At 57.2% G+C, this 46,935-nt stretch carries 61 protein-coding genes; 14 read left to right on the top strand and 47 right to left on the bottom strand.

The features are described from left to right. Positions 1-154: 154 nt before the first annotated feature. From QP324_RS09200 to QP324_RS09080, 25 genes are all read right to left on the bottom strand, one after another. Positions 155-751 carry a hypothetical protein gene (locus tag QP324_RS09200; protein ID WP_284815783.1) on the bottom strand — a complete coding sequence of 199 codons (597 nt, stop codon included), beginning with the start codon at positions 749-751 and terminating at the stop codon, positions 155-157. A gap of 10 nt (positions 752-761) precedes the next feature. Further along, entirely contained in the window at positions 762-1,040 is a 279-nt protein-coding gene (locus tag QP324_RS09195) for a hypothetical protein (RefSeq protein WP_284815782.1), read from the bottom strand. Between the two features lie 2 nt (positions 1,041-1,042). Next, positions 1,043-3,223, bottom strand: a complete 2,181-nt coding sequence (locus tag QP324_RS09190; RefSeq protein ID WP_284815780.1) for a hypothetical protein — start codon at positions 3,221-3,223, stop codon at positions 1,043-1,045. A gap of 2 nt (positions 3,224-3,225) precedes the next feature. Continuing rightward, complete coding sequence (locus tag QP324_RS09185) at positions 3,226-5,094, bottom strand: hypothetical protein (RefSeq protein ID WP_284815779.1); 1,869 nt, start codon at positions 5,092-5,094, stop codon at positions 3,226-3,228. Positions 5,095-5,128: 34 nt separating this feature from the next. Beyond that, entirely contained in the window at positions 5,129-5,305 is a 177-nt protein-coding gene (locus tag QP324_RS09180) for a hypothetical protein (protein ID WP_284815777.1), read from the bottom strand. Then, entirely contained in the window at positions 5,289-5,645 is a 357-nt protein-coding gene (locus tag QP324_RS09175; protein ID WP_279108004.1) for a hypothetical protein, read from the bottom strand. The genes QP324_RS09180 and QP324_RS09175 overlap by 17 nt, the downstream gene beginning before the upstream one ends. 12 nt (positions 5,646-5,657) lie before the next feature. After that, complete coding sequence (locus tag QP324_RS09170) at positions 5,658-6,032, bottom strand: hypothetical protein (RefSeq protein ID WP_284815775.1); 375 nt, start codon at positions 6,030-6,032, stop codon at positions 5,658-5,660. A gap of 116 nt (positions 6,033-6,148) precedes the next feature. Then, positions 6,149-6,478 carry a hypothetical protein gene (locus tag QP324_RS09165; RefSeq protein ID WP_279108008.1) on the bottom strand — a complete coding sequence of 110 codons (330 nt, stop codon included), beginning with the start codon at positions 6,476-6,478 and terminating at the stop codon, positions 6,149-6,151. Further along, the gene (locus QP324_RS09160) at positions 6,478-7,497 is read right to left on the bottom strand and encodes an N-acetylmuramoyl-L-alanine amidase (protein ID WP_284815774.1); all 1,020 of its coding nucleotides are present in this window, start codon (positions 7,495-7,497) and stop codon (positions 6,478-6,480) included. The genes QP324_RS09165 and QP324_RS09160 overlap by 1 nt, the downstream gene beginning before the upstream one ends. A gap of 196 nt (positions 7,498-7,693) precedes the next feature. Then, entirely contained in the window at positions 7,694-9,175 is a 1,482-nt protein-coding gene (locus tag QP324_RS09155) for a hypothetical protein (RefSeq protein WP_279108012.1), read from the bottom strand. 2 nt (positions 9,176-9,177) lie between these two features. Beyond that, positions 9,178-10,020, bottom strand: a complete 843-nt coding sequence (locus tag QP324_RS09150) for a hypothetical protein (protein ID WP_284815772.1) — start codon at positions 10,018-10,020, stop codon at positions 9,178-9,180. Beyond that, positions 10,020-16,727, bottom strand: coding sequence for a hypothetical protein (locus QP324_RS09145; RefSeq protein ID WP_284815770.1), 6,708 nt, complete (start codon positions 16,725-16,727; stop codon positions 10,020-10,022). The genes QP324_RS09150 and QP324_RS09145 overlap by 1 nt, the downstream gene beginning before the upstream one ends. 13 nt (positions 16,728-16,740) lie before the next feature. Continuing rightward, the gene (locus QP324_RS09140) at positions 16,741-17,073 is read right to left on the bottom strand and encodes a hypothetical protein (RefSeq protein WP_284815768.1); all 333 of its coding nucleotides are present in this window, start codon (positions 17,071-17,073) and stop codon (positions 16,741-16,743) included. A gap of 122 nt (positions 17,074-17,195) precedes the next feature. Beyond that, positions 17,196-17,546, bottom strand: a complete 351-nt coding sequence (locus QP324_RS09135) for a hypothetical protein (RefSeq protein WP_279109877.1) — start codon at positions 17,544-17,546, stop codon at positions 17,196-17,198. A gap of 127 nt (positions 17,547-17,673) precedes the next feature. After that, positions 17,674-18,411, bottom strand: coding sequence for a hypothetical protein (locus tag QP324_RS09130; protein WP_284815766.1), 738 nt, complete (start codon positions 18,409-18,411; stop codon positions 17,674-17,676). 2 nt (positions 18,412-18,413) lie between these two features. Continuing rightward, the gene (locus QP324_RS09125) at positions 18,414-18,830 is read right to left on the bottom strand and encodes a hypothetical protein (RefSeq protein ID WP_284815764.1); all 417 of its coding nucleotides are present in this window, start codon (positions 18,828-18,830) and stop codon (positions 18,414-18,416) included. Next, positions 18,827-19,231, bottom strand: a complete 405-nt coding sequence (locus QP324_RS09120) for a hypothetical protein (RefSeq protein ID WP_284815763.1) — start codon at positions 19,229-19,231, stop codon at positions 18,827-18,829. The genes QP324_RS09125 and QP324_RS09120 overlap by 4 nt, the downstream gene beginning before the upstream one ends. Before the next feature lie 6 nt (positions 19,232-19,237). After that, positions 19,238-19,585 (bottom strand): hypothetical protein, encoded by a 348-nt coding sequence (locus tag QP324_RS09115; RefSeq protein ID WP_279109883.1) that lies wholly within the window; start codon positions 19,583-19,585, stop codon positions 19,238-19,240. Then, a complete protein-coding gene (locus tag QP324_RS09110; protein WP_284815760.1) occupies positions 19,585-20,052 on the bottom strand; it encodes a hypothetical protein in 468 nt (155 codons plus the stop codon). Before QP324_RS09110 ends, QP324_RS09115 begins: the two co-directional genes overlap by 1 nt. A gap of 13 nt (positions 20,053-20,065) precedes the next feature. Then, positions 20,066-21,136 carry a hypothetical protein gene (locus tag QP324_RS09105; RefSeq protein ID WP_284815759.1) on the bottom strand — a complete coding sequence of 357 codons (1,071 nt, stop codon included), beginning with the start codon at positions 21,134-21,136 and terminating at the stop codon, positions 20,066-20,068. Between the two features lie 15 nt (positions 21,137-21,151). Then, positions 21,152-21,709, bottom strand: coding sequence for a hypothetical protein (locus QP324_RS09100; RefSeq protein WP_284815757.1), 558 nt, complete (start codon positions 21,707-21,709; stop codon positions 21,152-21,154). 292 nt (positions 21,710-22,001) lie between these two features. Further along, complete coding sequence (locus QP324_RS09095; RefSeq protein WP_284815755.1) at positions 22,002-23,609, bottom strand: hypothetical protein; 1,608 nt, start codon at positions 23,607-23,609, stop codon at positions 22,002-22,004. A gap of 5 nt (positions 23,610-23,614) precedes the next feature. Continuing rightward, positions 23,615-25,063, bottom strand: coding sequence for a phage portal protein (locus tag QP324_RS09090; protein ID WP_284815784.1), 1,449 nt, complete (start codon positions 25,061-25,063; stop codon positions 23,615-23,617). 35 nt (positions 25,064-25,098) lie between these two features. Next, entirely contained in the window at positions 25,099-26,565 is a 1,467-nt protein-coding gene (locus tag QP324_RS09085; RefSeq protein ID WP_284815753.1) for a terminase large subunit, read from the bottom strand. Further along, complete coding sequence (locus QP324_RS09080; RefSeq protein WP_284815752.1) at positions 26,562-26,924, bottom strand: hypothetical protein; 363 nt, start codon at positions 26,922-26,924, stop codon at positions 26,562-26,564. The genes QP324_RS09085 and QP324_RS09080 overlap by 4 nt, the downstream gene beginning before the upstream one ends. Positions 26,925-27,770: 846 nt before the next feature. Between QP324_RS09080 and QP324_RS09075 the strand changes: the two genes are divergently transcribed. The 12 genes from QP324_RS09075 to QP324_RS09020 all read left to right on the top strand — a co-directional run bounded on the left by QP324_RS09075 (position 27,771) and on the right by QP324_RS09020 (position 34,033). Then, entirely contained in the window at positions 27,771-27,950 is a 180-nt protein-coding gene (locus QP324_RS09075) for a hypothetical protein (RefSeq protein WP_279107940.1), read from the top strand. Between the two features lie 55 nt (positions 27,951-28,005). Next, a complete protein-coding gene (locus QP324_RS09070) occupies positions 28,006-28,281 on the top strand; it encodes a hypothetical protein (protein WP_284815749.1) in 276 nt (91 codons plus the stop codon). A 104-nt stretch (positions 28,282-28,385) separates the two neighbouring features. Continuing rightward, positions 28,386-28,802, top strand: coding sequence for a hypothetical protein (locus QP324_RS09065; RefSeq protein WP_279107942.1), 417 nt, complete (start codon positions 28,386-28,388; stop codon positions 28,800-28,802). Positions 28,803-28,914: 112 nt separating this feature from the next. Then, positions 28,915-29,841 carry a hypothetical protein gene (locus QP324_RS09060; RefSeq protein WP_284815746.1) on the top strand — a complete coding sequence of 309 codons (927 nt, stop codon included), beginning with the start codon at positions 28,915-28,917 and terminating at the stop codon, positions 29,839-29,841. A gap of 109 nt (positions 29,842-29,950) precedes the next feature. Continuing rightward, positions 29,951-30,115: a hypothetical protein gene (locus QP324_RS09055; protein ID WP_284815744.1), complete on the top strand. Its 165-nt coding sequence runs from the start codon at positions 29,951-29,953 to the stop codon at positions 30,113-30,115. Positions 30,116-30,199: 84 nt separating this feature from the next. Beyond that, positions 30,200-30,538, top strand: coding sequence for a hypothetical protein (locus tag QP324_RS09050; RefSeq protein ID WP_284815743.1), 339 nt, complete (start codon positions 30,200-30,202; stop codon positions 30,536-30,538). 112 nt (positions 30,539-30,650) lie between these two features. After that, positions 30,651-31,169, top strand: coding sequence for a hypothetical protein (locus QP324_RS09045; RefSeq protein WP_284815741.1), 519 nt, complete (start codon positions 30,651-30,653; stop codon positions 31,167-31,169). 100 nt (positions 31,170-31,269) lie between these two features. Then, on the top strand, positions 31,270-31,935 hold the full coding sequence (locus tag QP324_RS09040; protein ID WP_284815739.1) for a hypothetical protein: 666 nt from the start codon (positions 31,270-31,272) through the stop codon (positions 31,933-31,935). Between the two features lie 2 nt (positions 31,936-31,937). Continuing rightward, entirely contained in the window at positions 31,938-32,648 is a 711-nt protein-coding gene (locus QP324_RS09035; protein WP_284815737.1) for a site-specific DNA-methyltransferase, read from the top strand. 11 nt (positions 32,649-32,659) lie between these two features. After that, positions 32,660-33,529: a DNA cytosine methyltransferase gene (locus QP324_RS09030; protein ID WP_284815735.1), complete on the top strand. Its 870-nt coding sequence runs from the start codon at positions 32,660-32,662 to the stop codon at positions 33,527-33,529. Beyond that, positions 33,530-33,715 carry a hypothetical protein gene (locus QP324_RS09025; protein WP_284815733.1) on the top strand — a complete coding sequence of 62 codons (186 nt, stop codon included), beginning with the start codon at positions 33,530-33,532 and terminating at the stop codon, positions 33,713-33,715. Between the two features lie 39 nt (positions 33,716-33,754). Then, positions 33,755-34,033 carry a hypothetical protein gene (locus tag QP324_RS09020; protein WP_284815731.1) on the top strand — a complete coding sequence of 93 codons (279 nt, stop codon included), beginning with the start codon at positions 33,755-33,757 and terminating at the stop codon, positions 34,031-34,033. Positions 34,034-34,102: 69 nt separating this feature from the next. Here QP324_RS09020 and QP324_RS09015 read toward each other — a convergent pair whose 3' ends face one another. The 22 genes from QP324_RS09015 to QP324_RS08910 all read right to left on the bottom strand — a co-directional run bounded on the left by QP324_RS09015 (position 34,103) and on the right by QP324_RS08910 (position 45,020). Then, positions 34,103-34,426 carry an HNH endonuclease gene (locus QP324_RS09015; protein ID WP_284815729.1) on the bottom strand — a complete coding sequence of 108 codons (324 nt, stop codon included), beginning with the start codon at positions 34,424-34,426 and terminating at the stop codon, positions 34,103-34,105. Between the two features lie 62 nt (positions 34,427-34,488). Then, complete coding sequence (locus QP324_RS09010; protein ID WP_284815727.1) at positions 34,489-34,884, bottom strand: hypothetical protein; 396 nt, start codon at positions 34,882-34,884, stop codon at positions 34,489-34,491. 354 nt (positions 34,885-35,238) lie between these two features. Further along, positions 35,239-35,754, bottom strand: coding sequence for a hypothetical protein (locus QP324_RS09005; RefSeq protein ID WP_284815725.1), 516 nt, complete (start codon positions 35,752-35,754; stop codon positions 35,239-35,241). Between the two features lie 2 nt (positions 35,755-35,756). Next, a complete protein-coding gene (locus QP324_RS09000) occupies positions 35,757-36,092 on the bottom strand; it encodes a hypothetical protein (RefSeq protein ID WP_284815723.1) in 336 nt (111 codons plus the stop codon). Further along, positions 36,089-36,430 carry a hypothetical protein gene (locus QP324_RS08995; RefSeq protein ID WP_284815722.1) on the bottom strand — a complete coding sequence of 114 codons (342 nt, stop codon included), beginning with the start codon at positions 36,428-36,430 and terminating at the stop codon, positions 36,089-36,091. The genes QP324_RS09000 and QP324_RS08995 overlap by 4 nt, the downstream gene beginning before the upstream one ends. Continuing rightward, positions 36,423-36,788: a hypothetical protein gene (locus tag QP324_RS08990; protein ID WP_284815720.1), complete on the bottom strand. Its 366-nt coding sequence runs from the start codon at positions 36,786-36,788 to the stop codon at positions 36,423-36,425. The genes QP324_RS08995 and QP324_RS08990 overlap by 8 nt, the downstream gene beginning before the upstream one ends. Before the next feature lie 195 nt (positions 36,789-36,983). Beyond that, positions 36,984-37,361, bottom strand: coding sequence for a hypothetical protein (locus tag QP324_RS08985; RefSeq protein WP_284815718.1), 378 nt, complete (start codon positions 37,359-37,361; stop codon positions 36,984-36,986). Next, positions 37,348-38,046, bottom strand: a complete 699-nt coding sequence (thyX, locus tag QP324_RS08980; protein ID WP_284815716.1) for an FAD-dependent thymidylate synthase — start codon at positions 38,044-38,046, stop codon at positions 37,348-37,350. Before thyX ends, QP324_RS08985 begins: the two co-directional genes overlap by 14 nt. 231 nt (positions 38,047-38,277) lie before the next feature. Continuing rightward, complete coding sequence (locus tag QP324_RS08975) at positions 38,278-38,877, bottom strand: hypothetical protein (RefSeq protein WP_284815714.1); 600 nt, start codon at positions 38,875-38,877, stop codon at positions 38,278-38,280. 8 nt (positions 38,878-38,885) lie between these two features. Continuing rightward, positions 38,886-39,800, bottom strand: coding sequence for a hypothetical protein (locus tag QP324_RS08970; protein WP_284815713.1), 915 nt, complete (start codon positions 39,798-39,800; stop codon positions 38,886-38,888). A gap of 124 nt (positions 39,801-39,924) precedes the next feature. After that, positions 39,925-40,113: a hypothetical protein gene (locus QP324_RS08965; RefSeq protein WP_284815711.1), complete on the bottom strand. Its 189-nt coding sequence runs from the start codon at positions 40,111-40,113 to the stop codon at positions 39,925-39,927. A gap of 171 nt (positions 40,114-40,284) precedes the next feature. Then, a complete protein-coding gene (locus QP324_RS08960; protein ID WP_284815709.1) occupies positions 40,285-40,467 on the bottom strand; it encodes a hypothetical protein in 183 nt (60 codons plus the stop codon). Between the two features lie 2 nt (positions 40,468-40,469). Beyond that, positions 40,470-40,727 (bottom strand): hypothetical protein, encoded by a 258-nt coding sequence (locus QP324_RS08955; protein WP_284815707.1) that lies wholly within the window; start codon positions 40,725-40,727, stop codon positions 40,470-40,472. 9 nt (positions 40,728-40,736) lie between these two features. Then, positions 40,737-41,255 carry a single-stranded DNA-binding protein gene (locus QP324_RS08950; protein ID WP_284815704.1) on the bottom strand — a complete coding sequence of 173 codons (519 nt, stop codon included), beginning with the start codon at positions 41,253-41,255 and terminating at the stop codon, positions 40,737-40,739. Then, complete coding sequence (locus tag QP324_RS08945; protein WP_284815702.1) at positions 41,255-41,575, bottom strand: hypothetical protein; 321 nt, start codon at positions 41,573-41,575, stop codon at positions 41,255-41,257. Before QP324_RS08945 ends, QP324_RS08950 begins: the two co-directional genes overlap by 1 nt. Next, positions 41,575-42,408: a recombinase RecT gene (locus QP324_RS08940; protein WP_284815701.1), complete on the bottom strand. Its 834-nt coding sequence runs from the start codon at positions 42,406-42,408 to the stop codon at positions 41,575-41,577. The genes QP324_RS08945 and QP324_RS08940 overlap by 1 nt, the downstream gene beginning before the upstream one ends. Next, positions 42,408-42,746: a hypothetical protein gene (locus tag QP324_RS08935; protein ID WP_284815700.1), complete on the bottom strand. Its 339-nt coding sequence runs from the start codon at positions 42,744-42,746 to the stop codon at positions 42,408-42,410. The genes QP324_RS08940 and QP324_RS08935 overlap by 1 nt, the downstream gene beginning before the upstream one ends. A gap of 1 nt (position 42,747) precedes the next feature. Continuing rightward, the gene (locus tag QP324_RS08930) at positions 42,748-43,746 is read right to left on the bottom strand and encodes a hypothetical protein (RefSeq protein WP_284815698.1); all 999 of its coding nucleotides are present in this window, start codon (positions 43,744-43,746) and stop codon (positions 42,748-42,750) included. After that, positions 43,746-43,931, bottom strand: a complete 186-nt coding sequence (locus QP324_RS08925) for a helix-turn-helix domain-containing protein (RefSeq protein WP_284815696.1) — start codon at positions 43,929-43,931, stop codon at positions 43,746-43,748. Before QP324_RS08925 ends, QP324_RS08930 begins: the two co-directional genes overlap by 1 nt. Positions 43,932-44,111: 180 nt before the next feature. After that, on the bottom strand, positions 44,112-44,303 hold the full coding sequence (locus tag QP324_RS08920; RefSeq protein ID WP_284815695.1) for a hypothetical protein: 192 nt from the start codon (positions 44,301-44,303) through the stop codon (positions 44,112-44,114). Between the two features lie 2 nt (positions 44,304-44,305). Beyond that, positions 44,306-44,716: a dUTP diphosphatase gene (gene dut, locus QP324_RS08915; protein ID WP_284815693.1), complete on the bottom strand. Its 411-nt coding sequence runs from the start codon at positions 44,714-44,716 to the stop codon at positions 44,306-44,308. Continuing rightward, positions 44,706-45,020, bottom strand: a complete 315-nt coding sequence (locus QP324_RS08910; RefSeq protein ID WP_284815691.1) for a hypothetical protein — start codon at positions 45,018-45,020, stop codon at positions 44,706-44,708. The genes dut and QP324_RS08910 overlap by 11 nt, the downstream gene beginning before the upstream one ends. A 337-nt stretch (positions 45,021-45,357) precedes the next feature. On the opposite strand from QP324_RS08910, the gene QP324_RS08905 reads away from it, so the two are divergent. Together QP324_RS08905 and QP324_RS08900 are read left to right on the top strand one after the other, a co-directional pair. After that, positions 45,358-45,708: a helix-turn-helix domain-containing protein gene (locus QP324_RS08905; RefSeq protein WP_279107992.1), complete on the top strand. Its 351-nt coding sequence runs from the start codon at positions 45,358-45,360 to the stop codon at positions 45,706-45,708. An 87-nt stretch (positions 45,709-45,795) separates the two neighbouring features. After that, on the top strand, positions 45,796-46,893 hold the full coding sequence (locus QP324_RS08900) for a site-specific integrase (protein ID WP_284815689.1): 1,098 nt from the start codon (positions 45,796-45,798) through the stop codon (positions 46,891-46,893). The last annotated feature ends 42 nt before the right edge of the window (positions 46,894-46,935 follow it).

Below are 46,935 nucleotides of genomic sequence, written 5' to 3'. Positions count from 1 at the left end.
TCCTGTTATCCCGACAGATACGGGCAAGCCCCTGCTCTGACCAGCAAGTTTAGCTGGCGAGCAGGGGCTTTTCCATATAGGGAACTGCCTGGTCACACGCGCAGATAGTGGCACTAATGCGCAAAGATGTGGGCACGGTGTGGGCACGCGCCCACTAGCCAATCTCCTTCCAACCCTGCGGGTAAGCCGCCGGCGAGTAAGCGTTGTTCGGAATCGTGGACTCGTACACCTTGCCCTGGAAACGAACCTTGGCACCCTTAGCGTAGACATTATGCGCGCCCGTCGGCTGCACAAAGTCCTTCACGTCGTCCGGCTGCGCCCCACCGGAAGTCTCCGAACTCTCCGACTCGCCAGAAGTCTCCGACGTCTCCGTAGTCTCCGGCTCGTCTACAACCTCCCAGATACGCCCGTCGAAACCAAGCGTGCCAGGCGCCCAGCAATTCAACCCATCATGCGTACTACGAACCAGCTTGCCGTCATAGCGAACGACCTGCCCGTAGGTGTGCATCTTCGCGTGGTCCGTGCCAGGGTCCTTCCACTCGGGAACGTCCGCGCCAGACTTCACATCGTCCTCCGTCACAGCTTCCGGCTTAGCAATCTCACCCTTGTCCTGCATTTCGCCAACCAGCTTCGCGGTATAGCGATCCGCATTACGGCGCTCGTATTCCTCATTGACCACGAACGACCACACTTCCTGGTACTCCGGTGGGGTCAACGCCGCAATCTGCTGCTTAATATCCTCAACGCTCATTGCTTACTCCTTAACTAACTTTAGTAGGGTTGCCCCAATAAATGTTCTCCATACTGCCGTAGAACGGCTTACTATCTGACATGGAGTAGTGGTCAACCAAAGCCGTGTACTTATAGGTATCGCCGTAAACATCTACGGTTACCTGGTCACCCTTGCTGTAATCCTTACCTAGCACCCACAAAGGAGCGCTAGTCGAGTACACTTTCTTGCCCCCGTACCATGCTTCCTTGACTTTCTTGCCGCCGTAGTACAGCTCTTTAATCTTCTTACTTCCGATATACGCAGGCATGGCTACTCCGTAATCACGTAGAGAACATCGGACTCGGGCCTAGACGGCAGGGAAGAAACCACCTGGATACGCGAGTCAACATAGGACTTCGACGTAGCGGAAGTAGAAGTTGGCGGCGGGTCCGGCACCAACACAGCACCATTAGGGTAACGCTGAACAATCGAACTTCCAGAGACGTTGTTGTCAATTTTTGGAAGGTCGCTAATGTCAGACACCGTATGCTTATGGCTCTTATCCGCCTTCGTATTGCCGACCGAATCGACGTACCCCTTGCGGGTAAGATGGTCAGCCTTACTTGGATCAACCCCGGCATGTAGCTGCCCATCTGCGGCGGTCTTTACGGCCTTGTTTCCGTAACCGGACGAACCGAAATAGTAAGTCGCGCCGCTAATATCATCAATCGTATGAGTGTGGCCGTCCTGGGAAACCTTCTGCCACTTCGACCAATTCCCAGAATAAAGCCCGCGCGTCCACACGTTATTCCGAACGCCGTAATCGGTGTACCTCTGATAGGTCATTCCCGCTTCGGTGTTAAACACTTCGAGCAAACCCGCCCTACTACTCGGGTGGTTCGTACTCGACCTAGCGTCACGGTCTAGGCTCTGGTGATAAACGCCGGTCTCCTTGAAGTTGTCTAGATCCACTGCCCCCTTGATTGACGTAACCTCACGCGGAAACGCAGTGGTGTCTACGTATTTCTTTGAAGCGGCTACCGTATCGTTATCGGGAACTTCTGGAACAGTAATGTGTCCCGAACCCCAGCGCTTGACGATGGCTCCACCTGTAGCGCCGGTATCAACGTTAGGCATGTCCGAAATGTCGGCCATCTTGTGCGTATGCTTGGACGGCGGGAAGGTGGAAGGTTTACCAGTCACATCAGCCCACGTGGACGCGCCAGTATCACCCTTCGGGCCACGGGGACCCATCGGTCCAGACATAGCCGAAACTTCTTTGGAGTGGTTCCAACAGATTGAAGTTCTATACAGTGATCCGGCGTTGGAAACGCCCTCCAACCTAATAGAGTCACCCTTAACGGTAACTAGGCACACGTCTAAATCATCGGTAGATGAAGCTGTGTTATACACCCACATAGAAGCCCGATACTCTTTAGGGATCGCGTCGTGTTTAATCGGGAACACGGTTCCTTCTATGTTGGGTTGGTACTCAAGGGATAGGTAGCACGTACCGCCCTGCACAATAAGTACAGCTTTACCCTCACCATCTTCGGTGTTTATCTTATTGTCCAGGTGGATTACTTCCTTCGGCAGCGGAACTATCTCTCCAGGCTCAACAGTGCCAGTAGGACCTCTCTCACCTCGATCGCCTTGGTCACCCTTCGGGCCAGTAGGGCCAGCAGGACCAACCTTGCCCTGTGGTCCAGTCTCACCCTGCGGTCCCGTATCGCCAGTCGCGCCCTTCACGCCTTGCGGTCCGCGCGGGCCAGTCAGGGACGGCGACTGCTTGCCGTTGACTGATAGCTTGTCGCCACTCCAGGAGATCGTGTCCAGCACATTCTGCATGTCCTGCTGGATCTTCTGCGACTTAGCCACCTGCGCCTTATGGTCCTTGAGGATCTGATCCGCGCTCGTACGCGTGGATTTCAGCAGGGACTCCACAGTTCCCTGCATGACGGTTAGCTGGCTGCTCCAGGAATTAGTTGCTGTTTCAACAGCCTTGTTGAGGTTGCTTTGTGCAGACTCAACTGCTTTGTCGAGGTCCTGCTTCGCGCCGTCTACGCTCTTGTCCACGTCCGTCTTGGCGGAACTGCGCAGACCTTCCGCTTCGTCTCGCAGCTTTGTCGCCTTGTTGAGCGCTTCGCGCGCGGACATGAGGGTTCGCTGCGCTTCGGAAATGATTGGCGGGTCGTACTCGAATGCGTCCGCCATAAGCTCGGCCAGGCGCACGTCGCCACTGCCTGCCGGCACGTTAACCGTAAACGTGTCCTGCCCCTGCAACTGGCGCACATGGAACTGGATCACAATCTGCCCAGGTTCCACGTCCGGGATCTTTACCGGCGCGCCGTTGAAGTAGAACGTGCGCGGCAATGGCCCCGTCGTCCAAGCGCCTTGCGTAGACGCGCGAAACTCCGGCGCCCACACCATCACCTTGTCCCTGCCACTTGGGTGTTCGCCGGCTGCTTGCCCGGCAAAGTCACGCAAGTCAATAACTACTGTTCGTGCCATAGCTAATTCTCCCTATCGATCCAGTTAAGGTCTACTTGCCACTTCTCAATCGCACGCTGGCTTGAGCCGCTCGCGGTACTGTAGACCTGAAAATCAAGCTTGTCCTTTGCGCTAAGCTCCAAAGAAAGCGGCACAAGACCTTGCACGCGCCTACCGTTACCCAAAGGTGTGACTGGCCCTAATCCACTTTCGGGACCAACGGAAGCAATGACGTTTCCGTTCTTCAAAAGCCGCATTCCATACCGGTCCCCGTGTGTCGTCGCCGCCCACGTCGCCTTGAAAGAAATGGAATAGATAGAGTCGTCCGGTACAGCGTATGTCTGGACAGTCTGCCAAACAGTTCTCGACGGCGTGGCACTTCCTGTTAAGCGCCTAGACTTAGGTTTTCCAGCTACCACGTAGTAATCAATGGAGATAGTTTGAATCTGGGACCGGCTTGTTTCGGTCCAATAGCTCGGATAAACCCGATAGCTCCTATCGCCGTTCGGCCCAGGCACATTAACCTGTTGCTCCCATGAGTACGAGTTGCCGTTGTAAATCCAATAGCAACGGATAACTGCCTGCCCAGTCCACTTTCCTAAAGCGTGACTATAGAGTGAGCTGGTTAAAATCTGCCAGTGTTCATTCTTGGTCGCGGAACTTTCCTGCTCGCGCTGGCCGACAATCTTGCGCGGGATGTACTCATTTTGCTTGTTATTGAGTTTCATCAGCTCAATATCGGCGTCGCGTAGCTTGTCGATATTTTCGCCCATCTTCTTATTGATTAGATCCTGCGAGTCCTCCCACGCAAGACGGTCCTCATTGATCTTATTCTGGATAGCTACCCAGCCCTCGGTCTTATCGTTCCACTTCTGCTGCATGTCCCACAGCGCGTCGTTGTTCTTGCGATACCACTGTGCGATCTTGAACTGCTCGGCAACGAAGTCATTGAACGTGGCCTGGTCACTATTAACCTTGACCTGCGAGTTCAGTACGGACTCGACACGCGCATTCCAGTTCTGCTGCAAAAGGTTCCATTCCTTCTGCAAGTCCCACTGGCCTTTGTTCCACTGGTTGTACCAGTTCTGCATGTCAATGATCGCCTGGCCGCGCTCCTGCCAGAACTCGGAGAAGGACTTACCATCAGGTGCCTTTGTCAGTGCGCCGATATTGTCAGCGAGGTCGCCGCCGACGGTCAGCGAGTTCTTCACCTGGTCAAACACTGCCTGCTGCACATTAGACAGTGCCTTGGCACTGTTCAGGTCAGACTTAATCTGTGTCGACAGCGCGCTAAGCCGGTCGTCCATACCGCCCTTGAAAGTCTCCAAGGCGTCCAGGCGCTTACCCAATCGCGTCGAGGTGTCGTCAAGTTCCTTCTTGCGATCCGACAGGGAACGATTAAGTTCCTTCATGTCCTCGGCATACTTGCCCTGCTCGCCAAGGAATCCTTCGAGACGGTCAGTTAGGCCTTCCTGCTTTTCGATCAGCTCACGAACCTTCTCCTGGTTCGACTCAATCTCCTTATGGGCGTCCTCGATGCGGTCAATCATGGGCTTCACATCGCCCTCAAGGTCAGCCGCGATAGGCGAAATGAAATCGGGAATCACCGGGTCAGGGTTCTTATCAAACAGTGAACCGATGAACTTTCCGAAACCACGAATCAGCCCACGCGCGCCGTCCAGTACGTGCCCGAATACGCCAATGGCAAGTTCAACAGCACCGCCCATCACCTTGCCGATAGTGGTGACAATGCCACCAAGAATGTTCCCAAGCCCCTCGGCCAGTGCGCCGAATACGCCAGAGACGGGCGTGCGCTTATGGCTATACGTGTCCGGCGAATCATCGCGCCGATTAACCAGCTTAAAGCCCGGTTCCACACCTGCCGTAGTCACAACAACCCGCCCTCACAACGTACCTATATAGCTACTATGAGCCTACATGGGCACGGTCGATCCGTACACCTTGCTCATACATCCACTCCGCAATACGGTTGACCGGACCAATCATCACCATGTTCACCTCCGGGAAACCGTCAGACGCCGGCACCTTAATATGCCCAAGCAGATGGGACAGCTCCCGCACCTGGTTAGTCTTGTCCATCACACAACCCTTCCTCCGACAACTTCTTCTTTAACGCCGCATTCTCCTGCACCAGACTTAAGTTCTCCGCCAGCACAGAACGCACCTCCGGCAGGACTTCCTCGTACCGCGTACGATAAAGCTCCACTTCTTCTTTCAGCACATCAATCTGTGCCTGGTAGCGCTCCCTAACCAGCGACTCAACCTCGCGCTGCTGCTCAATACTGCGCTGCTTTCGCGTCCTAACCCACTCACCGATAGGCCCCAATAACTTCTGTACCCTCTCGGATACAGTGATGAGAAAGGTCAACACCGCCAGAATGCCCGTCGAATAAACCGCCCAGACGCCCGTAAGGTGTTCCACCTTGCTTCCTCCCTACGCGTTTAAGTCCTGGGCAAGTTCCAGTAGAGCTTCCCGCCTGTAATAAGTGGCAACCGCAAAGATCAGCGACATGGCGGCAGTTCCCATAAGCACAGTGACGCCTAGGCGCACACCTCCGGGATCCGTATCGGAAAGCTGCTGTGCCAGCGAACCGACACCGATCATCAGATTGACCACGAACAAAATGACATGCCCCCACATGAGTGCGAGTAGGCGCGGAGGGTCCAGCGAACCGATAGTCACCAGAATGGCACCCATCGCCAAAGCTAACGCCCACAGCCACAGTGGCGCGGCGGACTCAATTGTGGAAAGCCCTTCCGGCAGTACCTCGCTAGAAAGCCAGATGTACAGGTAGTCGTAGATACGCACACCCGCGCCTACAAGTAGCGCCACGTTAGCCGCGAGGAACAATCTAGGGCCAAGGCTTACTGCAAGGCTTGGTCGCCCGCGCAGTAGCCACTGGTCAGACTTAAGCAGGCTCCATGTCATAAGGGTCGCTCCGATACCCCGTGTGCGGCGTCAATCTTCGCGGCGATAGCTTCACGCACCATCTGCTGCTGCTTCGAGGTGACCGCCGGCTTATACACGCGGATACCCATAGACTCCGCGCAGCCAATGATGGCAACGATGACAAACGTTACCCACTGCGGCAAGTCAAAGCCGAACGACAGCACAAGTGCCAGCACAGTAAGCACCGTCTCCACAACGGAGATGGCCGTGCCCCTGTAGCGGCGCAGCGTGCCCTGCTCGTCCTTCTTCTCCTGGAGTGCTTGGGCTACGAAATCACCAGTAGCGTGCGGGTTAGAAGTAACCATTACTTTCCCTCCTTAAGTGCCTGAATTTCCTTGCGCAGTTCGCGCACTTCCTTCAATGCCTGCTCGGACGCAATCTTCGCGTCATACGCGTGCGCGTTACCGTTAACGATGTGCTCCCACAGTGGCCCCTTCCAAGGCGAGCCAGCCACCCGCGAGTTGAACACCGTCTCCAAAGTCTTAGCCATGTCCTGCTCCTTAATTGCTGCTTCAAAGGTGGCGCGGTTAACCTGCCCCCAACCCTTGAGCTTGTTGCGACGCTGCACTTCCTTCGCCGCGTCACGGGTCGCCGCGTCGTACACGCCCGTGACACGAATACCTACCGCCTGCTGGAAAGCAACCAGCGAACGCATCTTGAAAGTCGGCTCACCATAAAGGCCCGAGATAGAGTTCTCCGGCCCGGACAGTGGGCCAAAGTATTCATCGCCAGACAGTGACCACGCGTCCTTCGCATGAGACGCAATCGGCTCATGCTTCACCTTGCCTGGCCCCTGATTGATCTGTGCCTGAACCTTCCGGCGGACATCATTCATGTCCACATTTCCTGGGTCCCACTTGCCCATATCGGAATACTCTTTGTGGCCGACGACAGACTGATTAGCGGTGCGCCCCAGCTTCTTACTGATAGCCGCCATCGCAATGATCATGTTCTCGCGCTGCTTATCGGTAATGGCCTTGCCGTCGTACTGCACCTCGAAACCAATCGTGTGCCAGTTCGCCGTGTCGCGCGGAATACCCGGATACGAACCGCTGCCGCCATGCCAAGCAACACCGACAGCAACCATCGTCATAACGCCTTCACGGTTGACGTGGACGTTGCAGATAGGTCCCGCAAGGTCAACACGCCCGCGCGAACAGAACTCGGCAGACGTCCCATTGTTTCCCGTGTGGTGATACATGCTTCCCCATATCCAGCCGAAATCACCATGCCCATGATTCTTCCAGCCGGGCATTTCAACCACGGGTAAGCCGGCCTGCCGCAGCACATCTGCAAGCCATACCGGATCTCCAGTCCAACCCATAGTGCCCTCCTTATCTTCAACTTCATGCTACCCCAGCAGGGCTAATGGCCCTAAGTTGCAATATAGTGCCTATATAGCCATACTGGAATATGCAATCGGACGGGATCGCTTGATCGGTTCCGCTATTGCTCTTAGGTAGTTAGAGACACCCCGCCACTTGCGCCCTACACCCCAAGCGCACGGCGGGGTGTTTCTCTTATTCCGCCAGACTTGCCTTGTTGATCAAGGTGGACAGTCCAGTCAGTGCCCTCATCATCGACTCCTGCGGGTCGCGTCGTGGCCTATCTGCCATCTGAAACTCGAGCTTCGCGTCACCGGAAACAGTCCACTCATAGTTCACTTCCGTCACAAACGACACGGCATAGCGATCCTCCGGCAACTCCAGGGCAATCATCGACCCAACGTTGAGCAGCTCGCCAGGGGCAAACGACGACGCCGCACCAAGCGACACCTCATGCGAACGCGTAGCGCGAGACTTAAACTGTGCCTGCCGCATAAGCATGATCGCGTCCAACGACAAACCAACCGACGGGTTGAATGTCTCAAAGAAACCGAACGGCCCCATACGATCACGGCGTGACCAATCATCGAATGAGTGATAGGCAAACAGTCGGTCTTCAACGATGTCGTCCAGGCCCATGACGTCAAGCATGATGTTGAACGGTGGTGGAATTAGCTGGAGCAGGACTTTAATCGCCGCCGAGATCACGTCGTTGAGCATGTCCTGCGTCTTGCCGCCAACCGTATAGGTAGACGCGGTAGGCTTCACCGTCGTCACCATAAGGTCGTCATACTGGTCGCGGCGCAGCATGAACTGCGGCTTGCCCCAATAGTCCACAGCCTTATTCTCCGCGCCATAATCCGTGAAGCCCGTGAGGGTATCCCACGTGTCCTTCCAGAAGTCCTTGACCGACTTGATAATTCCCTGCCACAACAGTCCGCCAGCAGGCAGCTCGGCGCGTTGCTTAATATCCCAGACGATAGCGGCACGGCTAGAGTCATGGCCCGGTGGTGGTGTCTGCCCGCGCCCTGGAAGGTACACGTCATAGGTCAGCGTCAGACCCTCGGTGTTGATCAGGGACTTAATGAGGTCCAGCACCTCGTCCATCTTGATACCAATGATGGTCATGCGTGTGTAGTTGTCCGCGCTGGTGGTAGGCGCAACGTAATGGACCTGCCCTCGAGTCTTCTTGCCCATGCGCTTAAAGTTCGGCGCCATGAGCTGCTCCTTGAGTAAGCGAGCAACAGGGCCTGCCGCCAGGTCAATCTTCGAGATCTGAAACTCCGGCAACAGTCGAGGGTTCGGCCAGCCAAACAGCTTCTCTAGGTGCTTCTCCGGCGACACCGCAGACAACTCTAGGTATTCCTCCGTGCGCGTCCACACCTCGTCAGTGTGGGTTACGAACCACATTGTCTCCATGCCGCCAAGCTGCACCACCACAGGGATAGACGCGTCAGGGTGCGCGTTCGCAAACAGTGAGAACATCACGTCATTCATGGGCACGCGGAACGTCAACTGCCCAACCTCATTGAGTACAACCTTGTACTTCATGCGCATGACCTGCGGAATAATCACAGGGTTCTTGCCGTACGGGTCGAGGGCAATAATCGTAGGCGCCGGCGCGGCAACGTCGCGGAACGTCTCGTCTTTGATCTGCTTGAGCGTTTCGTAAGACATGGTTAGTACAGTTCCTCCCAACGTGGCGGCATGTGGACAGTGAACTTGCCGGAACGGTTAGACGACAGGTTGAGCTTGGCGGTGCCGCCGGCGGGCACGGTAAGCCAAGGCTGCTGGTTCCAGGTGGTGATGATGGGGCGCACACCACGAGACTCGGTGATAGTCAGCTCGTTAGGCGACAGGTCAAACAGCGCTTCGCCATTAACCTGCGCAGTGAAGTCCACATCCCCACTAAAGCGCAGCGTGGCCGCTGGCCCGTCCCAATGAACCGTGGGCGAGGTAGGCACCTGCCCATCATTGCGCAGCACGCCCTGCGCCATGTTAGAGCTGGAAACTTTAACCTCCAGTGGTTCATAGTCCCCGTATGGAAACGGGTCCTCCGCACAAGCAACCACCATCAGCTTCGCCTTACCCAACGCCATAGGCGACTTATGCAGCATGTTCTCAAAGCGCTCCGTGCGGTACACGTCCAAGTACTTCCACTCACTGCGCCCCGAGTTAAACGACAGCAAGCCCGTAGGCGGCAGCTGGCCGTGACGGTTACCAGTCAGCGGCCAATCCTCCTTGAACTGCTCAAACACTCGGCGGGTAAGCGCCGGCGTCTCCGCTTTAATGTCGAACACCAACTCCAGGTTGAGTGGCTCCGGCACCACAGCTACACGCTTGCGCGTGCGCGAGCGCGGGATCTCCCTAGAGTGAACCTTCGCCCCAGTGCCATACAGGCCCTTAGGTGACGGCATGAGTGTGACCGGGTGGTTCTCCTGGCCCTGCCCGTTGAGCTGCCACACTCGGCCCGTGACTGGTCCGGTGTAGAGCATTGTTTCCCTCGTTGCGCGCGGCGGCATTAGATACTCCCTACTAGATTCTCGAAACCAACTGTAGCTTGTCGGCGGAAACGGTCCGCAGCGTCCGTCGCATTGTTGGTGACGATAGACGCAATGGACTGATTGACCGTGACACCACCGGAGGTTGCCGTAGTGGACTGTGCAGTAGCGGCGCGGTGTTCACGCAGGGCATTCACACCAGCGTCGTAGCGTGCCTGCTCCTGCGCGTTGCGCTCGTTCTGCGAGTCAATCTCCTTACGCAGTCGCTCGGCGTCACCGTACAGTTCAGCCTTCCGCTTGGCGTCCTCGTCTGCCTGCTGGCGCTGGCGCTCGGCGTCCTGGGCTTCGCGCATAATGTCGCGCTCTTCGCGGTAGGTGTCCTGGTAGTCGCCCTCCAGCTCACGGCGCCCCTTATTGACGTCGGTAATGAGCTGATTGTAGGCAGCGGTGGACGGGTTGAATAAGTTGTACAGCGGCGAGTCAGAAGGCTTAGTCACCTTAAGGCCAATCATCTTCGCGCCCTGCTTGGTGTACTCGTCACTCACGGCGCGGTGCAAAGCCATGCCCTGCCCCTTGACCATGCCGCCGGCTTCAATCCAGGACTTCTGATCCTTCGGGTTGGCCGCGATATGAGCCGCAGCCTTCACCCACTGCTGGGACTCCAGCACCTTCTTGAGATCGATAGGCGCGTCAGGGTCTTCCAGCTTCTCGCCAGTAATCAACGCCTTCTGCACGTGAGCCGGCAGACGGCGACGGCGCATGTACTCGTCCTGCGCCCACTTAGGCATAGAGTCATACACACGCTGCTGCTCCGGCGTCATAGGCGCATTCTCGTTCTCCATCGCCCGCAGCATGAGCATGGACTGGTGAGACGCGTCGCCGCGCTCCATGTACTCGCGCATACCCACGTTGGTGCCAATCAGGCCGGCGCGGTCCACCGAGCGCACAGCGTGCTTGTCGTCGGTGTCAGTGTCGGCGTAGATGAACTTGCCGTCCTTGACGCCTACGAGCTTGCGTGCGTAGCCTTCGGTCATTTGCTTTTGGAGTTCTTCGCCGCGCTTCTTGGTTGCTTCGTACTCGGCAATGAGGTTCTTGTCCGCTGGGGTCTTTTCCTTCTCGGGCTTGGACTTGGCTTTGTGGTAGCCGGCTTCCTGGTCGCGGCGTCGCTGCTCCACCTTCTCGTAGGCTTCACGGGTTGCGCGCTGGCGGTTCATGTCGCGCAGATACTCCGAGCGGGACACGCCACCGTTAGCGAAAGCCACGGTCTTGCCCGTGTGGCCTAGGTGGGTGCCGTCCTTGTTGATCGGGTTGCCGTTGCCGTCGAGTAGCTGCAAGCCGAACTTCTCTGCCGTGTAGCGCAGGATCTGGGTAGAGCGCTTGCGCTTGGCAGGGTTGTGCGGAATGTAGGACTCGTCCTCGGTCTCGTTCTCCGCCCACAGAATGTTCGAGCCGCCCTTGGCTACCATTGCTTCGCGCTTCTCAAAGCCGCCAGACTCGTAGGCGCGCGCCATGACAGCACCATCAGCGTTGGCCTTTCCGCCGCCGCCTACACGCACGGTAGTAATCGTGTGGGTGGACGAGGTGTTCATGCCATTGAGGGACTGGACCTGCCCAATGACCGTAGCCGCATTCGTCGTGATGGTGTGGCGTCCGGTGGTGGACTTCGGGATAGCGTCAATCTTGGCCTTGACCTCGCCGGTGTTGTCGGTGACGCGGTGCTTACCTTGGGTGGTCTTACCGCTTAGCGAGTCGTGCTTGCTGCGCGCTTCGTCCACGTTCGAGGTGACGTTGTGCTTACCTTGGGAGGTCTTGCCGTTGAGGGCGTCTTGCTTTCCTGCGGCCTGGTCCACGTCAGAATCGACGTGGTGCTGGCCTTGAGTCTGCTTGCCCGACAGCGAGTCGTGGCGACTACGTGCAACGTCCGAGTCGTCGTCCACATGGTGATTACCCTGGGTCTGCTTGCCCGAGAGGGAGTCATGGTTGCTGCGGGCACGGTCAGCGTCATCATCGACGTGGTGCTTACCCTCGGTCTGCTTGCCGTCGAGCGAGCCTGCCTTGTCCCTAACTTCATCGACGTTATCTTCCATGCGGAAATTGCCGGTCAGCTCCAGTCCTTCAAGCCCAGCCTTTTCCGCAAGAATCTCATCAATGTTGTCATTGAAAGTAATCTCGCCCGTCTTAGGGTCGCGGGTAATGGCGTCAATCTCTTCCAGCTTCGCCAACGTATCTTCGTCATTGAGATCAATCTTGACCTCACCGTCGATATTCTCGGCCTTAATCTGGATAGCTTCCAGCTTGGAAACAATCTCGTCCGCGCCTACGCCTTCAACGTTGACGGTAACGATCTTGTCCTGCATTCCTTCCAACTGTGCAAGGACAGTATCGAGACCTTGGGCTTCAAAGTTGAGGTCGCCAATTTCCTCCTTCTTTGCCTTGAGTACGTCAATGGCGCCCTCGAGGTTCAGGATCGAGTCAAAGGAAATCTTCGACAGGCCATCGCCAATGTCCTCAACGTTGATACCCTCCAGCTCCTGGAAACCGGACAGTGTATCCTCCAGGCCCTCGGACTCAACAACAATCGTCTTGTCGTCCGGCACGTCAACAATGGCGTCACCCAGCGCGGAGAACACCGCAGCCGTCGCGTCGCCCGACTGCTTCACACCATCGAACCCGCCACGCAGGGACTCGAACATCACCTGCATCTGGTTCATCTGGGTCAGCGCTTCACCAAACTCCGGGGTGAACTGGTTGCCATACTCGGCCTGCTCATTAAGACGCTGCTTGAGGTTAATGATCCGGTCGAGGGTATCTTCCTGCGCCTTAAGGTTCTCGTCCGTGCCGACAGTCCATGCAGCGCTTGGGCCATCGCCACCCCACAGGCTCTTGTCGTCACGGTAGCCACGGATACGCTTCTCGGTCTTCTCGGCGCCGTCCGTGTAATCGGACATGTCCTTGAGATCCTTCTTGGAACCCGGCCCGCCAACAATCTCGTTAGCCTTGTCCATCGCCTTAGAAAAGCCGGCGACGACAGGCTCAATGGACTTAATGATCGGCGTCAGGGTAGACATAGCGTCAGACGCGCCACTAATCAGGTCATTGCCGATGTTGGTGATGTCCTCACCATTCTGGCGCCAGAAAGACTGGAACTGCGGGATAGTCTCCGTGACAAACTTCTCACCCCACTGGCCTAGAGTATTGCCAATATCCTTTGTGGTCTCCGCAGTCTCACGGAAGAAGTTAGAGATCTTTGCCTGCCCATCGCTGGAGTTAGCCCAGTTGGAGAACTTATCCAGCTGGCCCATCATGGCACCCCACACACCACCTTCACCAAAGGCAGCATTAGCACCATCTTTCACAGCGCTAAAGAATCCAGACATGCCAGACCACGCGGTCTTACTAAAGTCGCCAATCTTGCGCATACCGTTAACGGCGTTATCCATCCACTCGCCTAGCTTGTCCTCACTTCCCCAATTGTTCAGCGAGTCCATCAGGTTAGAGAAACCATCACCCAGTGCAGGCATAAGGTGCTCCGCGCCCACCGCAGACGCGCGCGCCATGAAATCAGTCAGGCTTTCCATGCCCGGCGCCATGCGAGTAAAGCCATCACCAACGGCGCCCAAGGTGCGCTCAATGTTGGAGGTGACAGTCGGAGACGCCAGCGTATCCATAAACGCCGTCGCCATATCCCCCAGCCCCTCGGCCACGCGCGGCAGGCTACGCTCCAGCGCAGGCATAGTAGAGTCAGTCAGCTTGGCAAAAGACTCGTCCCAACCAGCAAACAGCGACTCCTGGGTAGCCTTGCGGATAGGATCTAGCGACTCGGCCAGGCCAGTAAAGCCCTCCTTCATCGCAATCGCGTTAGGCCCAAGGTCAGCAGACTCATCGCCCAAGTTAGAGAAAGCCAACGCCACTGCGCCGGCAGACGCAGCCAAGGCGGACAGCATAGCCGGGGCAAACGCCACACCCTGCAACGCCTGCACAAACGGCTCCAGCACAGCCGTAGCCATACCCAGCGAACCGGCAGCAAGGTTGCCTGCACCGCCGGCCAGCGCACCCACAGCGCCGAGCTTTGCGGCAATACCGTAACCACTAGCAAGAGTTCCAACTACCTTGCCGCCGATAGCAGTAGCGGGATTACCCTTAAGGCCCTTGAGGGCGCCACCGCCCTTACCGCCGCCAAGCATGTCAGCGCCAGGCGCAGCAGACGCAGACGACACCGCACCCTCAACAGAATCCTTCAAGTCCATGACTCCATCGAGCGCGCCCTTAGCCGCGTCCACAGATTTCGACGTAACCTCCGACGCCTTAGTTGCCCCATCGGTTACCGCGTCACTGGTCTTCAAGAACGCCTTACCAGCCAGGTCCACAGTCTTATCCGCAGCCTTGCCAATCGGGCGCATAAGATCACCGGCAATGTTCTTCGCCATGTACGACGCAGTGCCGTCACGACGGTTCGGCTTAACCAGGCGATTGACCACCTTCTCAAAGAAGTCAGGTGCGTCAAAGTCCACATCGCTACCACTGCGGTAGTGATCGTCATCGTCGTGCTTATGCACCACCGTCGGCGCCGCGTCCTTCGGGTGCCAGTTCTTCATCACCCGGAACTCTTCGGCACTAACCTGCTTCCAATCCGGATCGTTGGCATAGCCCTGAACATTGAACTCACGCAGCGCACGCTCAAACGGAGTCAGATGATCCTTCGTAGACACCAGCTCGGAAGTAGCCTTAGCCAGGCTCTTCTCCATAGCGTCCATCGACTCATTGAGCCGGTCAGCCTTCGCCACAATCTGCTTCTCAACGTCACCACCAGCAGACAGGCGGTTGTACTCATAGTCAATCGAGTCCGCAATACCCGGCGCGCCTACGCGTGTGTGGTCTGCGTGTAGGCCGAGTCGGCTTTGGCGGTCGTTGGCTTGTTGGTTGAGGAAGTCGGCGTGGAGTCGTGCGTTGTTGGCGAGCGCTTGGTTGAAGTCGGCGCTTGCTTGTGCTCGGGTGCGTTCGGCGTCGAGGGTGTCGATCTTGCCGATGGTGCGTCCGCCGCCGATGCCTGGGGTTTCGGTGAGCATTCGGCGCAGGTGGTAGGCGTCGTTGGGTGCCCACTGGCTGTACTTGCCGGCGAGGTTGTCGAGGTGGCCGAGTACTTGGTTGCGGTAATCTTCGACGTTTTTGTTGCGCGCTTCGTAGGCGTCGGCCTTGGCGAGGTAGCGCTTGGCTTCTTCGGTGAGTTGGCGCAGTTCTTTTTCGAGGACTTGTTGGCGGTCGCCTAGGTAGGAGCGCTTGGTGGCGGCGTCGCGTGCGGCGTCTACGGCGTCGGCTATGTCTGCCCACGTGCCGGCGGGTGCAGCGGTGGCCGGCTGCTTGTCTCCCGTGACCTTTGTGTGGGAGTTGTCGATCGTGGTGTTGAGTGGCTTGGAGGTGGAGACGTCCGATAGGTCTACCTTGGCTACGTCGCGGTTGTGGTCTGCCGGGGCGGTGGTGCCGGAGGTGGCGGGTATGCCTGCGCCTTTTTGCTGGTTGACGACGTAGACCTTTTGGACCTCGGGGAAGTCCACCTTGACGGGCTTCATCTCGTCCCAGTCAATCTTGGGCAGCTTGAGGTCTGCGAGGTTGTCGTTGACCACGCGCACGTTGGTGGGCTTGTTGGTGTCGTGGTCGTCGTCGAGCTGGCGTGCCTTCTTGCCAAAGACGTCCTTGGGGTCGAGTTCTACGTCCATGTCCTCCCAGGCGTTTTGGAAGGCTTGGGAAAGGTCGTCCTGGAAGTTAGACAGGTGAGTATCGCCCGTGGTGACTTCCACCATGCGCGGGCGGGTGAGCTTGTCGAGCTGGTCTTCTACCTTCTGCGTGTGGTACTTGGATAGTTCTGGGCGGACGGTGACCTTCTTGCCCATGACGTCTAGGGCGGCGTCGAGGTTGGTGGTGTCAGCGTCCACGTCCACCTTGACGCGCTTAGGCTTGTCGAGGTCTTCCAACATGCGCTGGAGCTTGGTGGAACCCTTCTCCTGCGAGTTGGCGTAGGTGACGCGCACCTTAGCGGTGTGGGTGGACTCGTGATCCTTAAGCCGCTTTTCCAGCTTGGACATGTCCGAGTCGTCTACCTCAACAGGTACGACGTAGCTAAAGGCCGGCGAGCCGTCGTCGGCGGAGAAAGTGCGGTCGAGTTTATCGACCAACTTGTCTACCTGGGACTCGTCAAAGTCCAGCTCAATAGGCTTGAACTTAATCTGGTCAAGGGTAGCGTCCAGGTCCTCCTGCACGCCGCGCGCGTTGAAGGACAGGTCGAGACGGGCACGTCCGTCGTCGCCAACGTTGAGTCCCTTGATCAGCTTGTCGATGACCTTAAGCGACTCGGTGGCTTCCGAGGTGTCGGTGCGCACATGGATAGTGGCGTGCTGGTCGTCAGCCAAGTGCTTCAACTCGGCCTGGACTGCGGCCTTGTCGGCAGACGACAGGCGGGCGCCGACGGTTACCTTGTAGTCTTTCAGGTCGCCGCGCAGGTCACGCTTGAGGTTGTCCGTGTCCGGCTTAAGCCGAACCTTCATGTCCTCGCCGGCCTGCTTATCAATCTCGGACTGCCAGCGGTCCTTATCAATCTCCGGGTCGAGCTTGATCTTCGGCTTCTTGCCAGCAAAGCGCTCTTTAAGCTGGCGCTCCAGGTCCTTGTAAAAGCCCTTTGTTTCCGGCTGTACCGATACCCACGCGTTACCTACATGTGCGCCTGCACCCGCCATGACTTCCTACCTTTCACCAAGTCTCTCCAGTCAAAGCCAACAGTGCTTCGTCTAGAGTCTTGTTAGTTTCTTGCTGCCGCAGCTTCTCCAGCGCCGTCTCCGGGCGTGGTAGTGGCTCCGGCGGCTGGGCCTTACTGTTAGCCGCAGTGATGTATAACAACTGGCGCATTAGGTCAATGACCGTCCGCACCGACTGGTAGATAGGCGTCTCGTCCTCAAACGACAAATCCAACTCCTGCTCACCAGGAATGTTGTACTCGTCGCTTTTCTGTTCCTCCGCCAGCAGATACTTAGCCAAGTCCTCGTCCTTGTAAACCAAGTCACGGAACCGGCTTGCAGTAGGCAAAGCGTCTACTAGGCGCAGAAACTTCTGCCACGGGTAGCGGCCACGGAAGAAGTCAAGAATGTCCAGCCCGTAATGACGGTGAAAGTCAATCTCCAACTCCGCGCCCGCATACCCCATCAGGCTTATGACTCGTCTGGTTCCTCGGAATCTTTTGGGACTTCACTGGTAAAAGTGAGGTTAAAGTGCTCCGTAATTGCGGTGACAATACCCATCACCACCGGCAACGGCTGGCCCCACAACTCGTCCGACAGGCGCTTCCAATCCTTCTTCGGGCAGACCGCTTCCAAAAAGCGCCATGCCCGGCCAATGTTCGGATCAACATTGTCGATAGAAAAGGTAGTCAGAAACAGGCCAGTGGGAACATTCTCAATCACAATGTTCTTCTGCTTGCCCGGCATCTTCAACACGAACGGTTCCAGGTCAAAGTCCTTCAACGCTTCCTTGCGCAAAGACTCAAAACTTACCTCGGCCATTAGTCCTCCAAGATTTACAACAGTAGAAAACGAACTAGGGCCAGTCTAGCCCATATAGGCAGACCGGCCCTAGCCCTAGTGTTACGCGCCCGTATAGAGTCCTTCTTCCTATACAGGGACACCTATGTTACTCGGAGTGAGTATCTCCTTCGCGGGCGTTGTTGTCAACGCTGCCGCCACCACTGATAACACGGTCAGACTCGGCGGCGGTAAAGCCCATAGCTTCCAGGCGCTTCTTAGCGCCAGGGCCACCAAAGAAACGCTTGGAAGAATAGCCCAGCTCGGAGTCCTTCAACGCGGTCAGGGTCAGCGGGTAGGTCACAGCGTTAGCCGGATCCCACGACTCCGGGCCACGAGTAATCATCACGCGCGGCAGGGAACGACCAAAGTAGAACGCGTCCTCACCCACACCATCGACACCGATGAAGAAAGCACGGTACTCAATGGTGCCCGGCTCCGGGTTGTCCTCAATGGCGATCTCGCCATTAGCGCCCGGCTTAATGGCGTCCATGTAAGCCATGTCGCGGTTAGCGGCAATCGCCAGGGTTTCCTTACGGGTGTCCTGCAAGGTTGCTTCCACAGTCAGCTTGGAAGCAGTCAGGTCACGACGAGACGGATCCATCTCGCCCCAGGTCTCAACCTCTTCGGTGGTGTCCTCCGGGGTGAAAGTAGGCGCACCCGCCTTAGCGATACGACCCAGGCCCACATAACCGTCAAGGGCAATGAGCGCACCGTTTGCGTCGGTGAAGCTCTCGGGAACCTTGGCGGTACGTGGTGCAAGAAGGATGGCGCCGCCGCCAACCATCTTACGAATCAGCCCGTCCTTAACGTTGCGCAGGGTATCAATCTTTACTGCATCAGCCATGATTAGTCTCCTTCGACTATCTGTTTACGAAATGCCAGCGAGTACACCATTGCGTACACGCGCTTGCTTCGGTCAATATCGCCCACCATGCGCGGGCCTTCATTCTCCGCAACATCATCAACCAAAATGCCACGGACAGTCTCACCAGGCAGTTCATTGAGCAGCGAGGAAATCTCCGCCGCCAGCTTCTTCGCGTTCGCACGCGTTTCTGCTTCTACCTCAATCTCGACAGTCGCCCACCGTGTTTCGTCGATAGTGTTGTACCCATTGTCGGTAACAATCGCCACCGCAACGAACTGGTCTACAACCTCCTGCGGCGGCTCCCACGAGCCAACCCACACAAGGTCAGTGTCCAACTCGTCTTCCAGCAGGTTCATCACCACGTCGTCACACGCAGGAAACTTCCACTCCACGCTCACCGCTTACCTCCTGCCTTGCGGAAAGACCGGACAGCAGCACCACCGGCGCCACCAAGGAAACGCGGCTTCGCGCCCTCGTTGACGTCACCACCCGTTACACGCAACGCCCTAAACAGGGAACGCTCGGGCACAGGATTGTGCTTGCCACCCAACTCACGCTGCAAGTTATACGGGCCAAACGTCTGCACAACAGACTGGGCACGGTCTCCGAGGTAAGTAGCGTTCGTGGCAGTAGGCTTGACCATAACCTGAGACGCGTTACGGCCAGTGCGCTTCTTCGTGCCGGCAGTATAAGCCGCCGCCACAGCAGAACCCAGGCCAGAAATATAGGCCAACATGCCGCCACCATTGAGGATTAGACGGTGCTGGCTGGTATCAGCTTCAAAGCGAATCAAAGCCACAGCACATCACCACTTCTCCGCATGATCCATAAAGCACTTCCAGCCGGCAATAGTCCCCGACGGGTACGTGTGTGCAATCAAATCAGTATTGACCAGGTACACATTCCCGTCGGCAAGATTGACCACGCGGTCGCCTTTACGGATATCCTCACGGTTCCACAGGTACAACACCGCGTCCGACATAACCGCGTACTGGTTCACACCATCAGAACGAACAGCACCCTCACTGCCCTGCAAGCCCTGGACTTGGATATTGCAGCGAGTAACAACACCTAACTCGTTCCACGGCGCGTCACCCTCACGATTATGACGACCCTTGCGCCACACCTGCATACGGTCACGACCAACCAGCATTACCACTCCACCTCCGCAGAATACGGAGTAGGAAGACTAGGCCGGTTCGTCTCCCAATACCTGTAGCGATCATGGGACCACACCTCATCTCGCACGCGATCCATCGTGCCGAACGACCCGAACTCCAGGTCACTCGACTCCGAATTGCGCTCAAGAATATCCAGCTCGGCCTTCGTAAAAAGACCATTAGCAAACTCGGAACGATCCACACGCGCGGAATAGTCACCAATCTGTTGCTGAACATAGCGGTCCGGGTTCTTAAAGGTGCGCAAAGCGGCAGACAAAATCACAGCGGCCACATCGCTCGGAACCTTCTCCGGCTCCCACGACGTGCGCGCAGCAGACATAGCGATCACAGAAGTGTCCTCCAGGATCGCTTCCACCCGCTGCCGTTCTTCATCAAGCACGTCCCTACCCAGACGGATCTGGAACTGCTCGACAGAAACCAACGCTGCCTTATTGTCCATGCCGCTCACCTACCTACTGACCAGCGGTTGCACCAGACGCAGAAGCGGTCTGTGCGCCCGCCTTCTTCGCGTCCTCAACCTTGTTACGGTCCATCGTGATCTTCATAGCGCGCAGCAGGTGCTCCTTGCCGTCACCCATAGACACATCAGCCACAGCGCCAGTACCCAGGAAGGTATCCACAATGGAACGGTCCACCGCGTAGTCGGCTTCGTAGTCACGCAGCCAACGCAGCGCAGTGCCATTAGCGTTAGCGGTGGAACCGTAGACCGCACCCTGCGGAATCTGCGGAGCGGCAGTAGCCAGCACAAACGCAGTGTTGTGGAAGACGTACGCCTCGTTCTCCTTGAGGTACGGCACGGTGACAAAGTTAAAGCCACGCAGACGACCAATGGTCGCGTCACGCAGCGCAGTGTTGTCACCGCTAAAGGAAGCGTCCAGCAGGGTCTGCTCTTCCAGCAGAACTTCCTCCACGTCCGCACCGACAGCGACAGTGATGTTCTGCGCGCCCACGCCACGCTTGATCAGGTTGGTGCGCACGCGGTTAAACAGCGACGCCATACCGAACTTGCCAGGGCCATAGAAGTCCTCTGCCTTCAAGGTGCCCTTGATCTTGGAAGCGTCCTCGATCTTCTCGCGGTCCTTGGACAGACGACCATCAGCGTAGGTTGCATTCTCCAGCAGGCTTACCGCAGCATTCTCCACATACTCCGCAATCGCAGTAACCTGCGGCTGGAGAATCTGCTGGGAGAAATCAGTGACGTCCAGATTAAGCTGCTCGTCGGTAACCTCCGTAGCCGAGTACGGAAACTTATCCAGCTTGACGCCAATCTTGCGCTCACGCAGGAAGTCCATCTCGATACGGCGATCCTCGCCAACCGCACGCAGCTGGCGGTCACGGGCCTTCAACGTGCCCGGAACCTTCACGTTAATCGTATCGTCAGCGGCGCCAGCAAAGTCCATCGCGGACCAACGCCACATCAGGTTTGCAAGAACCAGCTCACGGGACAACAGGCCAACAGAAACGTCAGCAAACTTCTGCGCCTTAATCAGCTCATGCTGGTGAGTGCCAGGTGCATCGACCATAGCCAAACTCCTTTACTAGATACGTTGAATCTTCTTCAACACTTCTTCGACCGAGAAATCGTCTTGCTCTCCAGGACGTCCACCGGCCTGCCCACGCTGCTCCTTCGGGCGAGACTCAAGCTGTGCCTTCTCCGACGCGCCTTCCCCACGCTCGTCAGACTCGCCAGCCTTATCGTCATCGTCCTGCTTCTGTGCAGACGGCTCCTTCGCCGGGGACATAACCCCAGCCAACGACTCCGCCAGCGAACGTGCGTCGTTCATCCAATCGTCCCGAGACTCACCCTGGAGACGATCAGCCATAGACTCCGGCAAACCAGCTTCACGCGTCGCAGCCTTGCGATACTCCAAGCCCAACTCATTGTTGGCCTTCTCGTACTTCTGCTTCAATCCGTCAAACTCGTCCTTAGACACAAAGCCCTCATACGACTTACGGACCTCATCAGCCGCAGACTGCTTCGCCCGCGCCACACGCTCCTGAATAATCCGGTCAAACTCTTCCTGCGACTTAGGCGGGGTAAAGCTCGACTGGCTATCCTTCTTCTCCGACTCGGTGGACTTATCCTGCTCTGGCATAGAAGATCCCTCAATTCTGTTCTGCCCGTATTATCTGCGCCGTCGCGCACTAACCATGCACCCGCATGTAAACCCCAGAATACAACAAAGTCCCCAAATAGGGATACCGACCCTAAAGTAACCCCGGCGCGCCGGGTGTGGTACAGTTGTGGTTGTCGGTTCGGTACGTACCGACACGTTCCTTTCACGTCGTGGGATTGACCTCTTGGGTATCGCTTTTCACGCATGGGTAATGCTCGTAAGGAAAGGCCCCGCAATTTTTTGTCCACTGCTGCGGGGCCTTTTCTTATGCCTAATTGAACTCGGGCATCTTCGGGTCGTTGAACATGACGGCTTCGTCGGTGACGGGGCCAACGTACATGGACCAGTACTTTTCTCGCTCGTCGAGGGCTTCGGGCGCTTGGTCGTGGACCCATTGCATGAAGTGCTTGTTGATTTCTAGATCGCGGGTAGCCGGTCCGCCTTCGGCTATTAGTTCGTCGAACTCGGCTAGTCCGTCTTCGTAGGTGTCGTGTGTCCATACGGCTGCGGCGCGGGCAATGGTCCACTCGTATTCTTTGGTCCAGTCGGTATCGCCGTAGCCTTTTTCATTCCAGCGTTGCAGGCGGTAGTCCAACTGTTCGCGGTAGAAGTCCTTGCTCATGGACATATCATCGCCGGTCTCTTGCTCCCACAGTTCTGTGTGTGCCAGGTGCATCATGAGGTTGGGGATAGTCAGGCGTAGTTCGTCGCGTTCGGTGGATAGCATGTCTCGCTCCAAGTTGTCTAGGTAGTCTCTATCAAGCTCACCATCATGGTAAGCCCTGCGGAAGATGTTGACTTTCTCCTGCCAGGAAATATCAAAGAACCGGCCCGTGGCGTCCTCCCACAGTTTCTGCGCATGGGTGACCGACGGCGGCAGCTTAACGTCAGGGCCAATCATAGACACCGGCTCCAGGCGGCACTGGCACCCGTCATGTACTTTGGCCGAGCCGCCATGCAGTGTGGTGCCGGCGCTAGAGGTCCACGTGCGGAAGCGAGCGTTGGACTCGTCCCACGCGCCCTTCTCATAGACGACACCTTGGGCAGCGAGCATGACACAGAAGGCGCACGGGTTAGGCCCAAGTGCGCGGACATAGCCCATAGCGTGTGCCGTGGCGGCGGCAGCGACAAAGCCTTGGCCGGCGTCGGCCAGTGTGACGGCAGCGTTAGTCGAGCGCACCCACGACTTGTCTGCCTGCTTCGCCATGCGGATCTTCTTCGTTTCCTCCAAGGCGCCTGGGGTGTCGTCGCCGTTGACACGGGTGAGTTGTTGGATCTCCTGGGCCTTCTTCTCGTAGCCCTTCGGCCCCTTCCACAACATGCGGTTGCGCACGTTATCCTCGTCGAGCGGGTAGGGGTCAGGCATGAGGGTTAGCGGGTCGTCGCCGCTTTCTCCGTCGTAGTGGCCCCAGTCGTCGCCCATGACTTTCTTGACCTCGGCTAAGTCCTGGACTTCGTACTCGTCACCGACTGCATTGGACTGCACAACTTTGACTGCCGCGTTGGGAATCTGTGCAACCCTGCCATTGATCATCACCTTGGATAGGGCTTCCAAGTCGTCGTCGAGCCTAACGTCCATGCCCGACCACACGGCACGCTGCCCACCCATAGGGTTCAGGCGGATCTCCGGAGTATCCACCGCCACGAACTCAATGAAGTAGTCCTGGGCCAGCGCCAGCGACAACTCGCGGAACTCGTTGATAACGTCCACCACAGCGTCCAGCCAGCGCTTCACCAGTGGGGCGGGTACTGTTTCCTTCTTCGCCAACCCCATCCCTTCCCACAGGCCGCGCAGCACCGTGGCAAGGGCGAGGGATAAAAGCCGAGTGCGCCGGTAATACTTCTCCGTGAGTCCGGCGCCAACCTGTGACCTAGCCATCAATATCACTCATTTACAATTCCGTCGCCGTCACCATCACGCTTATCCTTGCGCTTGAGACGGGCAACTGTACGCTTTCCAGCCTTCGCGCCACGCTTCGCGTCCCACGGCTTCGACTGATCCTCATACGACGCCGGCGTCTTAGTGCCGTCAGCCTGGGTTAAATCACCACCCGACTCTTCACCAACCTGCAACGACATATCACTCTGCAACGCCATCGCTTCGGTCTCCAGGTCACGCCGGCGCAATTCCTCATGCAGGCGCTTCCACTCGAGAACATCAGACTGGGACACGCCAGGAATACGACCCCACAGCACCTCCGGCGGCACCTCCAACATCTGCGCCAGCTTGCCGAACGCGTCCGCAGTCTGCGCCAGGGAACGATCCTCAACGTCCTCCCACTGAACAACCGCGTCGAAATTCTCCGCTTCCTCACGGTTGCCCTCAAGGGCTGCGGCCACACGCAACGCACGCGCATGAGCGTCACCCCACACGTCACGACGCTGCTTCAACTTCTCACGCCACGGGCGATACGAATTAGTAATAGCGTCGGCGCCCAGATTGATCATCTCGCCCGTCAACATCGTCATAGGCGTCTGCGACACAGCCGACAAATCCGAACGATCATTTTCCACCGCAGTGATAAACGGCGTCATAGACGTCTCATCAAGCGTGCCGAACTTCGTATCACCTGTTCCCATCAGCACAGAATCATGGCGCAGCGTCATCTTCGCCCGCTCCTTCTGCCCCTCCGTCATACCCTTCGGCGCCACAATGTTCGTCGCATACAAAATCTTCCACGAGTTAAACCGCTGCACCAACAGTCGGTCATTAGTCGTCAAGTCCAGGCGAGCCGCCACATCAACATACGGCTCCACCTCACCAAAGCAATTACCCTCAAGGTCCATCAAGTTCGGATACAACACCACCGGACACACACCCGCAGAATGCTTCACCTCATCAACAACCCGATAGTCACCACCCTCACCCTCCAAGGTGACAATGCGCTCATCGTCAAAGAACTTATACTTACCCGCACGCACCTTACGCAGCGCATACAACGGATACTCATCGCCATACGGGTCGTCATACTCGGCCACCATCTGCTGCGGCGACACCGGGCGCATGACTGCATGATCCTCACCCGGAGTCAACTGCATAAACGCATACCCAAAAGTCACCACCGCAAAATTCAACTGCGACTGACGAGAATCCATATCATTGCGCAACCACGTATCCCACATCGGAGAATCCACACCCTGCTCCGGATCCCGATACCCCGACACCTTCAACGGCTGCGCCGTAGACAAACACACCAGACGCAACCACGGCGTACGAGCCAAGCGAGCCAGCGCCTTCTTCTCACGCTCCGCGTCCCTCGGCACCGGCGGCAACCCCTGGTCAGACTCCACAATCTGCCGGAACTGCTGCAACCGCAACGACTCCGACTCCATACGCCCCACCAGATCATCAATCAACTTCATGTCCATTAGAAAAACCAGCTTTCCTCCGACGTCTCCAAATGGCGCACTTCCTGCCCAATTAGAAACTCAAAATGACTCACACCCAGACTAGCCGCCTTCAACGGCGTCATATCCGCAATGTCCGAATTACGATCAAACACCCACAAATCACCCACCGGCTTAGACATACCAGCCAACACCGCATGATCAAGAACCTTCTGCCCCACATGCACAAACCGGCCAGCCAACACCTTCTCCTTAAAGCCACCATCAGCCTGCGCCACCATACGAGAACCAAAAGGCTTCACCTCAACACCCACCTCATTAAGCGCAGACAACCACTGGCCCGCAGGACCAGACGCGTCCAAGCACACACCCAACACGTCCCACCTATCCACCAGCCGGCGCACAGTCGCCACCACATCAGGCGAGACCTCATCATTGAACACAACCTCCGACTGCAACGAACCATCAGCCGTAGCACCAGTGACCACCACAGAAGCCCGGCGCGCCGCAGACACGTCCAACGACACCACCACACGGTCGTCCACAATCTCCGACGAGACCATGCGAGCCTTGCGCCACTTCGACTCCGGGATCTCCGAGTTAGCCGCGAACATCTCCCACACGCCCAAGTGCTCACGCGCAAAGCCGGCCAAGTTATCCGCAGCCTTCGACGTCTTAAAGCGGCGGTTCAAAAAGTCCCACGACATCAAATAGCCGGCAGACGGATTAGCCTTCGCCCACTCACGAGGATCGCCCGGATCAAAATCGTCCTCGTCAACCGACCACTCCATAAAAGCAAGGTCGTCATTATCCCCATCAAACGCACGCTTACGCAGCGCGGCCAAGTGGTGAGAATACGCAAAGCCCGCAGACGACGCCCACAGTGTCTGCGCATTAGGAACCGCACCCATCGTCGGCTCCATCGCGTCCACCATCTCCATCGTCACAGCAAACGCCTCGTCCATCACCAGGAAGTCACACGAGAAACCACGACCAGAACCACCCGAACGAGCAAGGAACTGAATCATACGCGGCGACGGCTCACCACGTTTCTCCGGCTTCCAATACACACCAGGCTCCGTGTTGCCCGTCTTAATCTGCACCTTCTCCGACAACTCCGGCGAACGGGCAATCACATTCTGCAACTTCGACAAGCCCTCCTTGGCGGACTTAAACTCATGGGCAGTGTGAATAATCTTCTTCTCACGCAGCATAAACATGCCAAACAACTCACGCGCCTGAATGATCTCACCCTTGCCATTCTGGCGCGGGACAATAAGACCAACATCAGGCGCAGCCCAACGGCCATCCTTCTTCATCGTCAGCATGTTCTCCAGGACATAATCCTGCCAAGGAAACAGCGACATGCCCGCAACCTCATGCGTCCACGACACCGCGTCCTCACCAACAGAAGAAAAGAACAAAGGGTGAACATCAATACGCGGCGTCTGCACACCAGTCTCGGGCAACACCAACGCAGACGTCATGATCTACCCAAAATGCCTTTCTTCTCCGCCCACGCGTCCCACTTCGACTCCTGCTTGCCAGCCTGCGGACCCTCCGGCAGCTCCATCAACTTAAGATCCTTTAACACCTGGCGCAGCGCAAGGAACTGCTGGCGAAACTCCGCCAACAACGGGTTAGCAATCGGCGCACCCATCTCGTCCATCTGCACCAACTCGCCCTGGAACTCGCGCGCAAACGTGTCCAAATTGTCGGCAATACGCGCACAATTATGAATCAACGTCATATGCACCGACCCAAGCTCACGATCAAACACAAGCTCATTCCACACATCGCGCCCCGTAACCCCAAGGTCCACGGGCGGCTCCAAGTTCATACCCATACAGACATAATAAGCCGCACCCGGCACAAATAGGAATGGCGCCAGCCCAAAGCCGACGCCACAACGCCCCGCCGACGAGTGGACAAACAAAACTTCCGAGTTGCTGGGAAACGAAAGACGCCGACGAAACGCACCCCCGAACCGGCGCCCAAAAATGTCCGTATTGAGTAGCTAGAAAATAGAAGCCACGCCGGCCCGGAGGTTCAAAAGCGAATACTACCAGTCGCCGTTCGCAAGCCCCGCGAAACCGAAGTGGCGCCCGAGGTCCCTGGGCCAAAAGTTGCCGGGGAGAAAAATGGTAGTTGGCGTGGGCGTCTCCCGTTGTTGCTGGTGGTGGGGTCACCCCCCAGGGTTGTGTTTGCGACGCTGTGACCTGCGGTTTTGTGTTTCGATGTTTCGTGACCTGCATTTTTGTCCGTGTTTGGCCGTGTTTGTCATGTCGGTATGGCGGTGCTGTGACCTGCGGTTTTGTGGGTCCAGGTGACGCTCGGCGCTGTGTGTTTCCAGGCGTCGCCGGCGGCGCTGTGGCCTGCGAGTTTGGCGGTTCCTGGCCGGTTTGGTCGTCTGTTTGGGCATTTTGTGCCTGTTTGGCGTGCCGTAAATTCATTTTTGCAAGTTCACGAGAGCGCAACGAGCACACGCCACCAAGGCGTGCGACACCCGCAAGGGGAGTGCGTTAGCGGCTCGCACTTGTGAAGCTGTATGACAACTGAATAGTGAAACGCGTTAATGGTCAAGCGTGCATGGGCGTCATGCCCGTGCACGTCACCTAGTGGCACGGCGTTAGCCGCGCGACTAGGGACGTGGGCACAAGCACACGCGACACCTACTACCTAAGGAATGACCATGTTGGATATTCTCACTGCCATTAATCACTTTGGACTTGAGACCGTGCTAGTAGCGCTGGAAGAAATTGCCACCGCCTGTAAGGGCGGGGACGACGGCTACGGCGCGCTAGGCACGTTGCTAGGCGATCTGGATATGGCCCGCGCGGTCGTCAATCATTTCGCCAACGTTTGTAAGTAACAATTAATCGCCGTCCCCGTGGGGGCGGCGTTTCCTGGAGAGTTGAGGATTAAGAATGTTTAAGTACGTACTCGCTGGCTTTATGGCACGTGCCAATCTGGATTACGTGGAAGCTGCACATTATGTAGACCTACTGGAAGATCATCGCCGCGATATTGAATTGTTTGCCACGTCGATTAAGGCAGACGATGACGGCGCGGTAATGATTGGCGCGGATCTTGCGGAACTTTTCGCACTAGGCAATACAGACGATGTACTTGCACGTTATGAGTGTGACGCGGAACTAAAGGATCTTTTGCTGGATATTGCGGACGACCTGATTAACGGTTAAAGCGGGGCGGCGCTTATGCGCTGCTTTATGGCCCGCCTGGACATGTCTAGGCGTGCTTTATGGCGGTACAAAAGTACCCCGCACCTACTACCTAAGGAATTGAAATGACTGTCAACTATGTTGAAAAGTACAACATGATCCCCGTGGAAAAGCTGGGGGATCTCATGTCTACGGAAGCGGAAACGCACACACCGACCCGTGGACGCCCGTATAACTTCTATTCCATGCAGCGCCGTAACTCTGATTTTGGCGAGTACTATTTCTCGAAGAACACGATGAAATTCTTTGGTTCGCGTGTGAACACTATTCTTCGCACGGGCGTGTTTGTTGAGGGTGTTAACCCGCCTTATGCTCCACGTGAATATCGTGTCATGTGGATCAGCCCGTGCGGTTCGGTTACTCGACTCACTGAAGCTGCTTTTTTGACTATGAAAACTGCGGACAAAGTTGCTTTTGCTTTCAGTGACAAGATCGAAAAGTCTGGGATTATGCCGCGCGAGTATATGAGCTGTGCAGTCTAACTAACCTGTGGCGTGCCTGTATGGGCACGCTATCCCGCGTGTGTATGTTCCTGGACATGTACGCGACGGGGTGGCGGTATCGCTACCTGAACTACTACCTAAGGAAATGAAAATGTTTGAACCTGATTTTTTGTGCGAGTCCTGCGCGGGCGTAGTTGAGCATGGCCTGGACACGTTTGCCCACGTGTATGTGGGCGATATGGAATTGTTGGCGCGTGTTGATGAGTACGTTGAGGGCCTGTCTCCGGCGGCGCGTGTGGATTGGGGCGCGCCTGTGGAGTGCATGACGATCGGCGCGGCCTGTACTGCACCCTGTATCGCGTGTGGCGATATGGCAGACGGTCGCCGGTGGCCTGTAACCGTGGATCGTGTTGAGTTTGAAACGCCTGCCGGTATGGTGCGAGTTCCGCGCGTGTGGGCGCGTGAGGGCGGTAAGGCGGTCTATCCGCTACCGGATGACGGGCTGCATGACCTCGTAATCAACGCGGATGATTGGGAGGTTGTGATCCCAATGGTGACGGGCTGGATCACGGCTGGAAAGTATGAGACGTTTGCGGATCGTTTCGCAGACGCGGCGGGGCGTACTACGGATCGGGCGGCGGCGCTGCTAACGGGCTGGGATTGCGCGGTTAGCGTTGCCGATTGGTTGGACGGCGCGCGGCCTGTAGCGGGTGCGGTTGACGCACCTAAGGGTGTGGAGCTGCCTGGACAGCGACACGCGGCGCGGCGTGAGCAACTTACGCACACGATGGATCCGGTTTATGACCACGTGGGCAACGAGAAGCGCGCGGCGCGGCGCGATGAGCCGGTTAGCGTTCCCGTAAAGGGCGTGCATGGCGTAGAAGATGGTGAGCTGGTGGGCATGTTATCCCAGTTTGAGCACCATGTACCCGTTACGTGTGGTTGGCTGCGTATGGATGCGGGGCGGAACACGTGGCACTCGCAACTTAAGGCGACGGGTGGAAAGAAGTTTGCACGCGCGATTAAGAAGTTGATTGCCACGGGCGATTTTGAGCTTAAGGCGCTGGCAACTGTGTAACGGTGGCGCGGCCTGTTGGGGCCGCGTTAGCCCGCGTGTGCATGTCCTGGTGACGTGTACGCGGCGGGTTAGCGAAAGTCGCTAACACTACCTACCGAGAGGAAATATCATGTCTGGTTTCTACATTAACGACGGCGCGGCGGAACTGAATTACGATGACTCGACGCCGGATCACATTGAGGTCACTAACGCGGGTGACGTGCTGGGATACTTCACGATCTCCGAGCTGGAAGAATTTTTGGCGGCTGCTAAGGCGATTAGCCTGGAGGATTAATCACTACCCCCACACCTTGCCCCCGTGCCCGATGTGGGCTATTGTTGCCATATCGGGACACCACCTACTACCTAAGGAATTGAAATGAATTACCCCCAGATCGCACACGATCTACTACGCACCACCGACGGCCTGAATAACCTTGAGGTTGATGATCTCTGCTTGGCACTCGGTGTTGACTTTGAGGTTATCGACAATGACGGGATTGCCCGCCTGGACATCAACGAACGCGAGTACATGATCCTAACCGTGCGTTTCGACCGTACGGACGACGGTGCAGACGCGCTGGACGTGTTCTACACGGTCTATGAGCTGGACGAAAATGACTGCGGCCGCCCTGTCACGGACTGCGCTGGCACCTACGTGACGGGCGCGGATAGCCTAGCCACCGCCCTGTCCAATGTTCACCACTGGGTTAAATAACCCGCGCGCGTGCCTGTATAGGCACGTTGCCCCGCATGTGCATAGGCGCGCCTGTGTACGTGACGGGGTGGCGAAAACGCCACCTAATTCACCTACTACCTAAGGAGTTTCTATGTCTTTGAACCTGTCCCTAAACAATGTCTCTACGTCTACTAAAAGCGCGTACACGTCCCTGTGGGAAATTGCCGAGACGATGAACGGTGTTGAGGTTGCCCTGTTCGCAGACCAGATGGGCCTGTCCGTTGAACAAAAGCTATCCGTGCTGGAGCGCTGGAGTGAGCACGATCCGGACTCGGAGGTTACCTACACCAACGGGCAGGTTGAGTTTGCCGAAATTGGCAACCCCGCTTTTGCGACTGTCACCTATTCCATGCCGACTACCTCGGAGCCGCTGGCGATCGCGTTTGAGGAAGAATATCTGTCTGTCCTGGACTCGGATGATGATGGTCAATCGGTTGAGGTGTACGTGATTGCCTATCCCGACGGTGTTGGCCCCGTGTGGTCGCGTAACTACACATGGCGCGAAGATGATTGTGACCTGTTGACGGGCGCGATTGAGGGTGCGGGGTTTGCCCTTAATGGTTCCGTGGCTGCTTTTGATTGCACTATCCGCGTTGACGATCGCACTTAGTCGCTAGGTTGGTGCCTGTTTAGGCACCTCCGCTAGTGGTTGAGACGTTCAACCATGTAACCCATTTTTCTACCTGAAAGAAAACATAATGTTGTTTGATATGAGGGGCGAGACTGTCCCTAAGGCTGCTGCCATTTCGATGGTTAATCGCACCTTGAAAGACGACGGCCATTCCCCTAGCGCGCGCGAGTGTGTAGAAATTGTGGACTGCCTGGCCGCTGCTAAGGGGAATGACCGCGTGTTGAACTTCACGGCGCTGGAGTTCTGGACGGTTGCAGATCGTATCCTCTACCCGCGTACGTGCGAGTGCGAGAGTGCGAGTGAGCGTGCGGACGATACCGTGCCAGCGGAAGCGTATGCCGTGGACTTTCCGGGCGTGATTGTGCGAGACGATGACGGTGACTATTGGAAGTCAAACGGCGTTGAGTGGAGCTTGTCTTTGTCGCTTGATGAAGTTGAGCGCGGCGTGACCCACTCGGAGGTTAGGCGCTTGTCGCTACTGTTCGCCCCCTATGTGCGTGTTGAGCGCCTGGACTCGGAGGGCGATGAGGATCGCGCGGGCGCGGGTGAGGATCACCTGTCGGAGGGCGATGATCCTGTCCTGTTCAACTTGTGCCGCATGATTGACGTCCTCCAGCGGGTGCTCGGCGTTAATGATGTTTCCGCCCGTGACCTGTTCGGTGGTTTGTCTGCAATTGACTTAGCTAAGTTCGCGTTGCCTGATGGTGCTTGGGATGAGTACCTGGCGACTAAGGCGGAGCGTTAGGCATGGCGGAACTTGATCCTGTTTACGATGAGGACGGCGTGTGCCTATATAGGGGCGATTGTGCGGAAGTGCTGCCGTTGTTGCCAAGCGGGCATGGTGTGGTGATTACTGATCCGCCTTTTTCGGAGCGCACCCACAAAAACGCGCGGTCTGGCAATAAAAAGTCTGTTAGTTCCCGTACCTCTAGCCCTATCAACTTTCGTCACGTTGACGATTGGGAGTTGACGCCTATTCTTTCCGCGTGCGCGCGCGTGTCTAAGTCGTGGGTTGTTGCCAACCTGGACTACTCGATGGCGGTTGCGTATGAGCATGAGCCGCCTAAGGGGCTGCGAGTTATGCGCGTGGGCGCGTGGGTAAAGACTAATCCCATGCCACAGTTGACGGGCGATAGGCCGGCGCAGGGTTGGGAAGCTATTGCGTATTTCCATAAGCCGGGCCGCGCGTCGTGGAATGGTGGCGGTCATGCTGGGAATTTTTACCTGCCGTCGGCGCGGTTGACGGAGCACCCCACCGAGAAGCCTATGCCGATGGTTCGCCAGTTCATTGAATGGTTTACCGAGCCGGGCGATGTGGTGATTGATCCGTTTGCCGGTTCGGGAACGACGTTGTTGGCGGCGCGCGAGTTGGGCAGGCGTGCGATTGGGATTGAGAAAGATCCAAGCTATTGCAACCTGATCCAACTGCGGTTGGCGCAGGGAGTGCTGCCGCTGTGAGGGTTGGAAGCATGTTCACGGGTATGGGTGGCCTGGACTTAGCGGTTCAGACTGTCTTTCCCGATGCGGTAGTTGCTTGGCATGTGGAGATTGATCCGGCGGCGTGTGCTCTGCTGGAGTATCGCTATCCGGGTGTGCCTAATCTTGGTGATATTACACAGTTGGATATGTCGTCCCTGGACGGGGTTGATGTGTTGACTGCGGGCTATCCTTGCCAGCCTTTTAGCACCGCCGGTAGGCGGGCGGGAGTAGAAGATGAGCGACACCTATGGCCTGTCGTCTTTGACGCCATTCGCACGTTACGACCGCAATTCACATTCGTTGAGAATGTGCGCGGCCACCTTGCCTTGGGGTTCGATGAAGTACTCCGGGACTGTGCCAGCGCGGGGCTTGATGTGCGATGGGCGGTTGTACGAGCTGCCGATGTTGGGGCACCGCACCACCGACCGCGATTGTTTGCCGTTATTGCCGACTCCTTTGAGTTCGGATTGGAAGCGCGGGAATCACGCGGGGAGCTTGCGGCGTCGTTCGCCCGAGTTGCCGGTGGTGGACGCCCATTTTCCTGTGATCGGTTCGGATGGGGTGAGTCGCTACGTGGACGTAGACGATCTGTCGTTGCCGAGCAGTTCGGGCGATATGCCGACGCTATTTTGAGGTGGGAGGAAACGATGGGGTGTGCTCCTGTCCCTGTGGTGTCGGGCGCGCGTGGTGAGCGTGTGATGAATGTGGAGCTGCCGGAGTGGATGATGGGTCTGCCGCGTGGCTTTGTTTCGGGGGTTCCTGGCCTGTCTAGGAAAGATATTTTGAAAATTTTGGGCAATGGTGTTTGCCCTTTGCAGGGCGCTTTTGCTTTGGAACAGTTGTTTGGAGTTGTGGATTAAATGGAATTTTTGGATCTTATGATTTTTGTGCTGGTTGTTGGTGCGTTTGTTGTTGGGTTTCCGGTGTTGTTGCTGGCACAAACGGTTATTGCTTTTGGTTGGGGTGCCATTCCACTGATCGCGATGTCGGTTGGCGCGGGTGTATTTATCTGGCACGTTCTGCGACGTGTCGAACGCACCTGCTAATATATTTTCGTCACTTCTACTGGAAGGTTTTACTACCCTATGAGCTTTGAGTTCCGCACCTACGAGCAGATCCACTACCGCGTGGAGACGTCCCAGTTGTCCTCCTACACGCACGACATGCTGTTCTGGCCCGCTAACGGGTCAATTCAGAACGCGCACGTGCATAGCGTAGTAGAGACGTCGGACACGCGAGCGTGGCTTGCTGCGGACTCCTACGCGGCGTTTATGCACGATGAGATCCTGGACTGGTGCGAGTCGGATCGCCGCGCCGTACAGTCTGCCGATCTCCAGCTACAACGTGACCTGTATTGCGCGTAGGCGCGTGTACGCACGCGTATAAGCCCCCACCTAGTAGTTTCGGCTACCGGGTGGGGGCTTTTGTCGTTTTTACAGCCACTGGCGTGACCATGTGCGGGTAAATTCTTCCGCTTCGTCCTGGCGGGCGCGCCAATCGGCCATTGACATGTTCTGCCTGGAGGAATTGCACTTTAAGTGCGTGGACTGGAGCCAATCGGGGTCTTCGAGCCTTGGATCGTCGTCGTCCATTTCGGAGCGCGGAATGATGTGGTCTGCGCTGAAACTCATGGGGTCTGGGAATTTTAGATCCATGTCGATTGCTTCGCCGCATAGTTCGCACACCTGGGAGCGCTTTTTGACTGCTTCCACTGCCCTGCGCCAGCGCCTACCCGCGCGGCCTGACCTGACGGCCATTAGATACCTCCTATACGCGTGCGTACGCGCCTGTGTGGGCGCGTGTGCCTACGCGCGATAGTTTATCCCTGTTTGGGGTCGCTGGCGTCAATGGTGAGCCACATGCGGGCGGTTGTGGTCTTGTTGGCGGGGTGGATCTTGGGCATGGCTTCGGTGACGTACTCGGGCGTGTCGTCTGGCACTACTCCGGCGGTTACTAGCCCGTCTACGAGTGGCTTTTGTGTGGCGATGAGGTTGGACGGGTCGCGGCGCCTGTTGTCGCGCGGAACGTAGTGCAGTTGCACGTTGATGTGCTTGTAGGCGGGTATGCGTTGTGAGCGCGCGAGAAAGTAGGCTGAGCTGCGCACATTCTTGGTGAGCTTCGCTTTTTTAGCCCAATGTAGGCGCTGGTTCATGTTGAGCGGCGGCTTTTGGTAGGGCAGGTTGAGTGTCCACCTGGTCTTGCTGTCGCGGTACATTAGGCAACCTCCTGGTCGCCTGTGCGCCTGTAGTGGGTGGGTAGCACGGGCGCGGAACCTAACATGCACTTAAATGTGGCTTCTTCGATACGCGCTAGGCTCATGGTTTCTCGTTCGAGCCGTGGTGTGAGCATGACGGCTCGGATTCCGATGAGTTCGTGGGTGTTGTGTCGCGCGTGCGGGCGTAGGCAGATGAGGTGTGCGCCGTTGAGTCCGTGTTGGCGTGTCCATTCTTTTGCGTCTTGGATTGTGGCCCCGGCGACGATGATTTCATGCGGGTGGAACGCTTCGGGGTAGGCGTTGCGGGTGAACTTTATGCCGGTTGTTGTGTTCATATAGGCACATTGGCCCCTGCTATTCGCCATCATGGTCTCCTGTGTAGTTGGTGAGGTAGTTGTGCTTGGTGGTTTCGAGGATTCCGGCGATGGTCACGGCTTCCTGGTCGCCGGTGATCCGGTAGGCGGTGACCAGTTCACCACTGGGGGTTAGCCCGTATCGGATGATGATTTCGTCGGTGTAGATTCCTCGCAGGTCGTGGGCTTCGCCTGGCTCGGCGTCGATGTAGTAGCAACCGTTGCCGCCTTGCGCCACAACGACTTGCTTGTGTAGCTCGGCGGTGTAGGCGATCATGGTGCCGAGGTCGCGGTATCGGCTCGTGCGTGCGTACGCGCGTAAGCCCCACCCGCCGACGATTACGGCGATGGTGAAGCAGGTGAAGATGGCGGCGTCTAGTATGTTGTCGCCGGTTGGTTCGCGTACCGCCTGGAGCACGTTGGCGAACAGCCCGATGAGGATAAACACGTCGATTGCTACGCCGCCCCAGTTGGTGTGCTCGCGGTAGCTGCCCCAGATGTCTTTGATGATGTCCATGCTTAGTCCTGGTGGTTGATTGCGGATAGTAGGGCTGCGGCAAGGTCGTGGGCTTGGCTGGTGGTCATGGCGTAGCTTCCACCTTCTCCGTGGATTAGCCATATGGTTCTTCCCATTACGGATACCCAGCTTCGGGAGTAGTCGTCTGCTCCGTCTCGTAGTGCCCATGCGGGCTGGTGTACGTCCTTGGGTGGGCGCGGGTATGGGATCATTCGCTCGGGTGCGAGTAGGCCGGCTTGTTGGAGGGCTTCTACTGCGTTGACGGCGACTTCGGTTGGGAGTTCTGATTCGCGGGCGGCTTCCGTGATGAGGTTCGCGGCCTTGTTTCGGTTGGTCATGCTTCCTCCCATTCGCTTACGAAGCGGCGTTGTAAGACGTACACTCCGCTCATACCTTGGTAGTGACTTAGGAATTTGGCGCACTCCCATTCCCCTGCTGGTGGTGTTCCGTCTGGGTTCCATGCGCGAGCTAGGTCGGGGCGTAGTGCGCAATCGTCGAGCCGCTCGTAGTTGGTGCCGTAGCGTGGGTCAAAGATGACTGCGCCGTACTTGATTTCTCCAGTGCTTTCGAAGTCGCCCATGTAGGCCACGGGGTGCGGTTTATGTGGCACGTCTACCCACATGCCCACGTAATCGGCACGGTCGTGGGGTGCGAGGTCTGCAAGGGTCTTAGTCATTGGTGTCCTCTCCCACTGGCACTGGCTGGCTGTAGGCACGTGCCACAATCTGCACCTGCTCGCCTGGGTACTTTTCGGCGGCCATGTGTTCTGCGGTGTCGGGTCGCATGTACCAGCGGGCACGGCGGGTCGATTCCCATAGTCCAGATGGCCCTACGAATAGCCACTTGCCGAGTAGTGGGCGCCAGACTTGGGCGGCGTACTTATATCGCATACCTGATACCTCCTTTAGCGCTGCGACGGCAATGTCCTGGGGTACGCGCCCACCGATTTCCACTCGGTCGAGTTGCTTTCGCGCTTCCAGCGATATCATGCGTAGGCCCTCGTTCTGGTCAAGTTGTGTTGCTTGGTCGGTCATTGTTGTTCTCCTTGCTGATTTCGTCTAGGTAGTGGATTGCGTCTTCCCTGCGTATGAATCGCTTTTGGGGGACGCCGTTCATGTAGACGCACCACTCGTAGGGGGTTGTTTCGCCGTGGGTGAGTGCCCACTGCGTTTCATTGTGCCCATTTCGGCACAAACTGTCAAGTCCTGGCATAACGTGGCATGGCATGGCTATGCCGTGTCCTCCTTTTCTGCGTTTTTGGCTTGGGTGGCGAGTCGGCGGGTTTCTTCTTCAACTTCGTCCCAGCTCCAGACGTGGCCGGTGAAGCGAGATGGATACCTGTGTGGGGCGTCGGGGTGTTGGCCGTCGCCGAGATGGCCGGTGTCGAATCCGATGGTGTTGCCTTCGTGGTAGGTGATTCCACCGTGAACGTCGATGTCGGGGTGGACTTCCAGTGAGTCTGGGCAGTCCAGCCACGGGTGCCCGTCTGGGAGGGCGATGTAGCCGTTGATGGTCATTGGCCCCATGATCACTGCGCATTGGTATCCGTGGTGGGTAAATCGGCGGGTGTCATGGCTAGGTGGGAGGTTTAGTTTATTTGCGGTCATTGGTGTTCTCCTTGGGGAAGATGATGGGCGATACGGGGTTGAGGGCTTCGCGGGCCATGCGCATGACTTCCTGCATTTCTGCGTCGGCGTCTGGCTTTGTGCGGCGCTGGATTACCTCGTGCCATGCGCGCAGGTTGCCGGTGACTACCATGCGGGTCTCTACCGCGTTAGGTAGCAGGGCGCGGGCTGCTTCGTTGCGCTCTTTCTTTGAGTGGTGAGCGAGGGTGGCCTGTGCGTCCTTGTAGTCGATGATGTTTTCATCTACGCGCCAAAGGAATTTTTCTTTCGAGCCTTCATCGAGGTAACGCATGGCTGGCGGCATGACTACATTCGCGTCGTTGGCGTTGATGAAACGCTGCGACTCTACACTGAAACTCAAGTGCCGGTGGCGGGTGAGTTCGGTGAGGAAAGCACGGGATACGCCGGTGAAATACAACGTTGCGCTGGCGTGCTCGGCAATACTCCAGTGCCCCTGGTCGCCTAGGGTACGGCGGAGGTAGTCCGCGTCGTCATAGGTCTTACTGTTCGGGCGGTGGAAGCTGCGGTAACAGTTCCGTCCGGCCATCGTGAGTAGGGTTTCCGCGTCGGTGGAAGCGTCCTGGATACTCATGTACTCGCTGATTGCTTTCTCATCAATCTTGGTGTGTGCGAGTAGGTGTACTTGCGGGGTGACAATGTTGGTCATGGTGTGTCCTTTCGGTGGTTGGTGTTTAGCGGTCTGCCCATAGGTCGTAGGCGCGGTCTTTCCAAGAGTCATCTTCGAGTTCTTCGAGTTCGTCTGGGCCTGGCTCGTTGGTGTCGTCGTGCGGCCATGCGTAGATCATTTCTTCTCCTGTCGTTGATTGTTCTGTGTGCCGTTTTGCGGCGTTGAATTTACCCCTCGGGCATGTGTGTCCACTTAGGCACGTTTAGTTCGTTAGCGGCGCCGCTGGCCGTCGATTTGAGCGTCTTTCTTACTATCGTCCGGCCCACTTTCAAGCGCCCGGTCAACCCTGTTCGCTTCGAGTGAGCGCTTCATGCGGGAAAAGAACTCCGCTGGCGGCAACTCCACCTCCGGCTCCTGGTCCTGCGCCCGACGCCAACCGTCACGCGCAACCTCCAGATAGTTCACACCTGACGGGTCAATCGAGGTGTCGATACCCGTCCAATACGGCGGCGGCACCACCTTGTCCAACGCAAACTCCGAACCATAGATCTTCTTCGCACGCTGCACACGCGCATTCCACCGCCATGCTTCCAGCGGCCACCGCTTAGACGAGTCCACTTCCCAGCGTTTCACCACGTCACGGGCTGCACTGACAATCTCACGAGGTGTCGCCATACGGTCGCCCGCGTGGTAAGCCGCCCACAGCTTCACGGCGTCACGCCACACCTCCGGCGGCACGTTGATCTCGCCAAGAATGTCCGCCCACACCTGCACCACAATGTCCTCCGGCTTGGGGAATTGCGCTGGTGCTGCTGCGGAACCGTAGGCGATTACCTGACTGGCTATCTGCACTGCTTCCTGGTGGTTCATAGTGTCTCCTAAAAGGGCGGGATTATGTCGTCTGGGCTGGTGGCGTTGCGGTTCGCTTCGAGTATCTGGCGTTGCCGGTCACTGTCACGCTGCGCCTGCTGGCTTAGGCGTTGCCCGATTTCGAGGTACTGCTGCGCTTTGGACGGTGGCTGCGTTTGCTGCGGTGTGGTTTCCTCGTCTGCCCAACCCTCGGCGTTGAGCCACGACGCGGGGTAAGGGATCTTCGTCGAGTCCCGGCCTTCGAGTTGCCACGAACGCTTCGCCCGCGCTAGACCCTCGGTCAACTCCTGGACGGTGGCACCATTCTTGCGCGCCTTAGCAAACGCCTTCTCCGCCTGCTTGCGTGAGCGCTTACGCGGATAGTCCGCGTACCACTCCGCAAACTCATCGGCGTATGCGCTTTGAGCGCTGCGCTCTTTCTTTCCTTTTGTAGAGTTTTCTTTCTTTCTTAAGGTCGGGTCGGGTCGGGTCGGGTCGGGGGCAAGGGACAGACCTAGGGAGTCCCTTGGGTTGTCCCTGGGGTTGTCCCCACTCGTGTCCCTTGGGGACATTTCGTCAAACCTGCTTGTTGTAGCGTTATCACTTGTTTGATTAGTTCTCTGTTTGCGTTTCTTTTGTCGTTCGATTTCGCGTTTTTCGTAGATCTGTTCACGCGAGGGTTGCATGTCAAACCAATCATGGAATGCATAGCATTTAGCACCAGAATCGCCCTTGCATTCAGACCACAATCCGTTCTTAATTAACGCTTTAATCTGCGCCGGGGTGCCGCCGAGGGCGCGGACACGCTTAGCTGAAATCACGCCATCGGTGAGGTGCTTTGCGCACCAAACTCCACACGTTAGCCAAAGACCACGAGCCGCCATTGAAAGATTCTCTACTTTTGGATGGTCGTAGAAACTATCGTCAACTTTGAACCACGGCATTTCTTACACCTCCTTGATTAGTGGTATTGCTGCGCCTACGCGCGCGGGTTCTGCGTATGGGTATCCGGGTAGGTATTTCCAGCCCGCTCTGAGGGCGTTGGCTACGTCCTCTGGGCGGAAGGTTTTAACGTCGGGGTACTGCACGGGAATCTCTACGCTTTCCGTTGAGCACTACCTGGTCGTCGAGGGCGCCTAGGGTGTCGAACACTGCTCGCACGATGGTGCCTTCCGGCCAGTTTTCGGCCAGCCGGCGCGCGTCTGACGGGCGTACGGGCGCGTAGACACCCGGCGTGTAGCGCTTGCTGTTAGACACCTGTTCCCTCCTTGCTGGTAATGACGTTGATGGTGTCGGCTCGGGCTTCTTCGATTGCCATTCGGATCTGCCATTGGACTTGTTCGAGGTGCAGGACTTTCGACCTAACGCTTACAAGTAGGACACTGTTGACGATGGCGATAGCGAGGATTGCTATGGCGATTAGTGTGACTAACATGCTGTTAACTCCCTGGTCATTGCCCGTCGTGCTACGGATATGTTGGATTTCACGGTGTGTTCTACTACGCCGTATTGGCGGGCGAGTTCTTGGATTGCCGCTTCGTGTGGCATGAATTGAATGAAGTGGTCGTATTCTTCGAGGTATTCCATTGCTCGCTTTTCACGGGCGCTCATGCTTATTCCTTCCACCCAAATGCGATGATTGTTGCTTCTTCCCCAGTCGTTGATGAGCGGTAGTCCTGTTCGCCCATAATTTCGAGCTGCCGATCCTGCTTTGCAAACTCCAGAAGATCGCTCTTCCTGTAGTTCCGCACTAGCATGTCGGCTGCTTCGTATGCGTGCTTCCAGTCTGGGGTGTTGATGAAGATGTGGGTGCCGCAGGCTACGTACCAGCGTTTCCACAGTCTTGATTTGTAGACACTGATGAGGTTCATGGGCGCTCCTTAGAACGGTGGCTCGTCGTTGTTTGCGGGTGGTTGTGCGGGCGCGCTGTTCCACGGGTCGTAGGACTGCTGCTGCCCCTGGCCCTGCTGCTGTGGCTGCTGCTGGCCTTGCCCAAACCCGCCCTGCGGCTGGTGCTGCTGGTACTGCTGCCCTTGCTGCTGGCCCTGTCCCTGCTGCTGGTTCGGCCACCCACTGTTCTCGTTGCGGAACACGCGCATACCGTAGGCGTCTAGGCGAACCTTCATGCGCTGCTGCCCCTCGTACTCTTCCAGCTCCGTGTATAGCTGGCCGGCGGCTTTCACACGGTCGCCCTTCTTCGGGATCGTGATGTCTGCTGGCACGTCCCAGTAGGCCACGTCAAAGAAGATTGAGCGCACATCTTCCCACGTGCCGTCCTCTAGCTTGCGGGACTTGTTCTGTGCCACGGTCACGAACAGGTAGCGGCGTCCGTCCTTGCTGGTGCCTGCTACGGCGTCTCGGGTGGCGTTTCCGTTGATGATGATTTCTGGCAGTGCCATTACTGTTCGTCTCCGATCTTTGCTACGTGGTATCCAATGCGCATGTTCTTGGCGACTTCATTGAAAGCGGTTTCGAGTTCTTGCTGCTTTCCTTCGTCTACGCCGCGCGCATACAGCACTTCACCTAGCGCCATGCTCAATGCGGTGGTGAGGTCTACCTTGTCGAAATTCTCCGGGTGGTCTGGCCGCACCACAATGTTCGGCACAAGCATGGGCACGGGCGCGCCTTCTGGGGTGCGGATTACGTTGATAGCCACCATTGCCATGAGTGGTTCTGGCATGTCCTCTTGGTCTGCGTGTGCGTTGAGGTACTCAATCATTACTGCTGCTCCTTAAGTGCTAGTGCTCGTTCGGTGATCTTCTCCTGGAGGACTTTCGCACCCGCGAGTTGTGCGACGTCTCGGTACGCCTGCTGCAATTCGGACACGCTGGTTTCCTGCATGAGGTCGTCGAGTAGCTCCTGCTCTTCCTTGGTGAGTCCGTTGGTTCCTTGCTGCTCAATGGCTGCTGGCTGCTCTTCTACAACCACGGCGTCTTGCAGGCCACCTTTGGGTTTCTCGATGGAAGGCTGCTCGTCCTGCTCGTCCTGGCGGCTCATAGCTGCCACTTCCGATTCCTCATAGGTGTTGCCCATCTCGTCCGGGAAGGCTTGGCGCCACGCCAGCGATTCGGCAGTCTTGCCCAGCATGTACGACGGCTTCGACGCCCACAGCGCCATCGGGCTTCCGTCGTTGAAGGTCTGCGCAAACTCGTCCCACATGGCGGTTTGTACGAACGGTTCACCATCGCGGTACACGGTCACCTGTGCTGCGAGTGGCATACCGTCACGCTTGAAGGACCACAGTTCGCGCCACTGTCCGTCCTCGCCCGCGAACTTCCACGGCGACACCTTGATAGATAGACCCTTCGAGTCTGCGATCTTTCGTGCGGACTTGCGGTAGCCGGCGATACCCACCTGGATCGTGTAGGTCTTGCCGCCCTTCTTGGACTTGCGCTCAATCAGCACAATGTCTTTCTTAAGGCGCGGGTCGAGCTGCATGGCCTGCGCGGTAGTAAAGAACGCTTCGAGGTGGGCGATGGGGATATGCGAGTAGCCCATCTGCTCAATGATTGCCTGCTCCTTTTCGGAGAAGTCAGATAGTTGGCGTGGCATTACTGCTCCTTTAGCTGCGCTAGTTTGTGTTCAATTGCTTTCGGGGTGCGGCCCATTCGTTCCGCGATTTCGCGGGCGGATAGTTCGCTTTGCACGTACTGTTCCAGGGCGGTCCAGTCACGCTCGGACCAGTGCTTGCGCTTGCGGTCTGCCACTTCTGGTTCGGCGTACTCAAATAGGGACACTGGCACGTGCGCTTCCCTTGGTGGGATTGCGATCTCGGCTGCTGCCGGTTTGTTTTCAGTCACGTCGAGGGACATGCCGAACGCTTCCACTACGTCGATTAGTTCGGTGACGGGCCAGCCTTCGCCTACTGCTTTGTCGATGATTGGGTGCATGTTACTTCAACCATTCCTTCCTTTTGAACGTGAACTTTGAGTCGCCTAGGGCGGCTTCGTACACGTCCGGGTATTTCTTTCGGAGCTTGTTGGTGTCCAACTTTTCGCTGGTCACGTCCGGGTCTCCGAGGTGCTGCTTCATGTCCTTGGGTACGCGGGACACTGCGAACCGTGGGGCGGTACGGGCGGCTACTACCCTGCCGTCGTACTCGCTTTTCGGCGCTTGCCCCATACGCTCGGTGACCATGTTCTCCCACTCGAGGGCGCGGTCTTCTGCGGCTTTCAGGTCCTTCCACGCGTCGAGTAGTCCGTCCATCATGTCCTGGTCGAGCTGCACTGCCGGCTGCGTATCGTCCACGGGGTTGAGGGCTGCGAGGATTTCCTTCGCGTGCTCGGAGTCGCCTGCCGCTGGCGGGAAGTCCAACTCGATGAGGTTGTAGAACTTCTCGGCGTCTTTGCAGATACCGTCATACAAGCCCTGGTCAAACTCAATCTTGTGGATTACTGGTTCGCCATACACGGGCACTTCCACGAGGTCTGCCTGGTGGATACCAGATACACCCATCTGGAATTGGACTTGGACTAGCCACTTGTCTTCCACGCCGCGCGGCACTCGAGGTCGCTTGACCTCAATGATTCGCTTGGCTCGCCCGCGCACTGCACGGCGGTCTAGGGTTACGAGGTTCGGGAATGGTAGCGACTCGTCGGTGTAGGCGACTTCGCCTTTCGAGGTGCGCCAGCCAGGGTTCTTCCGCTTCCACACGTTGACCGCGTAGTCTTCCGCGTCGTGCGCGTCGTCGAACATGGCTTGGGTGGCGGCGTCAATGGTGCGCTCCCACTTGCCTGCCATTTCCATGAACTGTTCGTAGGCGGATACGTAGCCGATTCCCAGGTAGTCGCCGGTGGACTTGTTGGTGATCATGGGCGCAACCTTGGACGCGGTGACCATGCGCTTCCACTCGTCAGTGCCGGGCGCCGGCGGGTTCTTTACTACTGCCACTACTGTTCCTTTTCGACTGGCTGGTCAATTGCTTCTACTTCCTCACGCTTGAGTAGCGGGGTTCGTGGCCGCTTGGGGAAGTGGTACTTGGTGAGGGTGCCGTCTGCGAGTCGCCGGCGTACCGTGCGGGTGGATACGTCTAGGCGCTTGGCGGCTTCCTCCACGGTGAGGTAATCGTCATTCATTTTGTAACTCCAGTATTGACTTGGCTTCTCCGTCTTTCTTGTACGTGACATGCACGGATAGTTCGGGGTGTAGGTTCTTGGCTTTGCGGGCGATGTCTACCGCTTGGCCGAGAAACTTGTCTTCTGCGAGGGGGCTTAGCCCGTCTTTGGTGAGTACGTACGCTCCAAAATGTTTGTCTCTCATAGCACTCCGAACGGCGCGATGATTAGCCCTGCGCCTGTGATTGCAGATAGAAGTCCGATGGTTGTGAAAGTGGCGGCGTTGAGGAAGGTGCGTGGCCTGGACATGCCCGCCATTAGGCAGGCGACGGCAACGGCGATGGCGAGTAGGCCGAGTGCTACCACAACAATGTCTGCGAGGATTGTTGCCACGGTTAGCTCCCTGTGGATCCGAATCCGCCGGCTCCGCGTTCCGTGTCGTCGAGGTCGTCTACCAGTTCTGGGGTGACTGCAATGTAGGGCTGCACGATGAGCTGCGCGATACGGTCGCCACGGTTCAAGTTGATCCGGTGGGAGGAATTGTTCTTGAGTACCACGGCAATTTCGCCACGGTAGCCCTCGTCTACTACGCCGCCGAGGACGTCGATACCACGGGCGGCTAGGCTGGATCGTCCCTCGATCTTTCCGTAGGTGCTTACTGGTAGCTGGATAGAGATGCCGAGGTCAACCTTTACTACCCCGTCTGCTGGCAGGGCAATGTCCACTGGCGCGTAGAGGTCTAGGCCGGCGTCGGTGTCATGGCCGCGCGTTGGCAGGAAGCCGTGCTTGTTGAGCTTAACCTTCATTGTTGTCCTCCTGGTTGTTGTTCTCGGCGTCTGCTTCTTCATAGCTGGCGCGCGAGTTGACGATTTCGCCAGCCATCTTCACTGCGGAGCTAATGTCCTGGAAGGCGATGTCTACGGTGTTGGCGGCGACTGGCACGGACGCCTGCGTGGAAATGATCATCATGTTTCGGCGGGCGAGCTTGATGGCTTTGAATAGGCCGGCGAGTACTTCCTGCGGGTTGGTGTTCATTTCCTTGGGCAGTTCGTCGACGTAGGCGGCTTCGATGTCTTCGCCGGTGATGTTGTCCCAAGTGTTGTCGTTCATGTTCAACCTTTCTATATGGGCACGTTAGCGTCGTTCGAGGGTTCGCCTGGAGGGTGGTAGCCCTTCGAGTTCTAGGCGTTCGATTTCTTCTGGCTGGATCCGCCAGGGGGCGCGTGCCACGTTTCGGGGCAGCGCTTTTACTAGCCCTATGCTGCACCAATAGGCGACGTCGGTTGGACTGACGTTGAAGTGGTCGCCTACTTCTTTGGTGTTTAGGTAGTTAGTCACTGCTGTCCTTTCGGTAGTGCGGTGTTTTCCGCCGCAATTCATTGTGCCTAAATGGGCACACAATGTCAACTGGTGGCATAAAGTGGCACCGTATGGCTATAATTGCGGTATGAGCAGTGGACCAAGAAAGACACCCGACAAAGTATCCCGCGAAGTCGCTTCCCTACTACGCGAACACCTAGCCCGCCGGCGCATGTCCCAACGGCAAGTAGCTCGCCTAGCAGAAATATCCCCCAGCCAAACCAGCCGATACCTACGCGGAGAATCCAGCCCCAACCTCCACGAATACGTAGTGATCTGCGACGCCATCGGCGTACACCCAGACACCCTGCTATCCCAAGCAATCCACAACATCCGCTGGCGCGAACAATACGCCAAAGACGACGAGTACGCCGTACCAATCGAAGGCCAAGTCCGATACAACCTCGACCCCAGGAACTTCCCACCCCAGGAAAGCTAGACATAAAAAGGGCCGGCGCCCCCACGTAAGGAACACCGGCACCTATCTACCTAAGGAAACACAGCTTGGAGACTGCGTAACCCACCAATGAGCATATCAGCATACACACTAAAAGACGGAACCACCCGCTACCGCGTACGCTTCACCAAACCCGACGGCACACGCACCGACGAGCGCGGCTTCAAGACCAAAGCCCAAGCCAGCAAACGCGAAGCAGAACTCAAACTCGGCGCCGCACCAAAGGCCAACGAAGATCCGCTACGCACATTCAAGCCGCGACTCGAGAAACGCCTAAGCCGCCGCACCCCAGGCACCCAAGACGTCTACCTCAAAGCACTCGCCAACCACATCATACCCGCGTGGGGACACAGGCGCGCCAGCACCATCACGCGGCAGGAAGTCCAATCCTGGATAGACAACGAAGGCTACGGTCGCTCGGTAGCCACGAGGAACCTAAGCCTACTCAAGCAGCTACTCGACTGCGCCGGCGTAGACAAAGCAGACAACCCCGTCTCCTACATCGACAAACCCGAACGCGCACGACGCGAGAAACTCTACCTCTCGTTCGACCAACTCGAGACCCTCGCCAGCGCCACACGCACGCGGCAGCATGAGATCCTCATATACCTACTTGGAACCTCCGGCCCCAGGTGGGGCGAAGCCGCCGGCTTAAGGATCAAAGACCTCTCGCCCAACGACAACACCCTGCACATCTGGCAGTCCGCCAGCGTCGTCCGCAATGAGGTGGTTCTCGGCAGGCCGAAGAACGGCAAGGACAGGTGGATCTCAATCCCCACGTTCGTCAAAGACATGCTCCGGGAACTCACGCGCGGGCGCGCGCAGAACGCCCCACTATTCCTATCGCATGACGGCGGCTACCTTAGGCGCCCCAAAGGCCGGTCATGGTACGACGGCGCGAAGAAACGAGCCAATGATATAGACCAGAACATTCCGACACAGTTACGTATCCACGACCTGCGGCACACGGCTGCGTCTCTCATGGTGTCCAATGGTGCGAACATTAAAGTGGTGCAGCACCAGCTCGGCCACGCGACGGCGACGGAAACGCTAGACCGCTACTCGGACTTGTTCCGCGAAGACCTTAGCTCGGCTACTGCCGCGTTCGATAGCCTTTTCAGTGGTGGGCAAGATGTGGGCACGGACCATTTTGGTAGGGCTGTTTAGGCAGGTCAGGCCACACTCCGGTTAAACTCCTGTTATCCCGAC

It is taken from the genome of Corynebacterium sp. UMB0012 (genome assembly GCF_030216265.1).
Classification (GTDB): Bacteria; Actinomycetota; Actinomycetes; order Mycobacteriales; family Mycobacteriaceae; genus Corynebacterium.
The sequence above is the reverse complement of the archived record's forward strand: the minus strand, read 5'-3'. Positions and strand labels throughout refer to the sequence as shown.

Coding starts and splice junctions, on each gene's coding strand:
- QP324_RS09035 (WP_284815737.1), top strand. CDS start 31,938: ATGGCGGAACTTGATCCTGTTTACGATGAGGACGGCGTGTGCCTATAT.
- QP324_RS08900 (WP_284815689.1), top strand. CDS start 45,796: ATGAGCATATCAGCATACACACTAAAAGACGGAACCACCCGCTACCGC.
- QP324_RS08945 (WP_284815702.1), bottom strand. CDS start 41,575: ATGATTGAGTACCTCAACGCACACGCAGACCAAGAGGACATGCCAGAA.
- QP324_RS09055 (WP_284815744.1), top strand. CDS start 29,951: ATGTCTGGTTTCTACATTAACGACGGCGCGGCGGAACTGAATTACGAT.
- QP324_RS08995 (WP_284815722.1), bottom strand. CDS start 36,430: ATGACTAAGACCCTTGCAGACCTCGCACCCCACGACCGTGCCGATTAC.
- QP324_RS09110 (WP_284815760.1), bottom strand. CDS start 20,052: ATGGACAATAAGGCAGCGTTGGTTTCTGTCGAGCAGTTCCAGATCCGT.
- QP324_RS08970 (WP_284815713.1), bottom strand. CDS start 39,800: ATGCCGTGGTTCAAAGTTGACGATAGTTTCTACGACCATCCAAAAGTA.
- QP324_RS09155 (WP_279108012.1), bottom strand. CDS start 9,175: ATGTCTTACGAAACGCTCAAGCAGATCAAAGACGAGACGTTCCGCGAC.
- QP324_RS08975 (WP_284815714.1), bottom strand. CDS start 38,877: ATGAACCACCAGGAAGCAGTGCAGATAGCCAGTCAGGTAATCGCCTAC.
- QP324_RS08925 (WP_284815696.1), bottom strand. CDS start 43,931: ATGAATGACGATTACCTCACCGTGGAGGAAGCCGCCAAGCGCCTAGAC.
- QP324_RS09075 (WP_279107940.1), top strand. CDS start 27,771: ATGTTGGATATTCTCACTGCCATTAATCACTTTGGACTTGAGACCGTG.
- QP324_RS09200 (WP_284815783.1), bottom strand. CDS start 751: ATGAGCGTTGAGGATATTAAGCAGCAGATTGCGGCGTTGACCCCACCG.
- QP324_RS08910 (WP_284815691.1), bottom strand. CDS start 45,020: ATGAACGACAACACTTGGGACAACATCACCGGCGAAGACATCGAAGCC.
- QP324_RS09090 (WP_284815784.1), bottom strand. CDS start 25,063: ATGGAGTCGGAGTCGTTGCGGTTGCAGCAGTTCCGGCAGATTGTGGAG.
- QP324_RS09190 (WP_284815780.1), bottom strand. CDS start 3,223: ATGGCACGAACAGTAGTTATTGACTTGCGTGACTTTGCCGGGCAAGCA.
- QP324_RS09135 (WP_279109877.1), bottom strand. CDS start 17,546: ATGGCCGAGGTAAGTTTTGAGTCTTTGCGCAAGGAAGCGTTGAAGGAC.
- QP324_RS09160 (WP_284815774.1), bottom strand. CDS start 7,497: ATGGGTTGGACTGGAGATCCGGTATGGCTTGCAGATGTGCTGCGGCAG.
- QP324_RS09130 (WP_284815766.1), bottom strand. CDS start 18,411: ATGGCTGATGCAGTAAAGATTGATACCCTGCGCAACGTTAAGGACGGG.
- QP324_RS09020 (WP_284815731.1), top strand. CDS start 33,755: ATGAGCTTTGAGTTCCGCACCTACGAGCAGATCCACTACCGCGTGGAG.
- QP324_RS09045 (WP_284815741.1), top strand. CDS start 30,651: ATGTCTTTGAACCTGTCCCTAAACAATGTCTCTACGTCTACTAAAAGC.
- QP324_RS09105 (WP_284815759.1), bottom strand. CDS start 21,136: ATGGTCGATGCACCTGGCACTCACCAGCATGAGCTGATTAAGGCGCAG.
- QP324_RS08905 (WP_279107992.1), top strand. CDS start 45,358: ATGAGCAGTGGACCAAGAAAGACACCCGACAAAGTATCCCGCGAAGTC.
- QP324_RS09165 (WP_279108008.1), bottom strand. CDS start 6,478: ATGGTTACTTCTAACCCGCACGCTACTGGTGATTTCGTAGCCCAAGCA.
- QP324_RS08950 (WP_284815704.1), bottom strand. CDS start 41,255: ATGGCACTGCCAGAAATCATCATCAACGGAAACGCCACCCGAGACGCC.
- QP324_RS09060 (WP_284815746.1), top strand. CDS start 28,915: ATGTTTGAACCTGATTTTTTGTGCGAGTCCTGCGCGGGCGTAGTTGAG.
- thyX (WP_284815716.1), bottom strand. CDS start 38,046: ATGACCAACATTGTCACCCCGCAAGTACACCTACTCGCACACACCAAG.
- QP324_RS09070 (WP_284815749.1), top strand. CDS start 28,006: ATGTTTAAGTACGTACTCGCTGGCTTTATGGCACGTGCCAATCTGGAT.
- QP324_RS09040 (WP_284815739.1), top strand. CDS start 31,270: ATGAGGGGCGAGACTGTCCCTAAGGCTGCTGCCATTTCGATGGTTAAT.
- QP324_RS09115 (WP_279109883.1), bottom strand. CDS start 19,585: ATGCTGGTTGGTCGTGACCGTATGCAGGTGTGGCGCAAGGGTCGTCAT.
- QP324_RS08935 (WP_284815700.1), bottom strand. CDS start 42,746: ATGCACCCAATCATCGACAAAGCAGTAGGCGAAGGCTGGCCCGTCACC.
- QP324_RS09015 (WP_284815729.1), bottom strand. CDS start 34,426: ATGGCCGTCAGGTCAGGCCGCGCGGGTAGGCGCTGGCGCAGGGCAGTG.
- QP324_RS08955 (WP_284815707.1), bottom strand. CDS start 40,727: ATGAACCTCATCAGTGTCTACAAATCAAGACTGTGGAAACGCTGGTAC.
- QP324_RS08960 (WP_284815709.1), bottom strand. CDS start 40,467: ATGAGCGCCCGTGAAAAGCGAGCAATGGAATACCTCGAAGAATACGAC.
- QP324_RS09065 (WP_279107942.1), top strand. CDS start 28,386: ATGACTGTCAACTATGTTGAAAAGTACAACATGATCCCCGTGGAAAAG.
- QP324_RS09095 (WP_284815755.1), bottom strand. CDS start 23,609: ATGGCTAGGTCACAGGTTGGCGCCGGACTCACGGAGAAGTATTACCGG.
- QP324_RS09085 (WP_284815753.1), bottom strand. CDS start 26,565: ATGACGTCTGCGTTGGTGTTGCCCGAGACTGGTGTGCAGACGCCGCGT.
- QP324_RS09030 (WP_284815735.1), top strand. CDS start 32,660: ATGTTCACGGGTATGGGTGGCCTGGACTTAGCGGTTCAGACTGTCTTT.
- QP324_RS09080 (WP_284815752.1), bottom strand. CDS start 26,924: ATGGGTATGAACTTGGAGCCGCCCGTGGACCTTGGGGTTACGGGGCGC.
- QP324_RS08985 (WP_284815718.1), bottom strand. CDS start 37,361: ATGACCGCAAATAAACTAAACCTCCCACCTAGCCATGACACCCGCCGA.
- QP324_RS09000 (WP_284815723.1), bottom strand. CDS start 36,092: ATGACCAACCGAAACAAGGCCGCGAACCTCATCACGGAAGCCGCCCGC.
- QP324_RS09025 (WP_284815733.1), top strand. CDS start 33,530: ATGGAATTTTTGGATCTTATGATTTTTGTGCTGGTTGTTGGTGCGTTT.
- QP324_RS09010 (WP_284815727.1), bottom strand. CDS start 34,884: ATGTACCGCGACAGCAAGACCAGGTGGACACTCAACCTGCCCTACCAA.
- QP324_RS09100 (WP_284815757.1), bottom strand. CDS start 21,709: ATGCCAGAGCAGGATAAGTCCACCGAGTCGGAGAAGAAGGATAGCCAG.
- QP324_RS08940 (WP_284815701.1), bottom strand. CDS start 42,408: ATGCCACGCCAACTATCTGACTTCTCCGAAAAGGAGCAGGCAATCATT.
- QP324_RS09195 (WP_284815782.1), bottom strand. CDS start 1,040: ATGCCTGCGTATATCGGAAGTAAGAAGATTAAAGAGCTGTACTACGGC.
- QP324_RS09150 (WP_284815772.1), bottom strand. CDS start 10,020: ATGCCGCCGCGCGCAACGAGGGAAACAATGCTCTACACCGGACCAGTC.
- QP324_RS08990 (WP_284815720.1), bottom strand. CDS start 36,788: ATGACCGACCAAGCAACACAACTTGACCAGAACGAGGGCCTACGCATG.
- dut (WP_284815693.1), bottom strand. CDS start 44,716: ATGAAGGTTAAGCTCAACAAGCACGGCTTCCTGCCAACGCGCGGCCAT.
- QP324_RS09050 (WP_284815743.1), top strand. CDS start 30,200: ATGAATTACCCCCAGATCGCACACGATCTACTACGCACCACCGACGGC.
- QP324_RS09145 (WP_284815770.1), bottom strand. CDS start 16,727: ATGGCGGGTGCAGGCGCACATGTAGGTAACGCGTGGGTATCGGTACAG.
- QP324_RS09005 (WP_284815725.1), bottom strand. CDS start 35,754: ATGGACATCATCAAAGACATCTGGGGCAGCTACCGCGAGCACACCAAC.